Source organism: Allobosea sp. 2RAB26, assembly GCF_052115465.1.
Lineage (GTDB): Bacteria > Pseudomonadota > Alphaproteobacteria > Rhizobiales > Beijerinckiaceae > Allobosea.
Map to the genome: position 1 here is coordinate 1 of NZ_JBFRGS010000028.1, position 50,948 is coordinate 50,948.

At 64.9% G+C, this 50,948-nt stretch carries 52 protein-coding genes and 1 pseudogene; 26 read left to right on the top strand and 27 right to left on the bottom strand.

Annotated features, from left to right (window positions below; translation table 11 throughout):
* A partial coding sequence (locus AB4118_RS31130) for a DsrE family protein (protein ID WP_441493414.1) occupies positions 1-153 on the top strand: 153 nt, incomplete at its 5' end.
* A 168-nt stretch (positions 154-321) separates the two neighbouring features.
* Here AB4118_RS31130 and AB4118_RS31135 read toward each other — a convergent pair.
* Entirely contained in the window at positions 322-1,062 is a 741-nt protein-coding gene (locus AB4118_RS31135) for a class I SAM-dependent methyltransferase (RefSeq protein WP_441493365.1), read from the bottom strand.
* A 482-nt stretch (positions 1,063-1,544) separates the two neighbouring features.
* Here AB4118_RS31135 and AB4118_RS31140 point away from each other — a divergent pair, with 482 nt between their 5' ends.
* Positions 1,545-2,537 (top strand): Ldh family oxidoreductase, encoded by a 993-nt coding sequence (locus tag AB4118_RS31140; protein WP_441493366.1) that lies wholly within the window; start codon positions 1,545-1,547, stop codon positions 2,535-2,537.
* Here the strand turns inward: AB4118_RS31140 and AB4118_RS31145 are convergent.
* The 5 genes from AB4118_RS31145 to AB4118_RS31165 form a co-directional block, all read right to left on the bottom strand.
* On the bottom strand, positions 2,527-4,080 hold the full coding sequence (locus tag AB4118_RS31145; RefSeq protein ID WP_441493367.1) for a DHA2 family efflux MFS transporter permease subunit: 1,554 nt from the start codon (positions 4,078-4,080) through the stop codon (positions 2,527-2,529). The two genes, AB4118_RS31140 and AB4118_RS31145, sit on opposite strands and share 11 nt — an antisense overlap.
* Positions 4,073-5,323: an HlyD family secretion protein gene (locus AB4118_RS31150; RefSeq protein ID WP_441493368.1), complete on the bottom strand. Its 1,251-nt coding sequence runs from the start codon at positions 5,321-5,323 to the stop codon at positions 4,073-4,075. Before AB4118_RS31150 ends, AB4118_RS31145 begins: the two co-directional genes overlap by 8 nt.
* Positions 5,316-5,807 carry a MarR family winged helix-turn-helix transcriptional regulator gene (locus tag AB4118_RS31155; RefSeq protein WP_441493369.1) on the bottom strand — a complete coding sequence of 164 codons (492 nt, stop codon included), beginning with the start codon at positions 5,805-5,807 and terminating at the stop codon, positions 5,316-5,318. Before AB4118_RS31155 ends, AB4118_RS31150 begins: the two co-directional genes overlap by 8 nt.
* Before the next feature lie 637 nt (positions 5,808-6,444).
* Positions 6,445-8,100: an arylsulfatase gene (locus AB4118_RS31160; RefSeq protein WP_441493370.1), complete on the bottom strand. Its 1,656-nt coding sequence runs from the start codon at positions 8,098-8,100 to the stop codon at positions 6,445-6,447.
* A 251-nt stretch (positions 8,101-8,351) separates the two neighbouring features.
* A complete protein-coding gene (locus AB4118_RS31165; protein WP_441493371.1) occupies positions 8,352-9,014 on the bottom strand; it encodes a helix-turn-helix transcriptional regulator in 663 nt (220 codons plus the stop codon).
* Between the two features lie 92 nt (positions 9,015-9,106).
* Between AB4118_RS31165 and AB4118_RS31170 the strand changes: the two genes are divergently transcribed.
* Together AB4118_RS31170 and AB4118_RS31175 are read left to right on the top strand one after the other, a co-directional pair.
* Complete coding sequence (locus AB4118_RS31170; RefSeq protein WP_441493372.1) at positions 9,107-10,534, top strand: MFS transporter; 1,428 nt, start codon at positions 9,107-9,109, stop codon at positions 10,532-10,534.
* Positions 10,535-10,926: 392 nt separating this feature from the next.
* Positions 10,927-11,208, top strand: coding sequence for a hypothetical protein (locus AB4118_RS31175; RefSeq protein WP_441493373.1), 282 nt, complete (start codon positions 10,927-10,929; stop codon positions 11,206-11,208).
* A gap of 180 nt (positions 11,209-11,388) precedes the next feature.
* Here AB4118_RS31175 and pdxR read toward each other — a convergent pair whose 3' ends face one another.
* Complete coding sequence (gene pdxR, locus AB4118_RS31180) at positions 11,389-12,810, bottom strand: MocR-like pyridoxine biosynthesis transcription factor PdxR (protein WP_441493374.1); 1,422 nt, start codon at positions 12,808-12,810, stop codon at positions 11,389-11,391.
* Positions 12,811-12,887: 77 nt separating this feature from the next.
* Between pdxR and AB4118_RS31185 the strand changes: the two genes are divergently transcribed.
* Positions 12,888-13,511 (top strand): FMN-binding negative transcriptional regulator, encoded by a 624-nt coding sequence (locus AB4118_RS31185; RefSeq protein WP_441493375.1) that lies wholly within the window; start codon positions 12,888-12,890, stop codon positions 13,509-13,511.
* Between the two features lie 152 nt (positions 13,512-13,663).
* Here the strand turns inward: AB4118_RS31185 and AB4118_RS31190 are convergent, their stop codons facing one another.
* Together AB4118_RS31190 and AB4118_RS31195 are read right to left on the bottom strand one after the other, a co-directional pair.
* Positions 13,664-14,428: a polysaccharide deacetylase family protein gene (locus AB4118_RS31190; RefSeq protein WP_441493376.1), complete on the bottom strand. Its 765-nt coding sequence runs from the start codon at positions 14,426-14,428 to the stop codon at positions 13,664-13,666.
* A complete protein-coding gene (locus tag AB4118_RS31195; protein ID WP_441493377.1) occupies positions 14,425-15,288 on the bottom strand; it encodes a polysaccharide deacetylase family protein in 864 nt (287 codons plus the stop codon). Before AB4118_RS31195 ends, AB4118_RS31190 begins: the two co-directional genes overlap by 4 nt.
* Positions 15,289-15,443: 155 nt before the next feature.
* Between AB4118_RS31195 and AB4118_RS31200 the strand changes: the two genes are divergently transcribed.
* Entirely contained in the window at positions 15,444-16,403 is a 960-nt protein-coding gene (locus AB4118_RS31200; protein WP_441493378.1) for a PhzF family phenazine biosynthesis protein, read from the top strand.
* Between the two features lie 149 nt (positions 16,404-16,552).
* On the opposite strand, the gene AB4118_RS31205 is transcribed toward AB4118_RS31200, so the two are convergent.
* The 6 genes from AB4118_RS31205 to AB4118_RS31230 form a co-directional block, all read right to left on the bottom strand.
* Positions 16,553-17,077 (bottom strand): hypothetical protein, encoded by a 525-nt coding sequence (locus tag AB4118_RS31205; protein WP_441493379.1) that lies wholly within the window; start codon positions 17,075-17,077, stop codon positions 16,553-16,555.
* Positions 17,078-17,303: 226 nt separating this feature from the next.
* Complete coding sequence (locus AB4118_RS31210; protein WP_441493380.1) at positions 17,304-19,076, bottom strand: alkyl/aryl-sulfatase; 1,773 nt, start codon at positions 19,074-19,076, stop codon at positions 17,304-17,306.
* Positions 19,073-19,285 (bottom strand): hypothetical protein, encoded by a 213-nt coding sequence (locus tag AB4118_RS31215; RefSeq protein ID WP_441493381.1) that lies wholly within the window; start codon positions 19,283-19,285, stop codon positions 19,073-19,075. The genes AB4118_RS31210 and AB4118_RS31215 overlap by 4 nt, the downstream gene beginning before the upstream one ends.
* Positions 19,286-19,974: 689 nt before the next feature.
* Positions 19,975-21,534, bottom strand: coding sequence for a DHA2 family efflux MFS transporter permease subunit (locus AB4118_RS31220; protein WP_441493382.1), 1,560 nt, complete (start codon positions 21,532-21,534; stop codon positions 19,975-19,977).
* Positions 21,518-22,024: an isoprenylcysteine carboxyl methyltransferase family protein gene (locus AB4118_RS31225; protein WP_441493383.1), complete on the bottom strand. Its 507-nt coding sequence runs from the start codon at positions 22,022-22,024 to the stop codon at positions 21,518-21,520. Before AB4118_RS31225 ends, AB4118_RS31220 begins: the two co-directional genes overlap by 17 nt.
* Entirely contained in the window at positions 22,021-23,073 is a 1,053-nt protein-coding gene (locus AB4118_RS31230) for a type III polyketide synthase (RefSeq protein WP_441493384.1), read from the bottom strand. Before AB4118_RS31230 ends, AB4118_RS31225 begins: the two co-directional genes overlap by 4 nt.
* Before the next feature lie 322 nt (positions 23,074-23,395).
* Here AB4118_RS31230 and AB4118_RS31235 point away from each other — a divergent pair.
* The 7 genes and pseudogenes from AB4118_RS31235 to AB4118_RS31265 form a co-directional block, all read left to right on the top strand.
* A pseudogene (locus tag AB4118_RS31235) lies at positions 23,396-23,605 on the top strand (type II toxin-antitoxin system Phd/YefM family antitoxin); the annotation flags it as partial.
* Complete coding sequence (locus AB4118_RS31240) at positions 23,602-23,988, top strand: type II toxin-antitoxin system VapC family toxin (protein ID WP_441493385.1); 387 nt, start codon at positions 23,602-23,604, stop codon at positions 23,986-23,988. The pseudogene AB4118_RS31235 and the gene AB4118_RS31240, both read left to right, overlap by 4 nt.
* A gap of 137 nt (positions 23,989-24,125) precedes the next feature.
* Positions 24,126-24,938: a nickel-binding protein gene (locus AB4118_RS31245; protein ID WP_441493386.1), complete on the top strand. Its 813-nt coding sequence runs from the start codon at positions 24,126-24,128 to the stop codon at positions 24,936-24,938.
* A gap of 154 nt (positions 24,939-25,092) precedes the next feature.
* A complete protein-coding gene (locus AB4118_RS31250) occupies positions 25,093-25,440 on the top strand; it encodes a hypothetical protein (protein WP_441493387.1) in 348 nt (115 codons plus the stop codon).
* Between the two features lie 132 nt (positions 25,441-25,572).
* Positions 25,573-26,034 (top strand): hypothetical protein, encoded by a 462-nt coding sequence (locus AB4118_RS31255; RefSeq protein WP_441493388.1) that lies wholly within the window; start codon positions 25,573-25,575, stop codon positions 26,032-26,034.
* Between the two features lie 145 nt (positions 26,035-26,179).
* Positions 26,180-26,512, top strand: coding sequence for a hypothetical protein (locus AB4118_RS31260; protein ID WP_441493389.1), 333 nt, complete (start codon positions 26,180-26,182; stop codon positions 26,510-26,512).
* A gap of 282 nt (positions 26,513-26,794) precedes the next feature.
* On the top strand, positions 26,795-27,481 hold the full coding sequence (locus AB4118_RS31265; RefSeq protein ID WP_441493390.1) for a response regulator: 687 nt from the start codon (positions 26,795-26,797) through the stop codon (positions 27,479-27,481).
* A gap of 184 nt (positions 27,482-27,665) precedes the next feature.
* Here AB4118_RS31265 and AB4118_RS31270 read toward each other — a convergent pair whose 3' ends face one another.
* Positions 27,666-29,216, bottom strand: coding sequence for an MFS transporter (locus AB4118_RS31270; RefSeq protein WP_441493391.1), 1,551 nt, complete (start codon positions 29,214-29,216; stop codon positions 27,666-27,668).
* Between the two features lie 180 nt (positions 29,217-29,396).
* Between AB4118_RS31270 and AB4118_RS31275 the strand changes: the two genes are divergently transcribed.
* The gene (locus tag AB4118_RS31275) at positions 29,397-30,317 is read left to right on the top strand and encodes a LysR family transcriptional regulator (protein WP_441493392.1); all 921 of its coding nucleotides are present in this window, start codon (positions 29,397-29,399) and stop codon (positions 30,315-30,317) included.
* Here AB4118_RS31275 and AB4118_RS31280 read toward each other — a convergent pair.
* From AB4118_RS31280 to AB4118_RS31300, 5 genes are all read right to left on the bottom strand, one after another.
* Positions 30,311-30,688 carry a hypothetical protein gene (locus tag AB4118_RS31280; RefSeq protein ID WP_441493393.1) on the bottom strand — a complete coding sequence of 126 codons (378 nt, stop codon included), beginning with the start codon at positions 30,686-30,688 and terminating at the stop codon, positions 30,311-30,313. The genes AB4118_RS31275 and AB4118_RS31280 overlap by 7 nt on opposite strands.
* Positions 30,689-30,825: 137 nt before the next feature.
* Positions 30,826-31,251, bottom strand: a complete 426-nt coding sequence (locus AB4118_RS31285; protein ID WP_441493394.1) for a GNAT family N-acetyltransferase — start codon at positions 31,249-31,251, stop codon at positions 30,826-30,828.
* Positions 31,252-31,623: 372 nt separating this feature from the next.
* Complete coding sequence (locus AB4118_RS31290) at positions 31,624-32,292, bottom strand: hypothetical protein (RefSeq protein ID WP_441493395.1); 669 nt, start codon at positions 32,290-32,292, stop codon at positions 31,624-31,626.
* 321 nt (positions 32,293-32,613) lie between these two features.
* Complete coding sequence (locus tag AB4118_RS31295) at positions 32,614-32,832, bottom strand: hypothetical protein (RefSeq protein ID WP_441493396.1); 219 nt, start codon at positions 32,830-32,832, stop codon at positions 32,614-32,616.
* An 88-nt stretch (positions 32,833-32,920) separates the two neighbouring features.
* Positions 32,921-33,508 (bottom strand): Chromate resistance protein ChrB, encoded by a 588-nt coding sequence (locus AB4118_RS31300; protein WP_441493397.1) that lies wholly within the window; start codon positions 33,506-33,508, stop codon positions 32,921-32,923.
* Between the two features lie 133 nt (positions 33,509-33,641).
* Here AB4118_RS31300 and AB4118_RS31305 point away from each other — a divergent pair, with 133 nt between their 5' ends.
* The gene (locus AB4118_RS31305) at positions 33,642-34,418 is read left to right on the top strand and encodes a COG4280 domain-containing protein (RefSeq protein WP_441493398.1); all 777 of its coding nucleotides are present in this window, start codon (positions 33,642-33,644) and stop codon (positions 34,416-34,418) included.
* On the top strand, positions 34,415-34,621 hold the full coding sequence (locus AB4118_RS31310) for a hypothetical protein (RefSeq protein ID WP_441493399.1): 207 nt from the start codon (positions 34,415-34,417) through the stop codon (positions 34,619-34,621). The genes AB4118_RS31305 and AB4118_RS31310 overlap by 4 nt, the downstream gene beginning before the upstream one ends.
* A gap of 490 nt (positions 34,622-35,111) precedes the next feature.
* Here the strand turns inward: AB4118_RS31310 and AB4118_RS31315 are convergent, their stop codons facing one another.
* The 3 genes from AB4118_RS31315 to AB4118_RS31325 form a co-directional block, all read right to left on the bottom strand.
* Positions 35,112-36,653 (bottom strand): aminotransferase class I/II-fold pyridoxal phosphate-dependent enzyme, encoded by a 1,542-nt coding sequence (locus AB4118_RS31315; protein WP_441493400.1) that lies wholly within the window; start codon positions 36,651-36,653, stop codon positions 35,112-35,114.
* Positions 36,654-36,768: 115 nt separating this feature from the next.
* On the bottom strand, positions 36,769-38,094 hold the full coding sequence (locus AB4118_RS31320; RefSeq protein WP_441493401.1) for a helix-turn-helix transcriptional regulator: 1,326 nt from the start codon (positions 38,092-38,094) through the stop codon (positions 36,769-36,771).
* A 205-nt stretch (positions 38,095-38,299) separates the two neighbouring features.
* Positions 38,300-39,352 carry a LacI family DNA-binding transcriptional regulator gene (locus AB4118_RS31325; RefSeq protein ID WP_441493402.1) on the bottom strand — a complete coding sequence of 351 codons (1,053 nt, stop codon included), beginning with the start codon at positions 39,350-39,352 and terminating at the stop codon, positions 38,300-38,302.
* 148 nt (positions 39,353-39,500) lie between these two features.
* Here AB4118_RS31325 and AB4118_RS31330 point away from each other — a divergent pair, with 148 nt between their 5' ends.
* The 8 genes from AB4118_RS31330 (at position 39,501) to AB4118_RS31365 (ending at position 45,280) form a co-directional block, all read left to right on the top strand.
* Positions 39,501-40,802 carry an ABC transporter substrate-binding protein gene (locus AB4118_RS31330; RefSeq protein ID WP_441493403.1) on the top strand — a complete coding sequence of 434 codons (1,302 nt, stop codon included), beginning with the start codon at positions 39,501-39,503 and terminating at the stop codon, positions 40,800-40,802.
* A gap of 6 nt (positions 40,803-40,808) precedes the next feature.
* A complete protein-coding gene (locus AB4118_RS31335; RefSeq protein WP_441493404.1) occupies positions 40,809-41,759 on the top strand; it encodes a carbohydrate ABC transporter permease in 951 nt (316 codons plus the stop codon).
* An 82-nt stretch (positions 41,760-41,841) separates the two neighbouring features.
* Positions 41,842-42,615 (top strand): carbohydrate ABC transporter permease, encoded by a 774-nt coding sequence (locus AB4118_RS31340; protein ID WP_441493415.1) that lies wholly within the window; start codon positions 41,842-41,844, stop codon positions 42,613-42,615.
* Positions 42,616-42,622: 7 nt separating this feature from the next.
* Complete coding sequence (locus tag AB4118_RS31345; RefSeq protein ID WP_441493405.1) at positions 42,623-43,807, top strand: aminotransferase class V-fold PLP-dependent enzyme; 1,185 nt, start codon at positions 42,623-42,625, stop codon at positions 43,805-43,807.
* A gap of 425 nt (positions 43,808-44,232) precedes the next feature.
* A complete protein-coding gene (locus tag AB4118_RS31350; protein ID WP_441493406.1) occupies positions 44,233-44,496 on the top strand; it encodes a DUF1488 family protein in 264 nt (87 codons plus the stop codon).
* A 27-nt stretch (positions 44,497-44,523) separates the two neighbouring features.
* A complete protein-coding gene (locus tag AB4118_RS31355) occupies positions 44,524-44,736 on the top strand; it encodes a hypothetical protein (protein WP_441493407.1) in 213 nt (70 codons plus the stop codon).
* Positions 44,737-44,749: 13 nt separating this feature from the next.
* On the top strand, positions 44,750-44,980 hold the full coding sequence (locus tag AB4118_RS31360; RefSeq protein ID WP_441493408.1) for a hypothetical protein: 231 nt from the start codon (positions 44,750-44,752) through the stop codon (positions 44,978-44,980).
* 36 nt (positions 44,981-45,016) lie between these two features.
* On the top strand, positions 45,017-45,280 hold the full coding sequence (locus AB4118_RS31365) for a hypothetical protein (protein ID WP_441493409.1): 264 nt from the start codon (positions 45,017-45,019) through the stop codon (positions 45,278-45,280).
* A 28-nt stretch (positions 45,281-45,308) separates the two neighbouring features.
* Here the strand turns inward: AB4118_RS31365 and AB4118_RS31370 are convergent, their stop codons facing one another.
* Complete coding sequence (locus AB4118_RS31370; protein WP_441493410.1) at positions 45,309-46,205, bottom strand: DMT family transporter; 897 nt, start codon at positions 46,203-46,205, stop codon at positions 45,309-45,311.
* A 166-nt stretch (positions 46,206-46,371) separates the two neighbouring features.
* Here AB4118_RS31370 and AB4118_RS31375 point away from each other — a divergent pair, with 166 nt between their 5' ends.
* Both AB4118_RS31375 and AB4118_RS31380 read left to right on the top strand, forming a co-directional pair.
* Entirely contained in the window at positions 46,372-46,833 is a 462-nt protein-coding gene (locus tag AB4118_RS31375) for an Lrp/AsnC ligand binding domain-containing protein (RefSeq protein ID WP_441493416.1), read from the top strand.
* A 345-nt stretch (positions 46,834-47,178) separates the two neighbouring features.
* Positions 47,179-48,105 carry an alpha/beta hydrolase gene (locus AB4118_RS31380; protein ID WP_441493411.1) on the top strand — a complete coding sequence of 309 codons (927 nt, stop codon included), beginning with the start codon at positions 47,179-47,181 and terminating at the stop codon, positions 48,103-48,105.
* 85 nt (positions 48,106-48,190) lie between these two features.
* Here the strand turns inward: AB4118_RS31380 and AB4118_RS31385 are convergent, their stop codons facing one another.
* Together AB4118_RS31385 and AB4118_RS31390 are read right to left on the bottom strand one after the other, a co-directional pair.
* Positions 48,191-49,246: a cupin domain-containing protein gene (locus AB4118_RS31385; protein ID WP_441493412.1), complete on the bottom strand. Its 1,056-nt coding sequence runs from the start codon at positions 49,244-49,246 to the stop codon at positions 48,191-48,193.
* Positions 49,246-50,406 (bottom strand): four-carbon acid sugar kinase family protein, encoded by a 1,161-nt coding sequence (locus tag AB4118_RS31390; RefSeq protein ID WP_441493413.1) that lies wholly within the window; start codon positions 50,404-50,406, stop codon positions 49,246-49,248. Before AB4118_RS31390 ends, AB4118_RS31385 begins: the two co-directional genes overlap by 1 nt.
* Positions 50,407-50,948: the final 542 nt, after the last annotated feature.

A 50,948-nucleotide genomic window follows, 5' to 3' on the forward strand; every position in this document is an offset into this window, starting at 1 on the left:
ATCTCATTCAAGGCCTGCGGCAACACCCAGGAGAACATGAGCAAGACGGAAAACAAGGAGATCGGCCTGATCCCCGAGGCGACGCTGGTCAAATCCGGCGTCGTGCGCGTCATGGAATTGCAGGAGAAAGGCTGGACCTATGTCAGGCCCTGAAGCATCGGCGACCAAAAGTGGATTGCGGCTTTTGGCGCAGCCGATGCCCGTTACAACTGCGTGCTAGCGGGGAGAGCGCGCGGCGTCGTGCCAGGCGCTCCCCCACCAAACCTCTCGGCAACGGAACGTCCCCGTTGCCGAGAGTGTCCTGCGAATGGCCGCGGCCGATCAGTCGCTCGCTGATCGCTCCGCGGAGATCAGCAGCATCATCGGCCGCTCGCATTCCTCCGCCAGGCCCGGGTTCTCGGCGATCTGATCGGCTGTGGGAGCAAATTCCTCGACCTGGCGGATCGAGAACCCCGTTGCGATCAAGGTGTTGAGCGTCGTCGCTAACGTCCGGTGATATTTGAGCACGCCGTCGGTGAGCCAGTTGGTCCGGCGCTCACCTTCGATCGCATAGCGGTTCACCGGCCAGGTCTTGCGGCCGTCCTCGTCGGTCCACCAGCGCGGATGCGTCGCTGCCATGTAGATCGGGTGTTCGATCGTGAACACGAACTGCGAGTTTGGCGTAAGCGAGCGATGCACCATGCGCAGCAGGCGCCCGAAATCCGCGATATAGTGGAAGGTGAGCGCGCTGAAGGCGAAGTCGAACGCAGCCGGGGGCAGGTCCAGCAACTCGAGATCGGCAATCCGGTACGTTATCGCTGGGTCGCTGGTATCTGCGATCGCCCGGGCGATCATTTTCTCGGAGACGTCCAGTCCGAGCACGGACCCGGCCCCGTGCTCGCGCGCCCACCGGGCAAACCAGCCGAAGCCGCAGCCGAGATCGACGACGCGCTTGCCCGTCAGGCCGGGCAGCATGGCGCGGATCGCCGGCCATTCCGGCGCGCCGGCCAGACCATGAACCTGTCGGGGAAGCTGGCTGTAGCCGGCGAAGAATTCGGGGTTGTCATAGATGTTCTGTGCCAAGTCTTTCACTCCATCCCAAGGCATCGGCCCGAAAAGTGGATTGCGGTTTTCGGGGCAAAGCCGATGCGATCACAGAAGCTTGGATCATCGATGGGAATGCGATGATCCAAGCCGATGGGACGAGGCACAGGCGTGACAAAGGCCCCGTCCGTTTCCGGCGAGGCTGCAGGGGCGCGATACGCGTGTGTTAACGCGGCGATCGGCTGTCCCGCATCCCGCCTGTTGGGATGCCGGCAGCGCGGGCAACGATATGCGTATCCGTCTCGACCATGCCGGATTTATCGGGAACGGCACGATTCCTGTCAACGCCGCAGCGCATTTCAAGGGATGTCCGAAAACTCGGTGCGTCACGCCGGCGCATTTTGCGGCAGCCATTTCAGTCCGGAGATCGTCCGCTCCAGTCGTTGACGTAACGCAAGGCTGGATTTAACCCCGCTCTTCCCCGGTATGGGGCCACAGCTTTTGCGGGGGCGGGGGCCGCGATGCGAATGACGATAGACGGCGCGCGCGAGATGGCGCGCCACGCCGTGCTGGCCGCTGGAGGCAACGATGCTGTCGCAGCAGCGCTCGCGGATGCGACGATCGCTGCGGAAGTGTCGGGTCGTTCCTCTGTCGGGTTCGCGCATCTCCTGGACTATCTCGATGGTCTCGCGGCCGGGCGGATCGCGGGCTCCGTCACCCCGGGGATCAGCTTTCCAACCCCGGCCTCGATCCGGGTCGAAGCCGGGGGAGGCATCGCCCAGCTCGGTTTCGATCTCGCCTTTGCTGAATTGCAGGCGCGCGCCGGGCTCTACGGCCTCGCGCTGCTGATCCAGGCGAACAGCTACACGGTCGGCGAACTCGGCTACTACACCCGCCGGCTCGCCGAAGCGGGATTGATCGGGCTTGCCCTTGCCAATGGGCCGGCGCTGGTGGCGGCGGGCAAGAGCCAGGAGGCGGTCTACGGCACCAACCCGCTCTCCTTCGCCGCGCCCGTCGCGGGCGGCCAGCCCTTGGTCATCGACCAGGCCACGAGCGCGACGGCCTTCGTCAATATCAGGCAGGCCGCCGAGATCGGCGAGGCGATACCGCCGGGCTGGGCCGTGGATGCGAGCGGCCAACCCACCACCGATCCGCGCGCGGCGCTCACCGGAGCGCTTCTCGCTTTTGGGGGCGAGCGCGGCGCCAATATCGCGCTGATCGTGGAAACCCTGGCAGCCGGCGTCACCGGCGCGAACTGGTCGCTCGATGCGCCGTCCTTCGCCGGCGGCAGCCGATCCCCCGGCGTCGGGCTCCTGGTCGTCGCGCTGAAGCCGGAGCTCTTCGCTCCGGATTTTTCAGCCCGGCTGGCTGCGCATCTCACGCGCCTGGCGGGCAAGGGCGTCCATATTCCCGGACAAAGGCCGGCTCGCCAGGAGATCGAGCTGCCCGACGCGCTGGTGGAGGCGATCGCGCGATACTCCCTCGGGCTGGGCCAGCGGCGCGCTACTCCATGACCACCGGATGATCATCCGACGGCGCCTTCTTCTGCTTCGAGGTGACCAGCAGGGCGAGGAACGGCATGGCCGCGAGGCACAGGATCATCAGCAGCTTGAAATCGTCGATATAGGCGATGATCATCGCCTGCCGGGTGATGACCTCGTCGAGCGCGGCGCGCCCGGCCAGCGTCAGCGGATCCCAGGCATCCTTGATCGCCGGCATCTCGAAGATGCGGTTGAAGGGCGTGACGTAAGTCGCGATCTCGGCGTGGTTCACCTGGACGTTGCGGGTGAGCAGATAGCTGACGATCGAGATGCCGACGCTGGAGCCGATATTGCGCGACAGGTTGTAAAGGCCGGTGGCGTCGCCGCGATCCTGCGGCTGCAGCGTGGAGAAGGTCACGGTGGTCAGCGGCACGAAGAGCAGGCCCAAGCCCGCACCCTGGATGAAGCCGGTGACGATGATCGTCTGCTGCGAGACGTCCGGGGTCCAGCCGGCCATGTCGTACATCGCCCAGGCGCTGACGGCCAGGCCGGCGCCGAGCAGGATGCGGATGTCGACCTTGCCGATCAGCCGTCCGACCAGGAACATGCAGAGCATCGTGCCCATGCCGCGCGGGCCCATGACGACGCCGGCGGTGACGACGGGATAGCCCATCAGCGTCTGCAAATAGGGCGTCATCAACGCCAGGGAAGCGAGATAGGTGATGCCGACGATGAAGATGAAGATCATGCCGACGCTGAAATTGCGATCGAGGAACAGGCGCGGCTTGATGAAGGAGTTCTCTGCCGTGAGGGTATGGACCACGAGGATGTAGATCGCCGCGACGCAGACCGTCGCCTCGACGATGATCTCGAGCGACGAGAACCAGTCGAGCTGGGCGCCGCGGTCGAGGAAGAGCTGGAGCGAGGCGATGGCGAGGCTGAGCGCGCCGAAGCCGATCCAGTCGAGCCTGGCCAAGACGTTCGATTTCGTCTCGGTGACGAAGATCCCGACGCCCGCCAGGGCCAATGCGCCGAGCGGCAGGTTGATGTAGAAGACCCAGCGCCAGGAGATGTTCTCGGTCAGCCAGCCACCGATGACCGGGCCGAGCACCGGGCCGACCATGACCGAGACGCCGAACAGCGCCATCGCCGAGCCGCGCTCCTCCGGCGTGTAGATGTCGAGCAGGATGCTCTGGGACACCGGCACCAGGGCGGCGCCGAAGAAGCCCTGGAGCAGGCGGAAGCCGACGATCTGAGTCAGCGACTGCGCGGCGCCGCAGAGCATCGAGGCGACGACGAAGCCGATAATCGCGACCGAGAGCACGCGCTTCCTGCCGAAGCGGGCGGCAAGGAAGCCCGATGGCGGCGTCATGATCGCGGCCGCGACGATATAGGAGGTCAGGACCCAGTTGATCTGATCGGCGCTCGCCGAGACGCTGCCCTGGATATAGGGCAGCGCGACATTCGCGATCGTCGTGTCGAGAGCCTGCATGATCACGGCGAGGATCACGCAGACGGTGATGGCGCCGCGATTGGCGACCACGGGGGTCGCCGCCGTGGCGACACTCTCAGCCATTGTGAGTCTCGGTCTTGCCGAAGAGGTCCGAGACGAAGCTGGGCAGGCCGCGGGCGCGGCCGGTATCGACATCGAGCACGACGCTCATGCCGGCCCGCAACAGCGGCTTGCCGGCGGGCGTGTCGATTTTGACGCGCATGGCGATGCGCTGGACGACCTTGACCCAGTTGCCGCTGGTGTTCTGGGCCGGCAGCAGCGAAAAGCTTGCGGCCGAGGCCGGGCTGATGCTGTCGACCGTGCCGGTCCATTCGGCGCCGGGATAGGTGTCGACATAGACCCGCGCCTTCTGTCCCGGGCGGACCCAGGTCAACTCGGTCTCCTTGGGGTTCGCCTGGATCCAGACATGGTCGGCCGAGACTAGGCTGAAGCCGACTGTCGCGTCGGCAAGGTACTGCCCCTTCTGCAGCGAGGGCACATTGGTGACGATGCCGTCCATCGGCGCCTTGACCACGGTGTGATCGAGCTGGCGGGCGGCCTCGGCCCGGGCTGCGACGCTGTCCTTGTAGCGAGGGTGGTCCTCGATCGGCGCATCGGGATTGCCGTTCAGGCTGGCGGCGATACCGATGAGCTGGCTCTGGAGCTGCGCGAGCTTCTGCACGGCGCCATCGAGATCGTGCCTGGCTGAATCATAGGTCACCTGCGAGGCGACCGCCTTGGTCGCGAGGTCCTGCTGCCGCTTGAAAGCCGTGGTGTAGTAATCGATGTCGGTCCTGGCCTGGGCGATCTGGCTCTGCATCGCCTTGTAGTTCGCCTTCTGCGCTTCAAGATCGTTGCGGACCACCCCAATCTGCGCGTTCGCCCGGTCGAGGGCGAAGCGGAACTGCGCGTCGTCGAGCTTGAACAGAACGTCCCCGGCCTTGACCTGCTGGTTGTCGCGCACGTCGATTTCGCCAACGATGCCGGCGACGTCGGTCGAGATGCCGACGATGTCGGCTTGCACATAGGCGTTGTCGGTCGACATGACCTGCCCGCCGACGACATACCAGTAGCCGCCCGCGGCAAGCGCGACGGGCAGCAACGCGAAGAGGATTGAGCGCTTCAGATTGCGCGGCTTGGCGGCGGGAGCGGCGCCGGCAGGGGCAATCGGAGCCTGCGCTGCGGTCTCGGGAGCCTTGGCGGCAGGTGCGGGCTGAGCCGAAGGCAGCCTCGGCTCGGGGCGGCGGATTTCGGTCACGTTGCTGGCCGCAGAAGGATCCGAGCCGTCGTTCCGGACGGGGTCGGGTTGTCTCGCTGTGTCATCCATCGGTCTTCGGTCCTACGGCTGGCGGCATCGCACAGGCCGCCGAGAGGTTCCCACGCATCGTCGTGAGCAGGGCGAGGAGCGCCTCGCGCTCGGCTTCGGAGGTGTCGGCGAAGGCCTCGGCGCGGGTGATCTCGCCGAGCTCGCGCATGGTCGCGAGGGTCGGCCCGGCCTTTTCGGTGAGGGAGAGCCGCCAGACGCGCCGGTCCGTGGCGTCGTGCCGGCGTTCGATCAGCCCGCAGCTTTCGAGCTTGTCGAGGATGCGGCCGAGCGTGATCGGCTCGACCTCGAGCAACTCGGCGAGGCCGCCCTGCCGGATGCCCTCGTTCTTGTCGAGATAGGCCAGCACCTGCCATTGCGACCGGGTCAGCTCCAACCCGAACCCGCGGGCATTCTGCTCGAAGCGCTTGCGCAGCAGCCGCGCGACATCGTGCAGGAGGAAGCCGACAGTGCGCGAGGGCTGCTCTTTGGTCAGGGCTTTAGGCATGCTGTTCATAAGCATCCATATATTATTTTAGCTTAGGTTCTGCAATGCGCCCGACCCGGCAGGCCAGTTTCAATGCCGCGTTGGCCTCGCTGGGGCATCGCCATGCGACCGCGGCTCAGCCCCCGCTCAACGCTCGGCCGGCATGGTCGAGCGGCCTCACGTCGATTGCGTCCCGGAATGGGTATGGCTCGACGCCCGGATTGATCACGATGCGTCGCTCGGGGGTCGGCTCGGTCAACTTGGCGCGATCAGCGTCCGACCGACCTGCCGTGGTCCCAGCAAGACGGCTTGGTTCAGAAGCGATGTGACGCGGTATCATCCCTGCAATTATGGAGCTGCGCTCCCGATTTGCGTCGTAATTTGGCGGCGTTGCCCCAGTAGCTGAGTTCGTCGCTGGCGGTTGTGGAGCCCGTTCGGGCTGTCAAAGCGACCAGCTCTGGCGCTGTGTTTGTCGCATAGCCCGGCGCCAGGGCCCGGCGCGGTGTAAAGGTCGAGGCAAAGGCAGTCGGGGGTCTGCCATCGGAGCTGCGAGAGGAGAATGCGTCGGGCTCGTTCATCTCGGCGGACTGGCCGGCATTTAGGGCCCGCTCGCGCTGCCCTGGCGAAGGATGCCGGGGCAGCGCGGACCATCGGTTTCTCAGCGAGGCCGGAGCGATTCCAGTTCCTTGAGCCGCTTCATCGCGGCCTGTTGGCTGAGCATGCCGTAGTTGATGTTGCCGGCATTGAGCGAGTTGCCCGTCTGGTAGGGATACTGGTCGAAATCGGAGAAGAACTCCTTGATCTTGCCCTGAATGGGCACCAGCAGCCAGATGTTCTGGGCCAGAAACGTCATGGCTCCGCCGCCTTCTTCAATGCCGCGCTCATAGGGATCCATGCGCAGGTTCGTGATCATCGCCCAGGCCGTGACCTCGCGTGTGCCCGTCGCGATATTGCCCTTTGACTGGGCAAAGCTGAGCTTCCAGTCGTTCCAGCGGATGGCGTTGAGATTTCCGCCCTGATCGAAATAATACAGGGCGTCCCGCGGTGCGGTTTTGACCTCGCCCTTGAAATAGGGCCCGAAATCAAAGCCATCGAGATGGACCTTGAAAGTCTTGGTTCCCGCGGTGAAGCCGGCCTTCATCTTCTCCTTGATGTCTCCCGCCCCGGCGGCGGCGCAGAGCGTCGGGAACCAGTCGATCAGCGAGATCGTGTCGTTGTACTGCGTGCCGGGTTTGATCACGCCCGGCCAGCGCACCATCATGGGAATGCGCATGCCGCCTTCCCAGGTCGTGCCCTTTTCGCTCTTGAACGGCGTCATCGCGCCGTCCGGCCAGAGCGCGAGCTCGGCGCCGTTATCGGTCGTGTAGATCACGATCGTATTGTCGGCGATGCGCAGATCGTCGAGCTGCTTCAGGAGTTCGCCGACCATGCCGTCATGCTCGACCATGCCGTCGGCATGAATGCCCTTGCCGGTCTTGCCCATCGATTCCTTCTTCAGATGGGTGAAGACATGCATGCGGGTCGAGTTGAACCAGAGGAAGAAGGGGCGGTTCGCCTTCACCTGCCGGTCGACGAAATCCTTGGCGCCGGCCAAAAACTCCTCGTCGACCGTTTCCATGCGCTTGGTGTTGAGCGGCCCGGTATCTTCGATCTTGCCGTCGGCCGAGGACTTGATCACGCCGCGCGGGCCGAACTTGCGCTTGAACTCCGGGTCCTTCGGATAGAAGTAGCCCTCGGGCTCTTCCTCGGCATTCAGGTGGTAGAGATTGCCGAAGAACTCGTCGAAGCCATGCCGCGTCGGCAGGTGCTCGTCGCGGTCGCCGAGATGGTTCTTGCCGAACTGTCCGGTCGCATAGCCTTGCGTCTTCATGACGTCGGCAATGGTCGGCATCCAGTCCTGGATGCCGTGCGGGTCGCCCGGCATGCCGATGGTCAGAAGACCGGTGCGGAACGGCTCCTGGCCGAGGATGAAGGAGGCGCGGCCGGCGGTGCAGCTCTGCTGGCCATAGCTGTCGGTGAAGATCGCACCTTCCTGCGCGATGCGGTCGATATTGGGCGTGCGGTAGCCCATCATGCCCATGGTGTAGGCGCTGATCTGGGGAATGCCGATATCGTCGCCGAAGATCACGACGATGTTGGGCTTGCGCCCTGCGGAGCCCGCCGGTGCCGCGGGCGCGGGCTGCGCCTGGGCGATCGCGGCCGAGCCCGACAGCCCCGCCGCGGCGAGCGCTGTGCCTCCGAGCAGGATGCTGCGGCGATCGACGATTTTTTCAGTATTACCCGGGAGTTCAGCCGGCGTAGCCTTCGGATTCATAGCAAAATCCCTTCATATGCAGCAGAAACGGCGGAAGGAGATAGCGTGGTCCAAGCAGAGGCACTGTGCCCGCTGGCTACTTCATGCGCAAGAAGGGGAGCCTTTGCTCGTCCTGCAGAGGGCGAATGCCAGCGCTGCTACGGGCGTGAGCGCGGCCGTTCGACCGGACGCTACTGGATGCCTCAGTCATTTGGGGCAATGGCCGCCGCAAGAGGAGTGCCGGCTTGTCTCGATTTGGCGCCCCAGCGGATTCAGGCCGGGAGCGAACGGACCCGATAGGCACAGCGGCGCGCGCCCGCCGGGATATGCTCGATGCGCTCGACCTCGACATCCGGCCCGAGAACGGCCCGGAAGATCGCCAGCTCCGAACGGCACAGGCCCTGGCAGGCGGTCGCCGCCGCGCAGATCGGGCAATGGTTCTCGATGAACAGAAAGCGGCCGGGCTCCTCCTCGACAATTCCGGCCATATAGCCTTCGCGGCTGCGGATTTCGGCGAGCGCGGCCAGTTTGCGCCGAAGGGGGGCGCCTTCACCGACATGCGCGCGATAGGCGGAGAGGCAGGCCTGTTCGCGGTGTGCGATCAGCTGCTGCAGCCCGGGCTCGCCAAAGACAGTCCGGACGGACTGCAGCAGGTCGAGCGTCAGGTCGGAATGACGGTCGGGGAACCGGTCATGTCCCTGCCGCGAGAGCGCCCAGTATTTCTTCGGCCGGCCACGCCCTTCCTGCCGGTCATGGCTCGTCACCAGGCCGTCGGCTTCGAGCTTGAGCAGATGCTGCCTTGCGCCAGCCGGCGTCATGTCGAGCCGCGCCGCGATCGCCGCCGCCATCTGCGCGCCGCGCGTCTTCAGATGGAACAGCATCCGCTCCCGGCTGCGCTCGTCGCCCTGGCCTTGGCTGTCGTTGTCTTGACTCATGGCTCTCAATTTAGATAGCGATTGGTTTCTAAATTAAATCACCTTGCGAGTCGATGCAAGGCATGGCGCGCCGCGGGCGGGGACAGACGGACATGGATCGGGACGCGTCTGCCACGCAATGGCGGGATCTTCTGGACTGGACCTGGCTGCCGACTCTCGCGATCCTGATGAGCGGCGTGCTGCTGCAGTCGATGAACTCCCTGCTGCTGACGACGGTGCTGCCTTCGATCGCCGCCGAACTCGGCGGCGCGGGCATGCTGAGCCTGCCCGCGACCGCCTATGTCGGCGCCTCGATCGTGGCGGCCAGCGGGGCTGGCCTGCTGACGACCCGATACGGCGTCCGGGACACCTTATGCGTCGGGGTGGTGATCTTTGGCCTGGGCGCGCTGGTCTGTTCGTTCGCGGCGAGCATGGAATGGGTCATAGCCGCGCGCCTTGTCCAGGGTTTCGGCGGCGGTCTCGAAGTGGGGGCGGCCTATACCGCGGTGCGGGCGATCTTCCCCCCGAGACTCTGGCCGCGGGTCATCGCACTGATGGCGACGAGCTGGACGATTTCCGTCTTCGCCGGGCCGCTCGTTGGCGGCCTGTTCGCACGCGCCGGCCATTGGCGCGGCGCCCTCATCGTGACCGTGATCCTCTCGGCCATCCTGGCGGTGGCTGCCGCGCTCGTGCTGCCTGCGAACCGATCGGCAGAGCGCACCAGTGCGTCGCGCCTTCCGGCCGGTCGGATCGGGTTGATCTGCCTGGCAATTACGGCGATGTCGGCGGCATCGCTCGTCCAGGCGGCCAGCGCCAAGGCAGGCCTCATCCTTGTGGCGGTCGCAGCGCTCGCCCTGATGCTGCGGTTCGACCGCGGAGCACCGGTGCGCCTGCTGCCGAGCGATGCGTTCTCGTTCAGGACCGAGACCGGCATCGGCCTCTGGCTCATCCTGCTGCTCTGCATCGCCTTCAGCCCGCTGCACATCTATCTGCCCGTCTTCCTGCAAAGGCTGCGGGGCCTCGATCCGCTCGAGGCCGGGTTCATGGTTGCTAGCGGTTCGCTGGCCTGGACGATCGCGTCCGTGCTGGTCTCCGGCCTGACCGGTCCCTGGCCGAGGCGCCTGCTGCTCTCGGGCCCCGTCCTTATGGCCGGCGGCCTGATCGCGCTGGGCCTGCTCCTGCAGAGCCCGGCGCCGAGCTACGCCCTGATCCCCGCCGTCGTCGTGCTCGGCATCGGGATCGGGCAGGCCTGGCCCTTTGTCGGCCCGACGATCATGAACGGCGCAAAGCCCGGGGACGAGGCGGCGGCCGCCTCCGCCGTCCCGACCATCCAGCAGACCGGCCTGGCCCTTGGCGCGGCGTTGGCGGGCGTGGTCGCGAATGCCAGCGGCTTTGCCTCGGCCGTCACCGAAGCCGAGATCGGGAATGCGGCCTTCTGGGTTCCGGCCTGTTTCGCCATCGCCGCCGGCCTGGCATGGCTGGCGAGCGTCCGGCTCTACCGGCAGCGGCGCGCCAGTCCCGGCTCGGGAGCCGGGGCGTAGAGCAGTCCCAAGCGCGCAGCTGCTCTCGCTAAGTTGAAGCGACATAACGGCTCAAGGCTTCACTCATCGGACCCGATTCGGTATCCGCTGCGATGATCTAAGCGGCTGTGATTGCATCGGCTTTCCCAAGAGCTGCAATCCATCGCGCCTGCCGATGCTTGAGCACCGCCGCCGGGAGGTCACGCTGGAGCCGCATTTGGTCAACACAACCCGATGCGCAAGCGTAGGTGCCAGGTCAGGACATCGCTATGTACTTGTTCTCGTTAGCAGCGGCTGTCTGCGCCATCGGGTGTATACTTGTCCATTACGAGTTCCTGCGTTTGATATCGGGCAGCGCGGCGCATCTTTCCGTCGCGCCAAGGCAGAGAATTGTCTTCGTTGTTGCCGGAAGCATGGTCAGTCATCTCATTCAGATCCTGATCTTTGCGCTGTTGCTTTGGCTGCTCTCCGTTGCCGTGAATGAAGAGGTGTTCGGGATCGGCATTCCCGTGTCATTCCAGCAATCGCTCTATGTCTCCTTTGAATCCTACGCCTCTCTCGGCAGCAGCAACGCGCTGCCCTTCGGCCCCTTGCGGATTTTCATCGGCGTCGAGGGTTTGTCGGGGCTGGTGGTGATCGGCTGGACCTCGGCCTTCACCTATTGGTGCATGACGCAGTACTGGAACGACCACTGAGGCCGATCGTGTCGCCTGGCCGGCAAGGGCGATGAGGCAGAGGCCGATCAGATCTGGAAAGTCTCATCCTGGCAATGGCTTGGATGGCCTGATTCGCGTGATACCTGACATCCGGTCCGGCTGGGCGAGGTCCGGAGCGGGCCTGGCGGCCTTGCCGGGCGCGCCCGCCGGTCCCGCGTCTCAGCGCTGTCCGGCCAGGAGAGGCGCCAGCAGCGCGATGCCCTTCTTCACGGCGTCGAGGTCGAGGCCGGCATAGCCGAGAATGAACCCGGCTTCGCGGGGCCGGGGCCCGGCTGGATCATAGAGCGGCGAGACCGGATAGAGCCCGACGCCGGCGGCGCGTGCGGCCGCGACGATCCCGGGCTCGCGCTCGGCCGCGACATCCGTGAGCCAGGCGACGACATGCAGGCCCGTATCGGCGCCTTCGATGGTCACGATCGGCTCAAGCTCCTCGGCCAGGGCCTGGAGCAGCACGGCCCGTCGCTCGGCATTGCTCCGGCGGATGCTCCGGACATGGCGCTCATAGGCGCCCTCGCTCAGGAGATCGGCCAGCGCCTCCTGCTCCAGGAGAGGCGTGTGCCGGTCGGTCAGGCGCTTCGCCTCGACAAAGGCGGGGGTAAGCGACGGCGGGACGACGAGATAGCCGAGGCGCAGCGCCGGCGAGAGCGTCTTGGAGAATGTCCCGGCATAGATCACCGCGTCGGGCTCGAGCGCCTGCAAGGGCGGGATCGGCGCGACGTCATGGCGATACTCGCCGTCATAATCATCCTCGATGATCGAGGCGCCGCTGTCTGCAGCCCAGGCCAGCAGCGCGCGCCTGCGCGTCGCCGAGAGAACGCTGCCGAGCGGAAACTGGTGCGAGGGCGTGACGTAGGCGAGCCGAGCCGGGGGCAGGGCATCGGTCACCAGCCCATCCCGGTCGACCGGAACCGGGCGGGCGATGCCGCCGGCTGCCGCGAAGGCGTGGCGGGCGAGCAGATAGCCGGGGTTCTCGATCACGAAGGCGTCGCCGGGGTCGAGCAGCAGCCGCGCGCAGAGATCGAGCCCCTGCTGCGAGCCGTTGACGATGATGATCTGCTCGGCCGAGCAGGTGATGCCGCGGGCCCGCCAGAGATAGCCTTGCAGCGCGGCGCGAAGCGCAGGCGCTCCTTGCGGATCGCCATAGCGCAGCCGCAGGCTACGTCGCAGGCTGACCCTGTTCAGGGCGCGGCGCCAGGCGAGCACCGGAAAATCGGCGCCGGAGAGATCGCCATAGCGAAAATCCGCAATCGGGGCTGGCTGCGTCGCGGCCGGCCGGGGCAGGGCGAGCAATCGCTGTGCGAAATCCGAAAGATGCCGGGGTGCGGAGAGCCGCGCCGGCACAGGCGCTGCCGCGCCGAGCCCCTTGGCCACGATCGGCCGCGCGCCGGCCCGGCTGATCAGGTAGCCCTCGGCGATCAACTGGCCATAGGCGAGTGTCACCGTCGTGCGGGACGCGCCCCATTCGGCAGCAAAGGTCCGGGTCGACGGCAGGCGGTCGCCGGGCTGGTAGGCGCCGGCATGGATCTGTTCCTTGATCGCCGCGATGATCCGGCGCGCGACGCCGTCAGTGAACTGGACCACATCAAACCTTTGGAACTGGCCGTTTCCAGAAAGCCAGATTGGGCGCATCTCTCCTGGCAGCACAAGGAGTTCCAGAAATGTATACCCCGCCAGCCTTCCGTGACGATGACAGGGACAGCGTGAGGGCGACGATCCGCGCCTGCAGGCTTGCCACTCTCGTCACCGGCACGGCCGATGGCGTGCTGGCGACGCCCTTGCCGCTCTTCCTCGAGGAGAACGAGGGCGAGCATGGCGTGCTCTACGGCCATCTCGCCAAGGCCAACCCGCAGGGCCGGACCACGGCGCTGGGCGAGGCGCTCGCGATCTTCATGGGCCCGGACGCCTATGTTACGCCCTCCTGGTACGAGACCAAGCAGGAGACCGGGAAGGTCGTGCCGACCTGGAACTATGTCGCAGTCCATGCCTATGGCCCGATCGAGTTCTTCGACGACGCGACGCGCCTTCTCGACGTCGTGACCCGCCTGACCAACCTGCACGAGGGCGAGCGCGCCAAGCCCTGGACGGTGTCCGAGGCCCCGCCCGATTTCGTGCAGGCGCAGCTGCGCGGCATCATCGGCCTGCGCCTGCCGATCACCCGGCTGGAGGGCAAGCGCAAGCTCAGCCAGAACCGCAGCCCGGCCGACCGCGCCAATGTGGCGGCAGGTCTGGCGGCGAGCGATCGCGCCACGGACCGCGAGGTCGGAGCGCTCATCCCGCTCTGACGATGGCTTGCGCTGACGTTCGAGCAGGCGGCAACGGCGCGGCTGAGCCATCGCAGCCGGGCTGCGGCCATCATGCCGCCTTCAGGCTGAAGCGCCGCCTATCCGCAGCGTTCAGGTCTCCCGGGCCGGTCCTGCCTCCCTGACCGCCGGCTTCAACCGGCCCCTTCCTCCAGGATGCGCCCCGCCAGCTCGCCGCATCGGACGGGGCTCGCGCCACGCTCCGCGGCAAGATCCGCGAGGCGTTTCAGCATGGGCAGGCGCGCGGCGCGCCCGATGCCGATATCGGCGCGCGGATGGAAGGTGAGGCAGGCATAGCCTTCGATGGCCAGCAAGGCCGTCAGTTCCTCGTTGAGCAGCGCCTCGGCCCGGTCCTGGGTGACGCGGCGGCGGAAATGCGTCGCGTCGGTCAGCCCCTCCGAGATCGGCAGTTCGATCATGCCGGCGCCGCCATGCTCGGCCAGCGAATACGGCGCATCGTCGTCGAGGAAGCTTGAATCGTAGAGGTAGCCGAGCCGTTGCAGGATCGGGATCGTGCGTTCCGACAGGGTCCCTGTCGGCGAGCGGAAGCCGATCGGCGCCCGCCCGGTCAGCCGGGTCAGGATGTCATGGGCCTCCTCGATGACGGCATCCTCCTCAGGCCCCAGCCTGGCATGCTCCTCGAAGGCGCGGCCATTGCAGGCGATTTCGTGCCCGTCGTTCATGCAGCGCTCCAGCAGCGCCGGCATGCGCAGGGCCTCGCTCGAGGGCCAGAAGAAGGTCGCTGGCAGGCCGAAATCGCTGAGCGCATCGAGCACGCGCGTCAGGCCGATGCGATAGGTGTAGCGGCCATGCGCATCGCGGCCGAACAGTTCGGCTTCCGGAAGCGTTGCAGCCTCCGGCCCGATGCCATGGACGTTCACGGTGAGGAGAAGGCTCATGAACGCGCCTCCCGCCCCGTCGCGCGCGGCTCGCGCCAGGTTGCGGGATCGGCGAGGCAATGCTCCGCGATCTCCCTGCAGGTCATGAAGCGCACGCCCGGCACGGCCCTGGCATAGGCGAGGAAGCGATCGACCGCAGCCGCGCGGGCCGGTGTCCCCGAGCCGCCGCCGGCCTTGGGATGGATCGTCAGGTGGACATAGCCGTCACGGTCGAGGATCGCGTCGAATTCCTGGATGAAGTTGCGTTCGACCTCGCAGGCGAGCGCGCCGCCGCTGTGATAGAGCGGGAAATCGTCGAGCGAGACGGTGTTGTTGGGCACGATCGCGAAGCTGTCATCGAGCAGATAGGGCAGGTCCTCGTCCTTTTCGCTCGCATCGTAGCGGTAGCCGAGGCGGCGCAAGGTCGGCAGGGTGAGCCCGGTCTTGCGTCCCGAGGGCGAGCACCAGCCGACAGGCGCCTCGCCGACGAGTTCCGTCAGGATGCGATGCGTCTTTTCCAGAAGCTCCGGCTCGCGCTCGCCGAGATCGAAGCCCTCATGCTGATAGCCATGGGCCGCGATCTCGTGGCCGGCACGATGCATCCTGAGAAAAGGCTCCGGCCAATGCTCGGCATCATAGCCACAGCAGAAGAAGGTCGCCTTGATGGCGTGACGCTCCAGCATGTCGAGATAGCGGCCGACGCCGCGGCGCAGGGCATAGTTGCCGCGGCTGTTGATGCCGAGCCGATTCTGGCCGCGCCCGGCTTCGACGGACGGTCCATCGACATGGATCGTCACGCAGAGGACGGCTCGCGCGCCATCCGGCCACAGCGACCCCGAGGGGCGAGCATCCCATCCGTCCTGCATGCCGATTCCCGTCATCTGAAATATCCGCAAATATTGGCGCCAATTTGTGTCACAGTCCGATGGCGCGAGCAACCGGCACGGCCCGCTATCCCTGGTGCGCCTGCGGATGTCCTGTCGAAATGAAGTCGGAGGGGGATGTGCACTTTCGAGGGGCAATGACCGAGCCGGCGGTGACCGCCAGGCGCCCGAGTTCGGGCCTCGCCAGTGCCCTGTCGATCGGCTATCCCAATCCCGCCGTCACGATGCGAGGACATGCCATGGCCCGGGCCTACAAGGTCGTCGATGCGTTTTCCGCAAAGCCGCTGCTCGGCAATCCGGTGGCGGTCATTCTCGATGGCACGGGGCTGAGCGACGCTACGATGCAGGCGATCGCGCAGTGGACCAATCTGTCCGAGACCACCTTCGTGCTGCCGCCGACACGCGGAGATGCCGATTACCGGCTGCGGATTTTTACGCCCGGCAGCGAGCTGCCCTTTGCAGGTCACCCGACGCTCGGCAGCGCGCATGCGGTGATCGAGGCCGGGCTCGTTGCCCCGCGCGATGGCAGGCTGGTGCAGGAATGCGGGGTCGGCCTCGTCGCGATCACGGTCGAAGGCGAGGGCGCCGAGCGCCGGCTGACGCTTGCGCTGCCGCCGGCGACCGTCACGGCCCTGCCGGCCGGCGAGCTCACCGAGCTGGAGGCCATCCTCGGCCATGAGATCGTCCGCGAGGCGAGCCCGGCCATCGTCAATGTCGGCGCGGTCTGGCTCGTCGCCGAACTCACCGGCGCAGAGGCGCTGCTGGCGCTGAAACCAGATTTTGCGCGCTCGGCTGCCTTCGAGCGCCGCCTGGGCGTCACCGGCATCACGGTCTTCGCCAGGCGCGAGGGCAGCGGGCCCGAGATCGAGGTCCGGTCCTTCGCGCCCTCCTGCGGCGTGAACGAAGACCCGGTCTGCGGCAGCGGCAATGGCAGCGTCGCGGTGTTCCGGGCGGCGCGCGGGCTCTTGCCCGCTGGCGGCACGCGCTACGAGGCGGCCCAAGGCCGCTGCGTCGGGCGCGACGGCACGATCGCGATCTCGGTGGATGCGGGCGGCAAAGTCCAGGTCGGCGGCGCCTGCGTCACCACCGTGGACGGCACGCTCCTGCTCTGAGGGCCTTCGCCCGCCGCCGCCTCACCCCGAAGTGCTGCGGCTGCACGGGACGGGCGGGCTGGAGTGTCCGGTGGCTATCGCCCCGAAAATCCGGTGCCTGAACAAGGAGCTGGATCGCCGCTCCTGCGTCCGAACGGACGCAGGGCGATCTAGGGGCACACGTCCCAGAAGCCCTGGCTGCGCTGCGGATCGGTATAGTACCAGCAATAGCCCGCTGCCGGTGGCTGCGAGGCCGCATAGGCCGAGGCGGCTGCGGCTCCGACGAAACCGATCGCGGCTCCGGAGGCAACGGCCATTCCCGGGTGCCACCAGTAGGAAGCCGGGCGCGCCCAACCGCCGCGAATGGCAACCGGGCCATAGGGACGATAGCCGGGGCGCACGACCGCTCCGCGCCCTCCGGCGATGACGGCTCCACGCGGGCCGCGGGCGACATAGCCTCGGCCGGCGACGACGCCCCTTGGGCCGCGCGCGACGTAGCCGCGGCGGGCGATGGCGCCTCCCCTTGGACCGACCGCCACCCCGCGCCGGACGACCATTCCGCGTCGCTGCACGGTCTCCACGAAATCAGGCGCGGCATCCTTGACGCCCCAGGCGATGGGCATGGACTGAGCCTCGAGCGGCAAGAGGAGCAGAATGGCGACCAACGCGGCGCTTGAAATCCGGATCGACTTCATGGGCTTCTCCTGATCATTCCGTTGGGCTCAAGCGGCGGAATTCAGCCCGGTTCTTCGATAGCGTTGCTAGCCCCTGCCGCCGCCTGGATTCTCATCCGGCGCATCGCGCCAGGCCACGCGTTTCGGGGCGGATTTGTCACCGATGAGACCGCTCTCGACGGGCCCCATCGACCTGTTCTTCAGGCAGGCGGTCATGCGACCGCCTGCCCAACTCTCGGGAGCGAGATCAGTTCGCCGTGACGATATTGAACCAGAGCTCGAAGTTATCGAGATAGGAAACGAGCTGACCCAGCCTGTCCTTGCTCCCGGTCAGCTTAATCGCCCCCGAACCAAGCTCCTTGTCCAGGGTCGTCTCACGCAACATGACCTGGTCCAGCACGCCGCGCGCCAGGGTTATCGTGGCATCGGCGTTGGGCGCCTGCTTGTCCTTCGTGTGGTTGAGGACGCCGTTCTCCAGCTCGATGAGGTATTTCCCGCCGCTGTTGCCGAAATCGAAGTTCAAGGCGAGTTTCGCATCGCCCGCCTTCTCGCGGTTCAGCCGCACGGAGAGGAAGTCGAAGAACATCTCCAGCGTCATCGCCTTGACGGTATCGGGGCTCGCCGTATTGGGCGTCGGCAACTTCTTCACGCCATCACGAAGTTCCTTCGCACCGGTGAGGTAGAAGTTGCGCCAGGGGCCCGACTCGGCCTGATAGCCAAGTTGCTCGAGCGTATCGGCCTGGAGATTGCGCGCCTCCTTGTTGTTCGGGTCGGCAAAGACGACGTGATTGACGACCTGAGCGACCCAGCGGTAGTCGCCCTTGTCGAAGGACTTCCTGGCCTTGTCCAGAACGGCGGCGGCGCCGCCCATGAACTCGACATAGTTCTTGCTGGCTTCGACCGGCGGCAGTTCGTGCAGGGTTGCCGGATTGCCGCTGAACCATCCGAGATAGAGGACGTAGGTCGCTTTGACGTTGTGATTGATCGAGCCGTAATAACCACGGTTGGCCCAGACGGCATCGAGGCTCTTCGGCAACTTGAATTGCTCGGCGATCTCGACCTCCGTGAAGCCGTGATTGGCGAGGCGCAGGGTCTCGTCATTGATGTAGCGGTAGAGGTCGCGCTGGCTCCGCAGCAACTTCGTCACCTCGGCATTGCCGAATGACGGCCAGTGGTGCTGGGCGAACATCACTTCGGCCTTGTCGCCCCACATCGTCAGCACCTGGTTGAGATATTTCGACCAGGGCAGAGGTTCGCGGATTTTTGCGCCGCGAAGGGAATAGGTGTTGTGCAGCGTATGCGTGGCGTCCTCTGCCGCCGAGATTGCCTTCATCTCCTCGATATACCAGAGCATCTCTGACGGGGCCTCGGAGCCGGGCGCCATCAGGAACTCGTAGTTCAACCCATCGATGACCCGCTTCTCGCCGGTCTTGGTGATGATTTCCGTCGGCGGGATCAGCGTGACCGTGCCGGCCGATGTCGTCGTTCCCAGACCCGCGCCGACCTGCCCCTTCGGATCCGGCGGCAGGAGGTTGCCATACATGTAGCTGGCGCGCCGGCTCATCGCGTTGCCGGCCATGACATTCTCGGCGACGGCTGCCTCGAGGAAACCTTCCGGTGCGTAGATCTTGACGGTGCCGGCGGTCACATCGGCCTCGTTGACGACACCGCGCACGCCGCCATAGTGATCGACGTGACTATGCGTATAGATCACCGCCTTGACCGGCTTGCGCGGACGATGGGCGTAGTAGAGGTCGAGTCCGATCTTGGCGGTCTCGGCGGAGACCAGCGGATCGACGATCGTGATGCCTTCCTTGCCTTCGATGATCGTCATGTTGGACAGGTCAAGGTTGCGGACCTGGTAGAGTCCGTCCGTGACCTTGAACAGGCCGCTGATATTGATGAGCTGAGACTGGCGCCAGAGGCTGGGATTGACCGTATCGGGAGCCGCAGCGTCGGGCTTGATGAAGCCGTATTGCTCGGGATTCCAGATCGGATTTCCCGAAGGGCCTTTGATCATCTCGGCGGGCAAAGGCGCGACGAGACCGCGCTTTGCGCTCTGAAATCCGATTTGTCGGAGAAGGGCAGCTCGTTCAGTAATTTCTGGTTCGCCGCCTTGGTGCTGGCCGTTGCGTCCTTGCGTGCGTCCTGGGCGCCGGCGGGATTGGCAAGAGCGCCCAGCAGAATCGCGGCTAGGGACGCGGAGTAGAGAATTCGAGATGAGAACATCCTACGGCCTCCTCCTGAATCATTGATGATTGGTTCGTTGAAGTGAGGGATTCTCCTTTGCCGTGCCTCGACGTGAATGCTTGATTCCGCAGAAACAAGGTGCTTCGCCTATACCAATCGACTGCATGGGGCACGCGTAAGCCAGATGCCGTCAAGTCTGAAAAATGCATCAGGCCTCTGCGTCCGTGCTCCATCTGTCGCTACGGCACCTCCGATGCCGCTTTTGCCCCCTGCGGCAAGAGGAGCAACATGGCACGCGCTCGACATCCGATCTTCTTCGCGTTCAAGCTGACCCCGCGCTGTTTTCTCCCAAAGGATGTTCGCTCACTCCCGTATGAGAAGTTCCGGAGACGCGAAACGGAACCGCGAGCGCAGATCGACTGCGGCTTGGGCGTCTTTTTCTTCGACGTCGCGACGTGGCCTCGACGATCTCCGGCTCCATCAGCGTTCGTCTCGGCCTTCGCGCATGAGTTCTTCGGAGAGGTTTGCCGCCATCGATGTGCCTCCAATGATCTCATTGAGATCAAAGATAGTGATCGTGCAAAGTCGCGCAAAGGCAGGCGGCCACCGCCCGAGACGTGCTCACGGCCAGGGGACGAGTGGCGCGGCCCCGCGGTTTGGGCGCCCTTCCGAGCCGGTGAAGAGACGGGGCGGCACCATGCTTTTCGCATGGTGCGGCGCCAGGCCCCTCAGACGCGAACCTGATCGCCGATCGGCACCTTCCTGGCGAAGGGAACGAACGCCATGGCTGCGATCGTGAGGACGGCAACCAGTCCCCAGGCCTCGTTGATCGACAGGACCAGGGCGGCCTTCTCAACCAGTGGCTGAAGCAGCGCCTGGGCCTGGGCGTCGAGCGGCCCAGGCGGCCGCATCGCCATGAGTTCGAGGGGCACGCCGATGAACTTCGCCGTCTCGACATCGCCTCTTTGCAGCCGCTCCATGATCGCTGTGCCGTGCACGGGCGAGCGGCTGTAGATCACGGTGTCGATCAGGGCGAGGCCGATCGCGCCGCCCAGGTTTCGCATCAGGTTGAACAGGCCGCTGGCGTCGGGAACGCGCATCGGGGGAAGCTGTCCCAATGCCAGACGCGTCGGTGGCAGAAGGCAAAACATGATGGCCAGGCCACGGACCACCTGCGGCCAGAACATCACGTCATAGTCGCTCTGCGGGGTCTGAAAGGCACTCAGTCCCAGGCCGAGGGCGAAGAGGGCAAAGCCGATGCCGGTCAACAGGCGGACATCGACACGACGCTCCAGAGCGACGGCGACCGGCGCGATGGCAAGTTGGGCGGCGCCGGTCACCAGCATGATCTCGCCGATCTCGAGCGCATTGTGATCGCGCACGAAGGCCAGGAAGACCGGCATCAAATAGACCGATCCAAACAGCCCGATGCCGAGAACGAAGCTCAGGATGCTGCCGATCATGAAATTCCGGTCCGCAAAGCTTCTCAGATCGACGATCGGAGCATCGGCCTGCAAAGTCCGCCTGATGAAGCCGAGACCGCTCGCCAGGCTCAGCGCGATCAGCCCCAGGATCAGGCCCGAGATCCAGCCGCGCTGAGGTGCCTCCTTCAATGCAATCTCGATCGCTGCCAGCGCGATCGCCATCATCACCAGAGACAGGGCATCGAGCTTGCGCGCTTCGATGAGACTCGGCTTGTCACGTGGCAGGAGGAAAGCGGCTAGTGCTGCCGAGACGACGCCGGGAATGACGTTGATCAGGAACAGCCAGTGCCAGGAATAGGTCTGCGTGATCCAGCCGCCGACGATCGGCCCGACCGTTGGCGCGAGCACGGCAAAGACGCCGGCCAACGTCGTGGCGATGGCCTGCCTGCTCGGCGGGAAGAGCAAAAAGACAGCCGAAAAGACCGCGGGAATCAAAGTGCCGCCTGAAAACCCCTGAAGGACGCGCCAGGCGATCAGGGCCGGGAACGACTGGCTCGCCGCACAGCCGATGGAGGCTGCGGTAAAGACGGCGAGCGCCACGACGAACAGCCAGCGCATCGAGAGAAAGCGCGTCAGGAAACCCGTCAGCGGAATCGCGATGACCTCGGCGATGAGATAGGCGGTCTGGACCCAGCTCATCTGGTCGGGCGGAATGTCCAGTGCGCTCTGGATCGTCGGCAGGGACGTGACGACGACCTGCACGTCGAGGATCGCCATGAACATGCCGATGCACATGGCGGCAAAGCCGATCCATGTCGCAGCGGTGACGCGCCTTTCGCCCATCGCATCAGCCGGTGGCGGCATGGCGAGCCTCTTCAAGCGCAGTATTCTCGGCGCGGATGCGGATCGTCAGGACGAGGCCGTTGGCGATCGAAAAGACTAGCGCGAACCATGGGAGGCCAAGGCACAGCGGCAGGACGGCGATCTCGCCAATGACGACGATGTAGTTCGGGTGCGACACGAACCGATAAGGGCCCCGTGCCACGAGCCTCTCGCATGGTGCAACGATGATGCGGGTCGTCCAACGCCGGCCGAGCGTCACCAGAACCCAAAGGCGCAGCCCCTGAAGCAGGCAGAAGACCATGAGCCAGCCGAGATGGATCGCTTGCGCCCAACCGAACAGCCAAAGCCCGATCAGCCAGGTTGCGTGCAGCAGGACGATCAGCGGATAGTGCCCGGCAGCCTTCTCCACGGCGCCCTTGGCGAGCAAGGCAGACGTGTTTCTATGCGCGAGCCAGAGTTCTCCGATCCGCTCGGCCGTCACCAGGGCCAGCAAGACGATGGCCGGTGTCATGTCCCTTGCCGCAGCGAAGCGCAGCTCACGGTGAAGCCCGGCCCCATCGCCATCAGCAGCGTGCGCGAGGGCAGGCCTGCCGCGATCGCACGCTGGAGGACGAAGAGGGCGGTCGGAGCCGACATGTTGCCATAGTCGGACAGGACGGCACGTTCGTGGTCGAGCGCGCCTTGCGCGAGTGAAAACGCGCTTTCCAGGGCCTCGATCACCTTCTTCCCGCCGGGATGACAGGCAAAGAGATCGATGTCGGACAGCGACAGCCCTTCACGCTCCAGGATCCCTGCGATGGCTGGGTTGATCCGCTCCTCCGCGAAGGGCGGGATCGCCCGGTCGAAGATCACGCCAAAGCCCTGGGGATCGACCGTCCAGCCCATGATATCCAGCGTGTCGGGCCACATGTGCTGCCCGGTCATCTCGACCGTGGCGATGCCATCCGGCCCTGCCTGCAGGATGCAGGCTGCCGCGCCATCGCCAAACAAGGCGGTCGCAACGATGTTGGCCTTCGTCAAAACATCGAGTCGGAAAGCCAGCGTGCAGATCTCGACAGCCACGAGCAGGATTGTCGAACCTGGGCGCGACGCGGCCAGGCGGGACGCGATCGAGAAACCCGATACGCCGCCGGCACATCCCAGGCCGAACACCGGGACACGTTCGACGTCGCTTCTGAAGCCAAGTCTCTCGGCGACACGGGCATCGAGGCTGGGGGTCGCTATGCCCGTCGACGAGACCGTCACGATCGTATCGATCTCGGACGCCTGTAGTCTGGCGGCGCCCAGCGCCTGCGTCGTTGCATCCACGAACAGGTCGCAAGCGCCAGCGACATAGGCGGCGCTGCGCTCGGGCCATCCCAATGGCTGCAGATACCACTCGATCGGCCGGACGGCATAGCGGCGGCTGATGCCCGAATTTTCGAAGACGCGCGCAAGCTGCTCGAAATCGGGATAGCGGCCGGCAAAGCTCCGATGGGCGGCTGCCGCCACATCGCGCTGGCGAAACTCATGGGGCGGAACAGCCGTCGCGACGGAAACGAGCTTGACCGGGTGAGCCATAGCCACTTCCAGGCATGGCGGGCGGTGCCGCCCGATGCGGGCGGACCTGCAACGCCATGCCAACTATGCTTCAGCGAGCCCGCAAGTTCCAGAGGCAGGCTTGCGTATTACGCCGCGTGCGTCGCCATGCGACGAAGGCACGAGACGGTGGGATCATTGGACTGGCCTTTCAGCCTTGCCTCTCGGAACATTGTGCACGCTGAGAGACGCGTGCACCGGAGGCTGAAGCAGCCCGGAAAACGGCAGCGCTCTTGCTCAGTGCGGGCCCTTAGCTATATTTTTAGCTAAGGAGATGCTCATGGCCTAGTTCTCGGTTCACGAGGCCAAGACCAACCTGTCCAAACTGATCGCTGACGCCCTGGAGGGGGCAGATGTGGTCATTGCCCGTGGCAACGTGCCGGTGGTGCGCCTGGTGCCGGTCAGACCACGCGGCAAGCGGCGCTTTGGGGTACTCAAGGGAAAGATCGCCGTCGATGCGCGCTTCGACGAGCCGCTGCCCGAGAATGAACTCGGCGGCTGGAATCTCACGTGAGGCTGCTGCTCGATACCCATGCTCTGATCTGGTGGCTGGCGGGTGACGAGGCGCTGAGCCCCCGTGCCCGAGAGGCTACTGGGGACGAGGGCAACAGCACCGCCGTCAGCGCCGCCTCGGCCATGGAGGTCGCCACCAAGTTCCGCATTGGCAAGTGCCCCGGCGCGGCGCTGCTCGCGCAGGACTTCGAGGCGATCATCGCAGATCAGGGCTTTGCCGAGCGGGCGGTCACCGTCCGCCACGCACTGCTGGCCGGCGAGATGAACATTGCGCACAAGGATCCGTTCGACCGCCTCCTCATTGCCCAGGCTCAATCCGAGGACATGGTGCTGATTTCGAACGAAGCATTGTTCGACAGCTTCGCAGTCAAACGCCTTTGGTAGCGGGATAGCAGACATGCCGAGGTCCGGGACGAGGCGTCGGCCATCACAGAGCAAGAGCCCATCACTCCGTTTTCGTGTATTACCGTTGCGGGGGCTCAATCCTCGCCTTTCGCCGGAATGTCGGGACGGAGAGAAGGATGCCCATTTTTCTTGATCGACATAACCTGAGAGGTCTGACCGCAGCCGACATCGCCGAAGCCCATCGCAAGGATCTGGAGGTGCAGGAGCGTTACGGCGTACGATTTCTGACCTATTGGTTCGACGAAGCAAGGGGTACAGGATTCTGCCTCATAGACGCACCTGACATCCAGGCAGCAATGCGGGTGCATGACGAGGCCCACGGAGATTTAGCCAAAGATGTCATCGAGGTAGATCTTTCCGCTGTCGAAGCCTTTCTCGGTCGCGTCTCGGACCCGGCTCCAAAAGGCGACAGCCCTCATGCAATGTTTGATCCGGCCTTACGCACCATCATGTTCACCGACATTGTCGACTCGACCGGCATGACCGCAAGGCTAGGCGATCTAAGGGCGGTTGAGATGACCAGAGCCCATGATTCCCTGGTGCGCCGCTCCCTCAACGACAAGGGGGGACGCGAGGTCAAGCACACCGGGGATGGGATCATGGCTTCTTTCGATGACGTCGCTGCAGCGGTGGATTGTGCTCGTTCAATTCAGCAGGCCTTTGATGCCTTCAACCTCGCGAGTAAGGAGAAGTTACGGGTGCGGATCGGGTTGGACGCTGGTGAGCCCGTTGCCGACAGTAATGACCTGTTCGGAGCGACAGTTCAGACTGCAGCTCGCCTATGTCAGGCGGCGGAACCTGACACCATCGTCGTGTCGGGAGCAGTATCGGCTTTGGTTTTGAACCGATTCCCCCTCGTTTCTCTTGGTCATAAAGCCTTGAAAGGCTTCGTGCATCCCGTTGCAGCATTCGAGGTGAACTGGCACTGAGATCATAATTTTCGCTGATGATCTTGACACGCAGGGGCGCGCTGTATGTCCGCAGGGGGGGCGATTCCGGAAGTGGCGGCGCCCAGCCGCCTGAACTCCGTCCCGCACCGGGTTCGACGAACCGCCTACAAATCCCGTTCGGAGATGTCCCGTGATGTTCAACGACAGCTGGATCACCGCTTCTCCGAGCAAGCCCCACTACGGAATGGAATACGCGATTGAACCCCGTCTTCGTTGGCGCGTTGATCAGCAGTCGATCAAAGGGTGGGCGTCCTATGCCGAATTCGTCATTTTTTTGCCGCCAACAGGAAAAGCACTTGCCGCTGCGTGCGCCGATCGACCGATCGACATAGCAAAACTCGCGCTCCTGACGGGGCGCTCGCCAGCAGCGGTGAAATGGCTGGTGAAGCAAGACATCATCGTCCCGGCCAGCCTCTATTCTGCAGCTCTTCGGATAGGGGGCAGCATGCCACGAGATCGACAACACGACCGCCGAAAGTGAGCGGATTGACGCCGTGCGATGACAAGATGAGTCTCGGCCCGACCTGCAAAGGGTGGGAAAGGGGCGCGGCAGCGGCGCCGCAGCGGAGAACTCGCAATGGTTTTCAGGGCAGCCTTCGCTGGTATTGGTCTTGTGCTGGCCCAGGGCGCATCGGTCGCAAGCCAGGAGGAGCCGATCTCGCGACCCGTATTCGCAACCCTGCTCAGCTCCCTTGTGAGGCAGCAAGGCGTCAGCCTCTCTTTGCAGACGGACTGTGATCAGCCAGCGGTCAATTGCAAGGTTCTCGATCCGCCGCAGAACGTGGAGATCTGGCTACGCCCGGACGAACGCGGCAATCTCGCCAGCGTCCAGATCAATTTCGACGCAATCAACGGCCCGCCTGATCCGCTTTTCGCCTTGGCCCGTAAAATCTGCTCGGCTGCAATCGGGGTCCTTGCGATCCGCCCCGTTGATGCCCGGGTTCTCGAACCCTCTTTCAGCCAGGCGCGGATGACCGGCCATTGGGAAGGATTGGTCGCGGAGCAGAAAATCTCGGTCCGGTTGTATCCCAGCTATTCCTTCGGCGCTTGCGAAGTCACCGCATCGCGCAAATAGGGATGTGACGCCATTCCCCGTTCCGGTAGCCACAACATCGACCCTGGGGATCTCGGGATGGTATTTGGAATAGGGGCGTCTTGAAGGACGCAGCTATTGTCCCAGAACTTGCAGCCTGGGACATCGCGGCTTGGGGAGACCAAACATGGCCGTCCAAGAAGGCACTTATAAAGCGGAGTTTGGGACCTCCCTCGGTATCGGCAGCGGTGTCGTGGTGATCAGCGACGGCAAGGTGCGCGGAGGGAACTCCGCAATGCTGTATGTTGGACGTTATCAGGAGTACCGAGACACATTTAGCGCCGAGATCCGTGTAACCCGGCATACTCCGACTCTGGCTGTCGAAAGCGTGTTCGGAAAAGATGACCTGTCCGTCAGCCTGACAGGGGTGGCCGTCGAGGGCACGATCTCCTTGATTGGCGAGTCGCCGGACGCTCCAGGAATAAAACTCCGGGTGACGCTGGTCCGCGTTGCCGACTGACATCGACGAGCGCACCTTCGAGATCAATCACACGGCAATGGAGATCGCTCGGCCGGGCGCAGTCGCGCTTCCGTGCTGATCAGCTCCGCATAGACCGCGGGCGCGCTGATACGAGGCGAGCCGCTCGCTGCCTCTCTCAAGTTGTGTTTTCCCACAATGATCGCAAAGTACTATTCTGAGTAGTGTTTGCCGATTTTCTTATCATTCGAGAGGATTTACAGAAATTGGCGATTGCGCGACTATCCGATCCGACGCGAAAGCGTGCGCATACGGAGGTCAGTTATGCCGGGCCTGTCGATTGCGGTCATCGACGATCACCCGCTGCTGCGGGACGGGATCGCCGTTCTCATGAAACGGTGGGGCGGGTTCACGCTCGCGGCGACCGGCAGTGATGCGGATGACATCGTGTCGATCGCGAAGGCATATCAGCCCGATCAGATGATCGTCGATCTCAGCATGCCGGGAGACGTGTTTCAGGCGGTTTCGGACGCACTGAAGATCGTTCCCGCGATACAGATCATCGTGTTCACAGCCTCGACAAGCCCGGAGGATGCGATCAGGGCCCTCGATTCAGGTGCCAGGGGCTATGTCCTGAAAGGCAGCCCTAAAGAAGAGCTCTTCCTCGCCCTTCAGGCGGCGCAACGCGGCGAAGTCTATGTGACGGCCGCCTTCGCAACCAAGGTGATCGGCGCCTTGCAGCAGAAAACCCTGCAACGACAGATGGCGGCCCGCAACAGGCTGAGCGTCCGCGAGGACCAGATCGTCAAGCTCCTGCTGCTCGGGAAAAAGAACAGGGAGATCGCAGATGAACTCTCTCTCACCACCCAGACGGTCAAGGGTTACATGACCAGCCTGATGGCAAAGCTCAACGCGCGCAGTCGACTGGAAGTGGTGATCGCGGCGCAAAAGCTGGCCCCGCAGGATGGTGTCCCGGGCACCGGCAGATCCGACTCTGGGCAACAAGGTTGATCGGGAATTGCCGCCGCGGCTTGAGCGCGAGTTTGCGAACGCTGAACGTGGCCGTTGTGCCCTCGAACGGCAGTTACACGCGCTCTGCCCGGTTTAGTGCCGCCACCGGACGAGCGACCTCGCTGACGGCTACATTCCGCCCCGGTCTCGCCGCCGATGCCTGACCTCGACCGGGTGAGCCCGATCAGGCTTCCGAGGTGCGCAGACGCTCTTCTGCCTCCGTCGCCGGCTCGGCCCTTTGCTCCGTGCCGCGCCCGAGGAAGGCGAAGACGACGATCGCGGTGACGACCGTGACGGCGCAGAGCATCACGAGCAACGTCACGAAGGCCTCGCCATAGCTCTGGACGAGCGCAGTCCGGCTCATCTGCGGCAAGGCGGCCGCGGCGCTCGCGATATCGCCGGTGACGAGCCGTTGGGCGGCCGGACCCGCAAGCGCTGCGGTCGCGCCAGCCGCAAGATGGCCGGCCGTCAGGGCTGACAATACGGCGCTGACCACGGCGAGCGCCACGCCTTCGCCGGCCACGCGCGTGGTGCTGAAGATGCCGGTCGCCATGCCGGCGCGCTCCTTGGGCACGACGCTGACTGCAAGCCCGTCCATCAGCCCCCAGGGCAGGCTGATGCCGATGCCGATCAGCGCCATCGGCATGGCGATGCCCATCGTCTCGCCGCCGAGCGGAACGCGGCTCAGCCAGAACAGGCCGGCAGCGCAGATCAGCAAGCCTGCGCCGCAGATCGTCGCCGGCGCGAACCAGCGCGTCAGCAGGCCAGCCGCGATCGGCAGAACCAGCAGCGGCGCGGAGAGTGCGATCATCAGCCGGCCGGCGGCGATCTCGCTCAGGCCCTCGATACCGATGAAGCGCACGGGCAGCAGGATCAGCAGCACGACGAAGGCATAGGCCGGCGCGGCGGCCAGCAACTGCACCCCGACGAACCGCGGGTAGCGGAACAGGGTGAGGTCGAGCATCGGCCGGGCGACACGGCCCTCGATCACGACGAAGGCGATGAAGAGCAGGACGGAGCCCGCCAGCAGGCTCATCACGGTGGGCTCGGACCAGCCGCGCTCCGGCGCCAGCAGGACGCCATAGGTGAAGAGCGCCAGGGCCAGGGTGAAGCTGGCGGCGCCGGGCCAATCGAGCCCGGCGGCGTCGGGATCGCGCGATTCCTGCAGGACGCGCGCGCCGAGCGCCAAAGCGAGCACCGCCAGTACGATCACGAGCCCAAAGATGCTGCGCCAGCCGAAGGCGTCGATCATCAGGCCCGAAGCGATCGGCCCGAAGGCAAGGCCGACGCCGAAGCTCGTGCCGACGATGCTGAAGGCGCGGATGCGCGACGCGCCATCGAATTCCTGTGCGAGCGCCGCCATGCCGCCGGAAAAGGCGGCTGCCGCCGCGACGCCCTGGGCCGCCCGGCCCAGATCGAACCACAGGATATCGGGTGCAACGGCCAGCGCCATGGAGAGCACCGCGAATGCGCCGACGCCGATGAGGAAGACGCGCTTGCGGCCATAGGCATCGGCCAGTCCGCCCGCTGCCATCAGGCTCGATCCGAAGGTCAGCATGAAGGCGTTGGTGACCCAGTTGAGCGCGATCGGGCTGCCGCCCAACGCCTTGCCGATGGCAGGAAGCGCCACGGCCGGCCCGGTAAAGGTCAGCGGCATCGCCGCGGCGGCGAGGCAGACGGATAGGAGCACGAGCGCCTGCTCGGCCATGCGCGGCCGCGTGATGGTTTGCGTCATGGATTGAATGCCCTGTTCGATGGCGGCGGCGCTGCGACCCAGCCGGCGATCGCCTTTCCCGGGAAAGCTCGCCTTTCCCGAGAAACAGGATAATCTCGATGGAATACCTGCCAAGGCGTCGTGCATTCCGATCTTGGCGGAAGTAAACGCTCGAATGCTCGTGTCTCGGGAGAGCCAGGAATGGATTCGCTGAGCGGCCTGATGGCCTTTGTCCGGACAGCCGATCTCGGCAGCTTCGTCATGGCCGGGCGCGTGCTCGGACTGTCCGCGTCCGCGGTCGGCAAGGCCGTGACCAGGCTCGAACAGCAGCTCGGCATCCGGCTGTTCCAGCGCTCCACCCGCAGCCTGCGGCTGACCGAGGAGGGGCGGGCCTTCCACGAGCGCTGCCGGCGCATCCTCGACGATCTCGACGATGCCCGCGCCATGCTCGCCCGCACGATGGACGTGCCGCGCGGGCGCCTCCGCGTCAGCACGCCGATCGTCAGCTACCACCTGCTATTGCCGGTCCTGCCGGAGTTCATGGCGCGCTATCCCGAGATCGAGTTCGATCTCGATTTCAACGACCGCCTCGTCGATCTGATCGACGAGGGCGTCGATGTCGCGATCCGCAGCGGCGAACTTCCGGATTCGCGCCTGATGGCGCGGACCCTGCGCCCATTCCAGATGCTGCTCTGCGCCGCACCGTCCTATCTGGAACGCCACGGCAAGCCGGAATGCCCGCGCGACCTCGACGGGCATCTCGGCATCCGCTTCCGCTATCCCAACAGCGGCAAGATCCAGGCCTGGCCGCTGACGCTCATGGCCGGCGAACCGGAACTGCGCACGCGCACGGTCCTGACCTGCAACAATATGGAGGCGCTGCGCGGCGCCACGGTCGCCGGTCTCGGTATCGGCTGCATGCCGGATTTCCTGGTGCGCGATCCGCTCGGGAAGGGCGAGCTGCTTACCCTGCTCGATGACCGGATCGATGCTCCCGGCCATTTCAGTCTGATCTGGCCCTCCAACCGCAACCTCTCGCCGAAGGTCCGGGTCTTCGTCGATTTTATCGGGGAGCGCCTGTTTTCAACCCGCTGCGAGGCGTTTCCCCAGCCCTCTCAATGAGGCGATGGCCGCTTGTCCAGCAAGGCGCGAAGTCCGAGCACGGTGGTCTCGTCGAAGTTGATATCGATATCGACGCCGGAGCGGGTTTTCGTCCTCAGGATCAAGGTTCCATCATCGGCCATCACGAAACTGGTCTGTTCGGCGAGCACGGCGTTGACGACATCGGCATTCGACGGGGAGCCGCGCATCTCGGCGGCGTGCATGGCTGCCGCTTCGAACCGCGACAGGAAATCCCCCTCGAGCAGCCGCGGAATGTGAAGGATGAAGCGGCGTCCATTGCTGTCCGTCAGATCGAGGCAGCTGGTCTGCCCGCTCGTGGAGGCGCCGTGGCCGTTGACCTGGCTCAAGAGGATCGTGGCGGGCTCTGTCATCCCTGCATTCCCTGGATTTGCTGATCTCAGCCGCCTCCTTAGCCGTTTCACGTCGAAGTCGGAACTCGGGGCGAGCCGGTCCTCGTCGATGTCGGGGTGGTCCGGCGGGCCGCCCGGTCTGATTGCGGGGGGATGCGCTAGGGATCGAGCCGATAGACCTTGCAGATGACGCCCTCTTGCGTGCGGTAGGTCCGAAAGCCCATCGCCTCGTAATAGGCCAGGCCCATCGCATTGCCCTCGCCGATGGTCGCATCGATATTCTGCAGGCCAAAGGCTCTGGCGGCTTGCACTGTGGCTTGAAACAGCGCCGAGCCGACGCCTTGGCGAGCGGCGTGGGGGCTGACATGGGTTCCGATGATCCCCCAGCCTTCGGCTACCCCGTAGGGATTGTCGGCCGAGGCATGGCGCAGAGACTGGAACCCGAGAATCCGCCCCAGTTCGCCCTCCGCAACCGAGCATTCGATGCGCTGCTCCTGCTCGATATAGTGAGCCAGGACCCATTGGGGATCACCAGCGCTCTTGCGCAGGCCCGCAGTGAAGATCTCGTCCAGGGCGCTGCTCATACCTTGCGCATCAGCGGATGTGGCCGGTCTGACTTTCATGCTGACCTTACTCTCGTGGGGCGTGCGGGACTGTATTGGACGATCGGCCGTCAAGGCAAAGTCGGAACCCTGCCGAGGTCCTCACCCGTGACGTCACGGCGTTCTGAACGGGAAGCTAAAGACGGCCCGACACGACCTTGCCGTCGTCACGTTTCGCCGCCACGATCCTGCGGATCAGACAAGTGTCCGCAGATACCGGTGCGCGAGGGCAAGGATCGCCCCCTTGGATCATCGGACCGGAAACCCTATCCGCTCCCATGATCTAACCCTTTGTGTTTGCGTCGGCTTTGCCCCGAGAACCGCAATCCACTTTTCGGGCCGAAGCTTTAAGCCCTATGGACGTTTCCAGATCGCGAGGTCGCCCACCGTCCGGAACCCGGCCTCCAGTGCGGCTGCCAGTGCGTCGCCGCTCTCGTAGCCCACCAGGTCGCGACCGGGGACCGTCATTGTCGTGGCGCTGATCACCTCCGAGGTGTCGCCGAAGACGTTGCTGAGACCGGCCACGGCGCCCGTCTCCGTGACGATGCACCCGGCCACGATCGCGCCATCCGCCCGCGCGGCCAGCATCCTGATCCCGGGCGACGTCAGGAATGCCGGCAGGAAAAGCGGCGGCTCGCCTGCACGTCCACTCCAGGCCGCCTCCCATGCGCCCAACTCCTCGGCGTCCATGATCGGGCGCCAGCTGAGCCGCGTTCGTCCCGCGGCCAGGCCGGCGGGCCGATGAATCCAGCGAGCATCGAACAGCGGCTCGAAGCCGAGGCCGTCCAGCGCGAGCGCCCGGTAACTGTCCTTGACGAAGAAGGCCTCAGACGCCCGCGCTGTCCGTTTTGCGATGGCGTGCAGCTGAACCTGAGGATCGATTTTTGGGTCGACCGTGACGAGATGGGGGTAGAAGCGCGGCGGCGTTCCCGAGCACGCGGCGCAACCGTCGACACGCTCCACGCCAAGGCCGTGCGCGCGCCACATGGCGGTGCACAGCGCGGCGTTGTCGAGCGCCGCCATGCGATGAAACTCCGAAACCACCATGCTGTCTGCCTGCGTCCGACGGCAGGATCGGATCGCTCCTGCAGATCAGCCATGCCGTAACAGGACAGGGCCTGGCTTTCCATCCAGCTCGAACGTGGTCGGGAGCGTCTGGTCTGTCCCGTGCGGGTCCGCCATAGGCTGCCGGGGGCCGGGCCGACGCTCCTAGAACGGCCGCGAGCCGCGGACACCATCCACCAGATCATCGGACCGGATATCGTATCCGGTTCGATGATCTAAGTCTTTGTGTTTGCATAGGCTTTGCCCCGAAAACCGCAATCCACTTTTCGGGCCGATGCTTTAGAACAGCCGCTCGCTCATCTCACGCAGCTTTTCGGCCTCGGAGCGGAATGTTCGATATTCATGGCGTCCGGTAACGGGGTGGCGCCGATGCCAGAGCGTCTCCAGCCAGAACGGCCCGGTGTCGTCGCTCGGGAAGACGGGCCGCCACGCATACCATCCGCTCCAGAGGCAGTCTGAAGCTGGGATCGGGCCGGCATGGCGCGGGGCGGCCGTCATGATGCTTCTCCGCTAGAGAGTTGGTTAAAATGGAATCCCCTGCAATGCCTTATCGCCTTGTCTTCACGTGATTTCGTACGCCGGACCGCTACGCAGTTTTGCTGGAATTGCTCTGCTCCTTCGACGCCTCGGGAGACATGTTCTCCTCCTGCGCCGAAAAGACATTATGCGCGTAAGCGTCGAGAATAGCTTCCGACTTGATCAGGCGGCCTGCCGCCTCTTCGGCGCGATCGGCCTTGTAGAAATCGAGCTTCTGGATCTTGGCGATCCAGGTCTTGAACTTGGTCAGTTCCTGCTCGTTCTCCTCGAGCTCCGCGAAGGTGAAGTGCTTGACGCGGGTCTCTTCTGCAATCTCCTCCTCGAAGGCGATGCACTTCTCGATGAACTCCTTGTACTCGTCGTCGCGGTCGGCATTGAACCGGGCGATGATCTTGTCCTGCTGCTTCTGGTCGAGGCCGACCGTCGCCAGCAGCAGCGCTTCGCCCTCGGCCTCGGCGATCTCGTTCTCCAGCATCTTTAGGCGCCGCAGATGGTCATCGGTCTTGGGCAGCACGCAGACGCCGCCCTGCAGATAGACCGCGCCCATCCCCTTCAGCTTGCGCCAGATCGAGACCCGCTTCCGCGCCGGCTCGGCGGGGACCTTGTAGGTCAGCAGCAACCATTCCAATGCAGACATCGAACCTCTCGGAGCCTCTTGAATGTTACGGTCGTTACAATCATACTGAACGGAATATCGCGTATCGATCATACCACGGTCGCGCAAGAAGATCTCATCCTGCTGCGCAGCCTGCGAAACGAAAGCGACGGCCATGATCTCATGGGCAACAGCCGCCCCGGCCATTTCCGCGACGTTCCTCGCCTCGCTCGTCGAGGTGGTCGAAGCCTTCACCATCGTGCTTGCGGTCGCAACGGTGCAGGGCTGGCGACCGGCCCTGACGGGGACAGTGGCAGGGCTCGGGGTTCTCGGCCTTCTCGTCCTGGCGCTCGGGCCCGTGATCGACCGCATCCCGCTCCAGGGGCTTCAACTCGTCATCGGCGTGCTGTTGCTGCTCTTCGGCCTGCGCTGGCTGCGCAAGGCGATCCTTCGGGCCGCGGGCATCATCGCCTTGCATGACGAGGAGCTCGCCTTCGCCAGGGAGACGGCGAGCCTGACCGAGGCAGCGCGCCGGGACGCGACGCAGCGCAACTGGATCGCGGGTCTCGCCGCCTTCAAGGCGGTGGTGCTGGAGGGCGTCGAGGTCGTGTTCATCGTCATCGCCGTCGGCGCCGGGCGCGGGCTGCTCTGGCCGGCGGCCCTGGGGGCGGTCGCGGCCTGCCTCCTTGTCCTGATCATCGGTTTCGCCGTTCACAAGCCGCTGTCGCGCGTGCCCGAGAACACCCTCAAATTCGGCGTCGGCGTGATGCTGTCGGCCTTCGGCGTCTACTGGACCGGGGAGGGGCTCGGCGTCGCCTGGCCCGGGCATGATCTGGCGATCCCGGCTCTTGCCGCCGTGTTCCTGGCCGTCGGGCTCAGCCTGGTCCCGGTCGCCCGTCGTCCCCGGACAATCGAGCCCCAGGAGATTGAACCCCAGGAGATGACCCGATGAACCTGCTGCGTCTGATATTTCGCGAACTCGTCGGCCTGTTCGTCGATGACGAGAAGCTGGCGCTGGCCATCCTGGCCGTGGTCGGGGCGTGCGGGCTGCTTGTCCGCTACCAGCAGGGCGCCTCCATCACGGTCGGCCTGTTGCTGCTCTTCGGCTGCATTGGCGTCCTGTTCGCCAGCGCCGTCCAGGGCGCGAGGCGCTAGCTCGATCGGTATCCGGGGCAGGACGCTGGTGGACGCGCGCATCTCGAATAGTGGATCCCGGCAGCGGACATGAACGCCTTCAACGACACCATCGTCGGCAAGATCGAGATCATTCGGGAGTACCGCTAAGGGTTGGCGTTGCCCGTGATGGTGTTCAGCGTGATCGTCCTGAGCATCCCTGCTGTGGCCAGTGAATCAAATTGCCTTGGATCTCCGGCGGCAATCGCGGGCGTATTCGCGGCGCATTTCCTTCAATTGCTCCCGATCGAGCCGAGACGTGTGTCCTGGCTTGGTAGCCTTGCGGGCTTCCTCGCGACACGCCTCGCGAGCGCTATCGCCGCTCCGCCTGGCTTGCGTCGGCAATGCGAAGACAGCCAAAACTGCGACGGAAAGCGCAAGGTGGAAATGCATGTCAGGCTCCTTTTGCGGAGGCAAAATTCGCTGCAGTTGACGCTATTGGAGATTGGCGCGGCGTCTCGTTGGCGGAGCGCTAAAAGTGCGCCAGCAGTCCTCCCGCGCCGCGCGAACGCCACGGCGCTGCCATGATGGTCGCTTCGGTGATGGAACGACTTGCAAGCGAGATCGCCTGATCGATCTGTTCATTGGAGTAGGACGGGCGCATTGAGAAGCGATAGCGGGCGCTTCCGAGTGGAACGACGGGGAACTCGATCACGGTGGCGACGAGGCCGAGTTCGAAGGCACGCCCGCCGGCGATCCGGCCGAAGCCCTCCGGTCCAAGATGCAACGGCACGATATGCGAGCCATCCTTTCCGAAGACGCGCAGGCCTGCTGCCTCCAACCCCTCGCGAAGCCGGGTGCTGCACCGCCTCAGTGCTTGGCGGAGTGCCTCCCCCTCGTTGCTTCGGGAGATCGCGATCGCGGTTTGGGCGACGGCGGCCTGGATCGGCGAGATTGAGGTCGAATAGGTGAAAGTGCCGCTGAAGAACTTGACGGGATAAACCGCGCTCGCATCCTTGAAGAGCATAAACCCGCCATTGGCGCACAGAGCCTTGGAAAAGGCTCCAACGACGATATCGACCTCGCCGAGAAGGCCCTGCTCGCCAAGCGAACCGGTTCCCTCCGGCCCACTGGCGGCAAGGTCGTGGCAAACGTCGACCAGCAGGAACGCCTCCTGTTCCCGGCAAAGCGCGACCAGCCCCCGTAGATCGGGCACGTCGCCATCCATTGAATACATGCCCTCCGTCACGACGACGATCGCAGCGTCCGGAAAGCGCATCCTGGCAGCTTGCAGCTTGGCTCGGGCATCTGCATTGTCCAAGTGCCGATAGCGAAAGACGTTGCTCGTTGCGGCGGTGGCGCCCTGCTGCAGCGAAGCATGTGCCAATTCGTCCATGACGATGACATCGTGCTTCCTGACCAGGCCGACGAGAGCACCGAAGCTCGCGGCCCAGCCAGTCGGGAACAGGATACAACTCTCATAAGCAAGCCAGTCGCAAAGGGTGCGCTCAAGCGCCGCGGAAAGCTCGAAATTTCCCATCAACCCGCCAACGGAGACGCTGTGCACGCCAACCTCCGTGGCCGCGCGGACCGCAGCATCGACGATCGCCGGATGCGAGCTTAGGCTCAGGTAGTCGACCGTGGTGAAATTCAATCCCTCGATGGCACCCTCGAACGGATTGCGGCAGCGAACGAGGTCATCGGGCAGATCGTCCCAGTTCAGAGCAAACTGGAACAGACCAGCCCCGCCACGCGACCGCACCCAGTCCAGCATGGGCGCATTGCGCCGAAACAGGTCCCGCCCTTTGGGGTTATAGAACCGCGCAACATTCTTGGAGAGATTGCCGTTCTCACCGAACAGGTTGTGATTGAGAACGAATTTCTGAAGATCCTCGCGATCTGGCCAGGATGACGAGCCCCTCCCGGCCTGCATCGGCAAACCTCTGCCGCGGTCCGGCGCATCGCCGTCGGCGGATTCTTTGAGAAGGTTGTTCCCATCCGATCCATCGATCGTGACGGCGTCGACCGTTCCGACCAGGACATTGTTGAACTCCTCTCCGATGACGCGGGCCACGGCGTTCTCCACTGCAACAGAAGCGAGATGCCAAGCGTGTGCCGTCCGACGCTCTGCCGCATGACCCAAATGGGCTAAGATGGCGCCCTCGCAATGGGCCAGGTCGCGAGGCCGTTCAGCCCGAGCGCGGCCGAGGAGCGTTCATCAAGCGAGCCAGCAGCGCCACTAGCTCCGCCTGGCGATGCGTATCCGTCTTATCGAAGATCGACTTCAATTGATTACGCGCCGTTTGGCGTGTCACGTGGAGCGCCTCGCAGGCTGCGTCGATGCTCCCCCCGCTGCCGACCATGGCTGCCAGTCGAGCTTCAGCGGCCGTCAGGCCGAAGGCGGCGCCGAGGGCGGAAGTCAGCGGCTGCGACTGCGCATCCAGATCGTTCAGGAGGAGAAGAATGCGCCCTCCGGAGAAGGGTTCGACCGCGGAACCGGACAATACAAGAGGACTGGCCACGATCGGCCGACGGTTGCTGCGGCGCACGACAATATGCCCGCCATTCGATGCGAGCGGACGGGAGGAGCGGCATGCCTCAACGAGTGTAGAGAAGGCTGCCGCCGCCTCGCGGTCTCTCGTGACAATGCGACCGCCGACGACATGGAACCACGGATCATAAAGATTTGCCGCTGCGGCGTTCTCGCGCAGAACGCGGCCGAAGTGATCGAGCACGAGAGCAGGCTGTCCGACCAGATCAAGCGCGGCCGTCATGCCTGCGATGCGGGCGCGGCCGACGGCGCGAGTGATCGTCGCCGCCTCGGTCAGCCCTTGGCAAAGCGTGGCCAGCTTCGCCTGCTCGTCAGGATCGAAATAACCTTGTTCGGCGTTGCGCTGAATGGCGATGCACCAGAAGTCGTCACCCGAACGGAAAGCGACGCCAGCCCACCAGCGTAGCCCGCATGGTGCCAAAAGATCTTGATAGTACGGCTCACGCTCGATGGCATCCGGCGTCATGAAGTCTTGGTCCACGCCTATGCCGGTCTTCAGCATCTTTGGAATTGCACGGGTGCGGATGTCGCGGCGGACCCAGCCGTCGCGAATGTATCTCTCCATAATCTGTTGGCTGCCGGCACTGACAGACACCAGCGCGACATCGGGTGTGGTCAAAGTGGCGCGAAAGAGCGATGCACCCTGCGCACCGGCCGCCGCCGATACGTCTTTGAGAACACCGCTCCAGGATTCCGGTTCGGCGACGACGTCCTGGATGCGCGCGACGACTTTCTGAAGCCCCCCGAGATCGACGGCACGGGGTGCTCCACGCACGGCGGGTTTAGCAAGATTCGGAACCACGGCAGACCACGCGCCATTGGCGTCCGCTTCCGGCCGGGCTCGCGATCGGCGACCATCCGGTGGGCGCTGCTTGTGGCCCATGTCGCCTTGTCTTCCTCGCAATCGTGCCTTGGCATCCGTCACGGGAATCAAAAGTAAGCAATTCACATTGAACGGCGTCAAGGGGCAGCAGCTCCTCCTTCGTCAGGCGCCGCATCATGTCGGCCGTGTCGACATAGTGGACGCCATCGCGGAGGCGACCTTCGAACTGATCGGCGAAGCTCGAAGGGCTCCATCGCGACGGTCGCACAGGTGGCCCGCGCTGGATCCGATGGTGGGCCCGGCGCCCGGGAACAAGCCGCCTCGCGCTCGATCTGCGCTCCCCGGGCTAGCCGCGTCCGTTCGGGTTGTGCGGCATGGCTGACGCGGTCGACTGCCTGACGATCAGCTCCGGCGGGAAGATCCGGCTTTGGACGGGCTGCGCTTGTCCCATCGCATCGAGGAGGCAGTCGATCGCCGCATGCGCCATTGCCGAGAGCGGCTGCCTGACGCTGGTCATCGGCGGGTTCATCAGCCGGGCCAGGAACAGGTCGTCGATGCCGACCAGCGAGATGTCGTCGGGAATCACCAGGCCCTGTTCGCGCAAGCCCGCCGCGAGGCCGATCGCCAGCAGGTCGTTCATCGCGATCACGCCGGTCGGGCGCTGCTGCAGTCTTGCGATGGCGAGTCCGGCATCGATCCCGAGTTCCGCGATCATGTCGTCGCCATACTCGTTCGGCGGCAGCGAAATCTCATGGACAGACCCGTCCAGGCCATGTCTCTGCGCTGCCGTCCTGAAGCCGTTCAGACGCGCCGCGCGCGCCGCCGTTTGAAGCGGTCCCGTGACATAGGCGATATGCCGATGTCCGAGGCCAACCAGATGATCCACTGCAAGCGTCGTGGCCAATGCGTTGTCCGTCGACACGACGGTAATGCCCTGAGCTGCCGACAAGGCGGCATTGCCCTCGAAAGCGACGATGGCGAGCCCCTTGGCGGCAAGGCCGGAGAGATGCCGGGGGTTCAGCAGGGACGAACCGGTGATGATGCCGCGAACGCCGAAAGCCGCCAGTTCCTCGGCAAACTCGGTCTCCCGGTGCGGGTCCCGGTAGGTGTTGCAGAGGATCACCTGATGCCCCCGCGCCTGGGCGGCATGCTGGATGGCGGTGGCGATTTCGCCGAAGAAAGGATTGGCGACCGACGGCACCAGAAGCCCGATCACAGCCGAATGCCCGGTCTTCAGCTGACGCGCGGCCGAACTCGGCTTGTATCCGAGTTCCGCGACGGCGCTGCGGATGCGCTCAAGCGTGGCGGGGGTCATCTTCGCATGGCGATCGTTCAGGAAATTCGAGACACTTGAAGCCGAGACGCCGGCTATCCGCGCCACATCGAGAATGGTCGCCACCCCTTGGTTTCTCCCCTTTTTGGTGTTGGTGCATCGTTGCACCGATGCGGGAACCGTGCAACAAATCGCGACAACAACTGTGCGGCCCCTTCATGGACGAACGAGAATCAAGGGCCGAAGCAGGGTACCAAGGGAGAGCGAAATGGGCATGAAGGCATCACGGCGTGATGTGTTGCGTTTCGGGGCGCTGATCGCGTCGCCGGCCATTCTGAAGCTGACTGGCGCAGGCGCGCTGTCCTCGCCGGCCGCTGCCGCGGAGCCGGGCCGCCTGCGCATCGCCTGGTGGGGCGGAACCGACCGGGCACGCCGGACGCAGGCCGCGATCGATGCCTTCAAGCTCGGGCGTTCCGGGCTCGAGATCGCGCCTGAGACCGTGGGTTGGGATGCCTATTGGACCAAGCTGGCAACCCAGGTCGCCGGCGGCAATGCGCCCGACATCATTCAGATGGACTACCGCTACCTGCCTGAATATGCGCGTCGCGGCGCGCTGCGGGCGCTCGACGATCTCGTCCCTTCGGTCATTGACCCCAGCGATTACGTGCCCTCGGTGCTCGAGGCCGGCAAGATCGACGGCAAGCTCTATGGCATCCCCATGGGCATGAACAGCGACGTCCTGCTCTATGACAAGACGATGCTGGAGAAGCTCGGCCTTGCCGCGCCAAACCCGGAGATGAGCTGGGCGGAATTCGCGACGCTCGGCGAGAACATCACCAAGAAGGCGAACCGGCGCGGCTATTTCGGTTCGGCCGATCCCAGCGTGATGGAGCCCGAGCTCGAATACTGGGTGCTGACGCGCGGCCGCACGCTCTATGACAAGGACGGTCGTCTTGGCTTCACCCGCGACGATGCCGAGTCCTGGCTGGCGCTCTGTGCCGAGATGCGGGGCAGGGGCGCCATCGTTCCCGCCGATCTCGCCGCGACCGACAAGATCACCATCGACAGCGACCTGCTGACGACGGGCCGCGCCGCGATCACCTTCACCAACAGCAACCAGAGCGTCGGCTACCAGGCTGTCAGCAAGAGCAAGGTCGGGATGGCGTTCCATCCCAAGGGTGAGAAGCCGGGCGAGTATCTCAAGCCCTCGATGATGCTCTGCGTCTCGGCGACGGCCGCCGATCCCAAGACCGCTGCAGCCCTGATCGACTTCATGGTGCTGAAGCCCGAAGGCGCCAAGCTGCTCGGCGTCGAGCGCGGCGTCTCGCCCTCGGAGAAGATCCGCGCCCTGCTGGCGCCGGAGCTCGACGAGGGCGGTCAGATGCAGGTCGAGCATCTCTCGCAGCTAAGCAAGCGCGGACCGGCACCGCTCCCTCCGGCGCCGCCGAAGGGCGCGGCCGAAGTCACCGCCCTGATCCGCCAGGCGGCCGAGAAGGTCGGCTTCAAGCAGCTCACGCCGCAACAGGCCGCCGAGCAACTGGTCTCCGAGGCCGAGCGCATCCTCTCGAAAGCCTGATCATCCATGGCTCACAGTGCCAGTCTCGCCGCCTCCACGCCGGGCCGTGTCGCCCGGCGTCGCTGGGACGGCGTCAGGAATGCCTTGCCCGGCTATCTCTTCCTCACGCCGTGGCTCGCGGGCTTCGTGCTGTTCACGCTCGGCCCGACTCTCGTCTCGCTCTATCTGTCCTTCACCGACTTCGACCTGCTGCGCGCACCGCAATGGGTTGGAGCGGCGAATTATCAGCGGATGTTCTCGTCCGACCCGAAATTCTGGGCGTCGGTCAGCGTGACATTGACCTATGTCGTGCTGTCGGTGCCGCTGAAGCTCGCCTTCGCGCTGGCCGTCGCGATGGTCCTCGATCGTGGCATCAGGGGCCTCAGCATCTATCGCGCGATCTTCTATCTGCCGTCCCTGCTCGGGGGCAGCGTCGCGGTCGCGATCCTGTGGAAGCAGGTCTTCGGCTATGAGGGCCTCGTCAACGAATTCCTCTGGTTCGCCTTCGGCATCAACGGGCCGAGCTGGATCTCGAATCCGGCAACCTCGCTCTATACGCTGGTCCTGCTCAGCGTCTGGCAGTTCGGCTCGCCGATGATCATCTTCCTCGCAGGCTTGCGCCAGATTCCGCGTGATCTCTACGAGGCAGCCAGCATCGACGGCGCGACGCGGCGTCAGCAGCTCACCCGCATCACCTTGCCGCTGCTCGCGCCGGTGATCTTCTTCAACCTGGTCCTGCAGACGATCGAGGCGTTCAAGGCGTTCACGCCGGCCTTCATCATCAGCGGCGGCACCGGTGGCCCGGTCGACTCGACGCTGTTCTACACCCTCTATCTCTATCAGCAGGGTTTTGCCTATTTCCGCATGGGCTATGCCTCGGCCCTGGCCTGGGTCCTGTTGCTGACGATCGCCGCCTTCACGGCGCTCACCTTCTTCTCGCAACGCTTCTGGGTCTATTATGAAGACGAACAGCGCTGACGGCCGCCTCGCGCCGGAGGCGATCGACCGGTCGTGGCGGGCGCTCCCCAAGCATATTGCGCTCTCGCTCGCCTCGCTGGCGATGCTCTATCCCTTGCTCTGGATGCTGAGCAGTTCCTTCAAGCCGGAAGACGAGATCTTCAGCGATCTCTCGCTCTGGCCGAAGGCGGTCACCTTGGCCAGCTATGTCGAGGGTTGGTACGGTCTCGGCATCAATTTCGGCCGGTTCTTCCTGAATTCGCTGATCGTCTCGGGGCTGGCCGTCATCGGCAACCTGGCGGCCTGTTCGCTCGCCGCTTTCGCCTTCGCGCGGCTTGAGTTTCCGCTGCGGAAATTCTGGTTCGCGGCGATGCTGGGCACGCTGATGCTGCCCTATCACGTCACCCTGATCCCGCAATATGTGCTGTTCCAGAAGCTCGGCTGGCTGAACACGTTCTGGCCGCTGGTCGTGCCGAAATTCATGGCGGTCGACGCCTTCTTCATCTTCCTGATGGTGCAGTTCTTCCGCGGCATCCCAAGGGAACTCGACGAGGCGGCCGTCATCGACGGCTGCGGACCCTGGCGGATCTACTGGAGCATCATGCTGCCCTTGTCGAAGCCGGTCCTGGCGGCAGCCGCGATCTTCTCCTTCATCTGGACCTGGGACGATTTCTTCGGGCCGCTGCTCTATCTCACCGATGTCGCCAATTACACGGTGCCGCTGGCGCTGCGCGGCTTCGTCGATGCGACGAGCCGCTCGTCCTGGGGGCCGCTCTTCGCCATGTCGGTGCTCAGCCTCGTCCCGGTCTTCGCGGCCTTCCTGATGTTCCAGCGCCATATCATCGAGGGTATCGCGGCCTCCGGCCTGAAACGGTGAGCAAGCGATGAAAGCGACCGCCACCTCCGTCCCGCCCAAACCTGTCCAGCTCGGCGCCTCGATCCGCGGGGAATGGTTGCTCGACTGGGGCAAGCTGACGGTCAATCACGGTGCCTATGGCGCCACGCCCAAAACCGTTCTCGCCGCCCAGGACGCGTGGCGCCGGGAGATGGAGAGCCAGCCTTCGCTCTTCATGCGCTCGGTCCTGCCTCTGGCCCTGCGGCAGGCCGCGGGCGCGCTGGCGGATTTCCTCGGTGCGAAGGGCGAGGACCTCGTCTTCGTCGACAACGCCACGAGCGGCTGCAACGCCGTCCTGCGCTCGCTGGATTTCGCGCCGGGTGACGAGATCCTGATCCTGAGCCACGCCTATGGCGCGGTTCGCAACACGGTCGCCTACCTCGCCGAGCGCAGCGGAGCCCGCATCGTGGAAGCGCCGATTGCGTTTCCGCAGCCTAGCGCCGCGCAGATCGTAGAGGCTGTCGCGGCCGCCATCACGCCACGCACCCGCATCGCGGTGCTCGACCATATCACCTCGTCCAGCGCGCTCCTGCTGCCGATGGCGGAGCTGATTGCGGCCTGTCACGCGGCGGGCGTACCGGTGCTTGTCGATGGAGCCCATGCGCCCGGCCAGATCGCGCTCGATCTCCAGGGCCTCGATGCCGACTGGTATGTCGGCAATTGCCACAAATGGCTGATGGCCCCGAAAGGCTGCGCCTTCCTGTGGACCAGGCCGGACCACCAGGCAGCGATCCATCCGCTGACGATCTCGCATGGTTTCGGTGGCGGCTATCTCGCCGAGTTCGACTGGACGGGCACGCGCGACCCCAGTGCCTTTCTGGCCGTGACGGCTGCGCTTACGTTTCATCAGGATCTCGGCGGCGCCGCCCTGCGGGCGCGCAATGCCGATCTCGCGGGGCGTGGCGCTGAGATCCTCGCAACAGCGCTCGGTACCGAAACCGGCTCCGGGCCGGAGCTCGCGCGGGCGATGCGGCTGGTGCGCCTTCCCGTACGCTTTGAGGCGGGTGGGGAGAGGGCCTTGGCGATCCGGCGGCGCTTCGAGGCCAGGGGCTGCGATGCACCGGTCTCCGCGCTCGCCGGCGGGCTGTGGCTGCGTCTGTCGGCCCAGGCCTATAATGAGGAGGCCGATTACGAGCGGCTTGCCGTGCTCGTGCGCGCCGCACTCGCCGAGTGACGGAGCAGGCGTGGGGGCATTGGCCTCGGCGACGCGAAAAGGCGGGGCAAGCGGCTCTTCTTGGGCCGCCTTCCATCCCGGCCCGATTCAGGCGGCCCGCTCGGTGAGGGCAGGGGACGGCGCGGTTGCGGGCCTGGTTTATTCTTGCGCCAACCTTACAAACCGTGCTCCGGTTCCCCATGTGCAAAACACGGTCGCCGAGAACGAGCCGCTTTGCGGTTGATCTGTTCCGGCGTGGCCGCATGTGAGAAAATGGCTGGCTTGTCCCTGCAAAGCGAGACCCGTCGCGGCGCTCATGCGCGTCGCGGGCGGCTGAACGGCCACATTCCTGACCTCCGAAGCCGCACGGTATCCGGGCATTCCAGTTCCCCTGCGGATGGCGCCGCGGGCCGCTTTGCGCTGACGCGACCGGGAGGACACTGGCAATGAGTCTCAACTTTCCCAATCCGATCCGGCGCTTCGATGCGGGGCGCTCCTGTGTCAGCTTCTGGGGTTCCGACGCAGCGCTGGAGGTCACCTTCCAGGTCGATTTCGCGGCCTTGCACAAGCTCAGCCCGAGTGCGGGCGATGTCGAGGCTGCGGTTCTCGCCGTCTTCGACCAGAACCGTGACACGATCTACCAGGCTGCCCGCTCCGCCTATTCCCGGCATCGCGGCGGCTATCACCGGCTGACGGCGGAGAGCTTTTGACGCCCCCGCCCCAAGGACAATGAAGACATGACCACGACAGCCTACAAGGCAGGGGACCTCCTCAGCCTCACCAACGACATGATCAATCAGCCGCGGCCAGGCCCGTTCGAGGTTCTGCGCGTCATGCCCTCCCGCGACAACGCCGAGGAGCAGTATCGCGTGCGCGGGCCCGATGGCCGCGAGCGCGTGATCGGGCATCACGAGATCGTCGGGAATGGCGGCGCCGCCAGCAAGATCTAGGAGGGGGAAACCGATGACCGATCGTTCAAAGCTCATTGCCAATGCCGATAATGCGTTCCTGAGGACGCAGACCCAGTCATCGGTGCGCAACCGGATCATCTCCGAGGAGGAGAGCGCCATCCAGGCCCGCGAGGCCAAGACCGCGCGGCTGAAGGCTGAGCGGTTGGCCAAGGAGGCGCTGGACCGCGAACTCCTCGCAGCCGAGCCGCCGAAGCCGAAGAAGCGCCGGCCTGCCTCCGCTTGAACGGACGGTCGGCATCCCGATCAGAGCGAGTGCTTCGTGGACATCACCGTCACCCAGAGCTCCGATGACACCGTCTGGCTGCTGAGCGACCTGCTCGGCCGGCCGATGGGCGAAATCACCGAAAACCCCGCGGGCGAGTTCCGGCTTGTCACCGCGGGCCAGGCGCAGGAGACGATGAAGGCCATGAAGCATGGTCCGTTTCCGAGCCTCGATGCGGCGCTGGCCGAGATCGAGCGCTTCACGCGCAGCGCCTGCCGCCGGGTCTCGGTCAAATCCGGGAATGGCGAAGTCCCGGCATAAGGCAGCAAGCTCCGGCGCCGGCCCCGGGCTAGGCTCTCCACAGGATCGGGAAGATCATTCCACATGTGATGAGGGCGATTGCGGCGAGCTGCGGCGGCGTCGGAATTTCCCCGAGCACCACCATGCCGGTCAGAACCGTCGTCACCGGAATGCAGGGCATGAACAGCGAAGCCGGTTGCGGGCCGAGCTGGCGAACCACATAGGTGTAGAGAACGATCGCAGCCGCACCGGCCAGGAAGCCCTGGATCACGAGTTGCGTGGCGATTTCGGCAAGCGGGGCGGCCGCGAACCCGCTCGGCGCCAGGGCGTGCAGCAGGGGCAGCGGCAGGCAGGAGAGCAGGACGACGGCGATCGTCGCCGTCACCGCATCGACCGACCAGCGCCGGGCCAGCACCGCATAGGCCGAGAACATGATCCCCGATCCGGCAAAGAGCAGATCGCCGCGCCAGGTGTCGCCGGCACTGAGCCCTGCATGGAAGACGAAGAGCAGCAGCCCGGCGATGATCGCGCCGATGCCGATCAGCCGCGCACCGGACACCGTCTCCCTGAGCGCGATGCGCGAAAGCACGAACGAGAAGAAGACGATGGAGGCGGGAGAGAGCGCGGCGGCATGGGCGGCCGGCGCCTGGGTCAGCCCCTGATTGATGAGCAGCGGATAGGGCAACCCCGCCAACAGCGCCAGCAACCCGGCCTTCCGCCAGCCCAGCGCCTTCAGCCGTCTGGTGCCGGTCCGCCATAGCACCGGCAGGAAGACGAGACCTGCGCCGAGAAAGCGCAGGCCCACGATATCGGCCGCAGTCAGATGCTCGCGCAGGCTGAAGCGGGCGGCGACGAACTGGAGGGTGGTGATCGCAACGAAGGCCGCCCCCGCCAGGATCGCCAGCCCTTTGCCGCCGGCACCGTCTCCGAACATCGCATTGCGCAAGCGGGCCTCCGTGACGGCGCGGCCGGTCCGGCGGGCCTGGGCCGCCGACAGTACCGGACTGCAGCAATCACAGCCTATTGCCGGCGTAGGTGCGGCTGAATATGCTCATTCCACGAGTTTGGCGTGAGATTCACTCTATCTGTGGTCATCAAGCGTGAAACATGAAATCGCCGATCTCGACGCGATCGACCGCAACTTGCTGCGTCTGCTGCAGGAGGACGGCCGCCGCACCACGCTCGAACTGGCGAACCGGGTCGGCCTGTCCCCGACCGGGACCAGCCAGCGCGTCAAGCGCCTGTTCCGGGAGGGCTATGTCAGGGCCGTCAGGGCGATCCTCGATCCGCAGAAGGTCGGCCGGGGCACCGTGGTCTTTATCCAGGTCCGCCTCGACCACACCGCCCCGCATATCTTCGAGCGATTTGCCCAGGCGATCTCGCAGGCATCCGAAGTTCTGGAATGCCACATGGTCATCGGCGGCTTCGATTATCTCGTGAAAGCGCGAATTGCCGACATGTCCCTGTTCCAGGACTTTCTCGAGCGGGTGATTCTGCCTCTGCCCGGTGTCAGGGAGACCCACACCTACGCATCGGTGTCTGACGTGAAGCCCGACGCCCTGCTGCCGATCTGAGGTGGTGGAGCGAAGCGGTTGAGGTGGCGATTTCGGATTGGTCTTCCGCAGCGATGTCCGGCTTGGTCCTGATCTGCCAGGCACGGGCTATTGCAGGCGACCGCCTGATAAACCGTCAGCTTGGGAAACGAGATCGAAGGGGCAAGGTCGACCCGTTGCGGATTCTGCTCATCTGACCCTGACGTAGCTGAAACAGTCCTGCGGCGGGAACTCGATTCATGTTTTCTTAAATGCGAATCCAATCGCGAGAATCCGAGCCTCATTGTTGCGCGAGCGCGCCACTAACAGTCGGCCAACCTCATAACCCCATGAGCTGAGACCGGTGGTCGCCGGCGGAGACTTCACGTGCAACGACGTTTTCAAAATGCCCTGCTGATTGCCCTTATCGCCGGCTTCGGCGTCTCCAGCGGCGCGATGCACGCCCGGGCCCAATCGACTCCGAAGGTGCAGCCTGGCGAGGGGCGCCCATACGAGATCGCCGGCAGCGAGGTATGGGACGTGCCCGATCCGGTCTCCGGCCGCGACTACCAAGTCTTCGTCGCTTTGCCGCCGTCCTATGCGAAGCAGCCGCAGCGGCACTACCCCGTGCTTTATGTTACCGACGCCGACTACGCTTTCCCGATCATCCGGCAGATAGGGCGCCGCCTGAACGTCGAGGGGCCCAAGATTGAGGAATTCATCCTTGTCGGCCTGTCTTATGGGAAGGGCGAGGACGGCATGGTCAGCCGCCAGCGTGACTATACTCCGACATCGAACGGTCCAAGCACCGCACCAGCCAACGCCATCCATGGTCAGGCGCGCGCCTATCAGGGATATCTGCGCGATCAGGCAAAGCCATTCATCACCGCTCGCTACCGGGCCGACCCTGCCAGAGCAATCTTTCTCGGCCACTCCTACGGCGCTCTGCTTGGGGCACAGATCCTTTTCACCGAGCCCGGCCTATTCAACGGCTATATCCTCGGCAGCCCGTCTCTCTGGTACGACAAGCGGCATGCCTTGAAGCTCGAAGCGGGCTACGCCACGCGGAATCAGGACCTGGCGGCGAATGTCTATCTTTATGTAGGCGCCTATGAGGCCCAGCAGAAGGGCGATCGGCGCTACAACCAGACGGTAGACATGGTCGCCGACAACCGGGCTCTGGAGACGGCGTTGCTGAGCCGAAAGTTTCCGAGCTTGAAGCTGAAATCAGCGATCCTGAACGACGAGGATCACCTCACCGTCGCGCCGCGCGGCTTCACGCAGGGCCTGAAGTACCTGCTGCCGGTGCGCTGACCAATCGCAGGGAGCTCCAGGTCGGAGACTGTATCGGCTGCGGGTGCTTACGCGCGCCCGGCCGGGAATGGGCTGACGGCGCGCATCAGATGTGGAAGGCCCCTGCGTCGCCCAGGCCGTCCTCCCCGATGCCGGCGCCTGCGGTCGGGCCCAGCTCGAGCAGCACCACCTCGCAGACGCCCTCCGGGGCGGCGGGGCAGCGTTCGACGCCATGCGGCACGACGATGAACTCGCCCTCCTCGATGAGCTCGTCGCGGTCACGGAACCGCATCAGCAGCCGACCCCTGTGGACGAAGAAGACCTCGTCCTCATGCCTCTGGAAATGCCAGGCCGCTTCACCTTCGAACCTGGCGAGCTTGATCTGCATGTTGTTGACGCGCGCGGCGATATGGGGCGGCCAGCTGTCGGAAAACTGGCCGAACGCAAATCTCAGGTTCTCCTTGTGGAATGGCGAAATATGCCGGTTGAGCGTTGCGACGTCGCGAATGATCCTGGCGAGCTGGTGGGGCACGTCCTTGCCCTCGGCCGGGTATTTCCCGTCGAGCGCGGCCGTGCCGATCGTGAAGCCGGCGGCTCCGGCCTGCTTCAGCGCGGCGATCCGTTCCGGCGTGTCGATGGAGCCGGCGACATAGACGGGCTTGGAGACCGCGGCGCAGACGGCCTGGATCAGGGCCGGCACGTTCTCCCGCGAGCGATAGGCCAGGAGATCGAGCCCGTGCACGCCGTCGCGCGCCGCCAGCATCCGCGCGCTGGCGACGACCTCGTCGATGTTGCCTTCCAGGACGCTGGGATGGCCCATGATCCGGCCAGGGAATGGACAGTACTGGATCGTCGTGCCGGCAATGATCGGCAGCACGTCATCGACCCTTGTCCCGCCCAGCAGGACGTCGATGCCGATCGCGACCGCAGCCTTGGCCGATGCGATTTCGCTGTCGCGGTCGAGCGAGACGACCTCGAGATAGGAGGTCGCGCCGCCGTCCCTGATGGCGCCGTTCAGCGCCTTCAGCTGGTCGAGCGGCAGGCCGATATCCTTGAAGCCGATATGCCGGACCCCGAGATGCAGGGCGGTTTGCAACTGCTCCGACGCGTCGTCCACGGTGCGGTCGTTGCGCGTCAACATGAAGATGAAGCGAAGTCCCATCAGGACACCTTTTTCGTTCTGTTCGACCCGGTTTGCGCGGAACCGAGCCGCCTTGCATCGGCGAACGCGGTCTCCAGGCCGGCGGGATCGGCGATGCCCTGGCCAGAGAGAGGCGCCCCGTGGCGCAGCCGCGTGACCGCGCAAAGCAAGGTGTCATCCCCGCCAAACCCCCCGGCCTTCATGGCGAGAAGCAGCGCGCGCCCGTCATCGAGCCAGGCACGGCCAAGCGGAAAACCTGGCTCGAGTTCGTGGAGGATCTCGAATTCCCGAACGTTCAGGAGGTCGAGGATCGCCTCCATCGTATCCCCGCCCGTGGCGATCAACGCGTCGAAGGCCTCGGCCCGAAGCCTGTCCGCCGCAGCCCTTGCTATCTCCCAAAGAAGCGGCGCCGGGTCGTCTTCGCGCTTTGCGGGGCTGCGCAGAAGGGTGACCCCGCTCACCCCCTCGACCCGATCGGCCTGGCCGTGACTGCGCGGGTTCGCGCTGCCGATGACGATGAGAATATCGCCAGGCCCGCCGCCGACCGCTGCTGCAGGAGCCCCCGTCGCAGTCGGGGCCAGGCGCCGCGCCAGCGCCGCCGCCATCCCCGGGGAGCCCACCCACAGCGTGGCTTCCGGTTCGGGCAAGGCCGCAACCTGCGCGTCGAGCTCGTCCTGTGTCGTGGCGTCGAGCAGCACCACACTCCCGATGGAGGGCGGGACCAGGTCGGCGACCACCGAATGGCGGGCCGGATGCACCGGATCGCGGCCATAGGCGGTCTCCGACACGGGGATACCGTCCACGCATTGAACGCCGCCGACAGTGGTGCGCCCGGCCGCGGGAAAGGCCGGGGCGAAGACGAGCTGCCTACGCCCGCTGGCCCGGAACGCCGCGTCCAGCTCGGCCCTGACATGCCCGCGCAGCGTCGAGTCGACCGTCTTGTAGAGGATGTCGCGCGAGGCGAGCTGCGCGGTGAGACGCGAGACCCGCTCCGCGACCTCAGCCTCGGGAGCCGAGCGCGAGCCACTGTCCACGGCGATGACGTCGCTCTCTTGCCGGGGCAACCGACCCCGTCCGACCCACGCGCCATGGCCCCGCATGACGAAGGGGCCAGCCCCGTCCGCCGCACTGGTCAGGTCGTCGGCGAGAACCCCGATCGTCGTTTTCCCATCGCTTCTCATCTCTCGATCATGCCGCCTCCACGCGACAAGAAAAGCGCTAGTTTCTGCTGTCAGGGGCGCGTTGGGGGCCTGGCGGTCTACTGAGCGAACCCCGCCCGCCGCCGCCATGCTCGCTCTGGGTGCTGCTGGCGCGCCATTGGCGGCTCGAACCCGGAGCTCGATGCGGCCGCCTGACCACGTCAGCGCCTCCAGGAACTCTGTCGGTACGATCCAACCAGACCAAGGTCGGTGGTCTCGGCCCCAATGGACCACRGRCCAGAGGCACCWGAYRGGCACGCGCTGGTCYCGAARATGCGGTGACCTTGTCCTCTAACCGCCTATACGATGGAAGAGTTAATTTGCCCCTAATATTCACCGACGTTCTTCAATTGKGGGTCTGTTATGGCTTCAAGCTTTGTTGTCAACCTCGCCGATCTGAACAAGATTCTTGAGCAAATTAAGGTTGCAGAGCGTAACGTTGCGGGTGAAAGTCTTGTCGATATTATCGGTCAAGATGCATCCTTGCTGCCAATCGGCCTTAGAACGGTCGATGGCAGTAACAA

Bases quoted from the DNA above. Each gene is read 5' to 3' on its own strand.
- AB4118_RS31140 (WP_441493366.1), top strand. From the start codon at position 1,545: ATGCGAATGACGATAGACGGCGCGCGCGAGATGGCGCGCCACGCCGTG.
- AB4118_RS31145 (WP_441493367.1), bottom strand. From the start codon at position 4,080: ATGGCTGAGAGTGTCGCCACGGCGGCGACCCCCGTGGTCGCCAATCGC.
- AB4118_RS31150 (WP_441493368.1), bottom strand. From the start codon at position 5,323: ATGGATGACACAGCGAGACAACCCGACCCCGTCCGGAACGACGGCTCG.
- AB4118_RS31155 (WP_441493369.1), bottom strand. From the start codon at position 5,807: ATGCCTAAAGCCCTGACCAAAGAGCAGCCCTCGCGCACTGTCGGCTTC.
- AB4118_RS31160 (WP_441493370.1), bottom strand. From the start codon at position 8,100: ATGAATCCGAAGGCTACGCCGGCTGAACTCCCGGGTAATACTGAAAAA.
- AB4118_RS31165 (WP_441493371.1), bottom strand. From the start codon at position 9,014: ATGAGTCAAGACAACGACAGCCAAGGCCAGGGCGACGAGCGCAGCCGG.
- AB4118_RS31170 (WP_441493372.1), top strand. From the start codon at position 9,107: ATGGATCGGGACGCGTCTGCCACGCAATGGCGGGATCTTCTGGACTGG.
- AB4118_RS31175 (WP_441493373.1), top strand. From the start codon at position 10,927: ATGGTCAGTCATCTCATTCAGATCCTGATCTTTGCGCTGTTGCTTTGG.
- AB4118_RS31185 (WP_441493375.1), top strand. From the start codon at position 12,888: ATGTATACCCCGCCAGCCTTCCGTGACGATGACAGGGACAGCGTGAGG.
- AB4118_RS31190 (WP_441493376.1), bottom strand. From the start codon at position 14,428: ATGAGCCTTCTCCTCACCGTGAACGTCCATGGCATCGGGCCGGAGGCT.
- AB4118_RS31195 (WP_441493377.1), bottom strand. From the start codon at position 15,288: ATGACGGGAATCGGCATGCAGGACGGATGGGATGCTCGCCCCTCGGGG.
- AB4118_RS31205 (WP_441493379.1), bottom strand. From the start codon at position 17,077: ATGAAGTCGATCCGGATTTCAAGCGCCGCGTTGGTCGCCATTCTGCTC.
- AB4118_RS31210 (WP_441493380.1), bottom strand. From the start codon at position 19,076: ATGATCAAAGGCCCTTCGGGAAATCCGATCTGGAATCCCGAGCAATAC.
- AB4118_RS31215 (WP_441493381.1), bottom strand. From the start codon at position 19,285: ATGTTCTCATCTCGAATTCTCTACTCCGCGTCCCTAGCCGCGATTCTG.
- AB4118_RS31220 (WP_441493382.1), bottom strand. From the start codon at position 21,534: ATGCCGCCACCGGCTGATGCGATGGGCGAAAGGCGCGTCACCGCTGCG.
- AB4118_RS31225 (WP_441493383.1), bottom strand. From the start codon at position 22,024: ATGACACCGGCCATCGTCTTGCTGGCCCTGGTGACGGCCGAGCGGATC.
- AB4118_RS31230 (WP_441493384.1), bottom strand. From the start codon at position 23,073: ATGGCTCACCCGGTCAAGCTCGTTTCCGTCGCGACGGCTGTTCCGCCC.
- AB4118_RS31245 (WP_441493386.1), top strand. From the start codon at position 24,126: ATGCCCATTTTTCTTGATCGACATAACCTGAGAGGTCTGACCGCAGCC.
- AB4118_RS31250 (WP_441493387.1), top strand. From the start codon at position 25,093: ATGTTCAACGACAGCTGGATCACCGCTTCTCCGAGCAAGCCCCACTAC.
- AB4118_RS31260 (WP_441493389.1), top strand. From the start codon at position 26,180: ATGGCCGTCCAAGAAGGCACTTATAAAGCGGAGTTTGGGACCTCCCTC.
- AB4118_RS31265 (WP_441493390.1), top strand. From the start codon at position 26,795: ATGCCGGGCCTGTCGATTGCGGTCATCGACGATCACCCGCTGCTGCGG.
- AB4118_RS31270 (WP_441493391.1), bottom strand. From the start codon at position 29,216: ATGACGCAAACCATCACGCGGCCGCGCATGGCCGAGCAGGCGCTCGTG.
- AB4118_RS31275 (WP_441493392.1), top strand. From the start codon at position 29,397: ATGGATTCGCTGAGCGGCCTGATGGCCTTTGTCCGGACAGCCGATCTC.
- AB4118_RS31280 (WP_441493393.1), bottom strand. From the start codon at position 30,688: ATGACAGAGCCCGCCACGATCCTCTTGAGCCAGGTCAACGGCCACGGC.
- AB4118_RS31285 (WP_441493394.1), bottom strand. From the start codon at position 31,251: ATGAGCAGCGCCCTGGACGAGATCTTCACTGCGGGCCTGCGCAAGAGC.
- AB4118_RS31290 (WP_441493395.1), bottom strand. From the start codon at position 32,292: ATGGCGGCGCTCGACAACGCCGCGCTGTGCACCGCCATGTGGCGCGCG.
- AB4118_RS31295 (WP_441493396.1), bottom strand. From the start codon at position 32,832: ATGACGGCCGCCCCGCGCCATGCCGGCCCGATCCCAGCTTCAGACTGC.
- AB4118_RS31300 (WP_441493397.1), bottom strand. From the start codon at position 33,508: ATGTCTGCATTGGAATGGTTGCTGCTGACCTACAAGGTCCCCGCCGAG.
- AB4118_RS31305 (WP_441493398.1), top strand. From the start codon at position 33,642: ATGATCTCATGGGCAACAGCCGCCCCGGCCATTTCCGCGACGTTCCTC.
- AB4118_RS31310 (WP_441493399.1), top strand. From the start codon at position 34,415: ATGAACCTGCTGCGTCTGATATTTCGCGAACTCGTCGGCCTGTTCGTC.
- AB4118_RS31330 (WP_441493403.1), top strand. From the start codon at position 39,501: ATGAAGGCATCACGGCGTGATGTGTTGCGTTTCGGGGCGCTGATCGCG.
- AB4118_RS31335 (WP_441493404.1), top strand. From the start codon at position 40,809: ATGGCTCACAGTGCCAGTCTCGCCGCCTCCACGCCGGGCCGTGTCGCC.
- AB4118_RS31340 (WP_441493415.1), top strand. From the start codon at position 41,842: ATGCTCTATCCCTTGCTCTGGATGCTGAGCAGTTCCTTCAAGCCGGAA.
- AB4118_RS31345 (WP_441493405.1), top strand. From the start codon at position 42,623: ATGAAAGCGACCGCCACCTCCGTCCCGCCCAAACCTGTCCAGCTCGGC.
- AB4118_RS31350 (WP_441493406.1), top strand. From the start codon at position 44,233: ATGAGTCTCAACTTTCCCAATCCGATCCGGCGCTTCGATGCGGGGCGC.
- AB4118_RS31355 (WP_441493407.1), top strand. From the start codon at position 44,524: ATGACCACGACAGCCTACAAGGCAGGGGACCTCCTCAGCCTCACCAAC.
- AB4118_RS31360 (WP_441493408.1), top strand. From the start codon at position 44,750: ATGACCGATCGTTCAAAGCTCATTGCCAATGCCGATAATGCGTTCCTG.
- AB4118_RS31385 (WP_441493412.1), bottom strand. From the start codon at position 49,246: ATGGGACTTCGCTTCATCTTCATGTTGACGCGCAACGACCGCACCGTG.
- AB4118_RS31390 (WP_441493413.1), bottom strand. From the start codon at position 50,406: ATGAGAAGCGATGGGAAAACGACGATCGGGGTTCTCGCCGACGACCTG.